The following is a 55,533-nucleotide window of genomic DNA, read 5'->3' on the forward strand; positions in this document are numbered from 1 at the left end:
CCTCTACGCCGTCAACTTCGGCGGCGGCCAGGTCGACATCACCAGCGGCAAATTCGTCTTCTCCGCCGCCGAGGCCTACATGATCGAGGACGGCAAGATCACCTACCCGGTGAAGGGCGCGACGCTGATCGGCAACGGCCCCGACGCGCTGACGCGCGTCTCCATGATCGGCAACGACATGGAGATGGATTCCGGCGTCGGCACCTGCGGCAAGGAAGGGCAGAGCGTGCCGGTGGGCGTGGGGCAGCCGACGCTGCGGATCGATGGGTTGACGGTGGGCGGGACGGCATAACTTTCCCAGTTATGTCGCTTGCTACTATTGCTCGACGACTCTCGAGATTAAGCGCGAATAACCCTGAGAAGGCTGGGCTGCTCACATATCCAATTGGAGCGCTTTATTGTGCTCATGAAGCGCAGCGATGCGGCTTTACAGATCGGATTCAACATCCTAATCGGTGGCGTGCCGAGCTCGATGCGGCACTTTCAGCGGCGCAAGATATAGCGAAGTCACGTAGCCCTTCAAAATCAACATGGACATCTATTGTTCACTTCAATAGTGCTCTAATGCGAATTGACGTTGGCTTTGAACGGCTGATAAAACACATTACAGGCAGCAAGTCTTGCCGGATTGATGTTTTGATTCCTCTGGCTAGGAGACACAGCGTTTCGTCCACCACTCTTCAGCAATGGAGGCGGATCCGGAAATATGAAGTCAATTCGCTCAAACATAGCAGCCCAGACGCGCTCACCAAGGAAAGAATAAGGTTTCCGGAAATGGTCAGGGCTCTTGATGCCCTTGTGAGTTTGCTGGAATCTACGTTGTAAGAATTTATGGTCAGTCATTACCTGCTTGGTTTTGACTTTCCTCCCCTCACAGCCCCGCCGAAAATCGAGCCCGCCGGGCGGATCAGGGGCGAAGGTGTTTGAGTCCCGCCCGCAACAAACCAAATTAAAAACAGCAAGGCGGGGCGAGTTCTTCGCCGCCCGTCCGGCGGGCTCGATTTTCGGGGTTTCGGGGATGTCGGGGTCGCCTTCTTTTGGTTACTTTTCTTGGCGAGACAAGAAAAGGGACTAGCTGCCGGGCTACCCCCGGCCAACGGTCATCGGTTAAGTGAAATCCATCACTACTATTGACTGCCCTTCGACAGGCTCAGGGCGAACGGTGCTGAGGAAGGTGGGGCATGCTTCGGCAAACCTGGCGCGACCGGCGCAGTGCATGGTCGATCTCTCAGGCCAGTGTCTCCAGCGGCCTCGGCTCCCCGATCAAATACCCCTGCACGCAATCCACCCCCATCTCCGCCAGCTTCGCCAACGCCTCCTCGTTCTCGACAAATCCCGCCACCGTCCTGATCCCGAGGAAGCTGCCTGTTTCAAGAATCGAGCGCACCAAGGCCTCGTCGATCATGCTGGTGCCGATTTCGCGCACCAGCGCACGGTCGATCTTCAGGTAATCCAGCTTCATGCTCTTCAGGCTGGTGTAGGAGCTGTTGCCGGCGCCAAACTCGTCGAGGGTGAAGCGGCAGCCGTGGCGCTGCAACTGGCGCATGAACAGCTGGGTCTGGGCGTGGCCTTCGACGGCGTCGGCTTCGCTGATCTCGAAGATGAGCTTGTCGCCGGGGAGGTCACCGCGCGTCAGTTCGGCCTGCAGGTATTTCAGGAACAGCGGATTGGTGACCGATTGTCCGGACAGGTTGATCGACAGGCCGCCGATCCGGGCGAGCGTGTCGCTGTGCGCACGCATCCACTGCAGGACGTGACGCACCACCCAGCGGTCGATTTCGGTGATGCGTTGCAGGCGCTCGGCCACGGCAATCAGGTCGCGCGTGGCGATGTTGCGTTCGCCTTCCGCGGTGGGATGCAGCAGGACTTCGTAATACAGCGGGGTCCGCGCGGCATCGGCCGCGGCGGCCACCGGCTGGCAGTTGAGGCTGAGCTGGTTGCTGGCGAGGATGGCGGTCAGCTCATGAGCCCATTCGGCCAGCGCCAGCACGCCGCTCTCGTCAGCTTCGCTGTCGTACTGGACGACGGATACATCCGATTCGCGCGCGCGCGCGCAGGCGGCATTGGCGTTGTCGTAGTAGATCTCGGGGGTGATGCAGTCGCGCGCCCAGGCCAGGCCGGCCGCAGGCTGTACGCGGTAGCGGGTGCCGTTGATTTCCTGGGGATGGGCGGTCAGGGCGTGCAGCAGGGCTTCGGTTTGCGCCTGGGCCGAAGCCTGGCCGGCTGCCTCGATCCAGAATGCGATGCCGGATTCGCCGGAGCGTGCAAGCAGTGCATTGGGCGGCAACAGCGTGGGCATCATCCGGGCGTAATCGCGCAGGATGGGCGTGCGGATCTCGACGCCGGCGGTTTCGCCCGTGGGTTTGCTGATGTCGAACTGGATCACGCCGATGGCGTAGCCGCTGTCGGCCGCCTGGCTGCGCAGCCAGTTGCGGCGGATGGAGCGGAAGAAGCTCTTCCGATTGGCGAGTCCGGTGGCGGGATCGTGGGATGCTTGCCACAGCAGGTCGCGCTGCATTTTCTGGATCATCGCGCTGTAGGAACGATCCATCAGCGGCAGCTCCAGGTCCTCGGTCCATTGTGCCTCGCCGTCTTCCAGCGACTGCAGCAGATCCTGGCGCTTGAGGTCGAGTTTCTTGATGCCGCGGTAATTGGCGAAGACGTACACCGGCGGCTGGTCGCCGATCCAGATCAGGTTGAGCGGGGCGTCGAGCGACTTGAACTGCAGCCAGTCGCCGACGCGCAGGCGTTCGGCCAGGTTGTCCTGCGCCTCGGAGAGCGGCTCGCTGGCCGCGTCGTCAAGACGGGCGGCGACCGAGGTGCGCTGATGTTGCGATTTGCCTTCGTCGAACAGCGCGGTGGCAAGCTGGTCGACGATGCGGTCCTGCGCGAATTTGTCGGCGCATACCTGGGTCAGGGCCTGGTCGATTTGCTGCAGCAGGGCCTGGATCTGGGCGGTCGTGGGCGGCTCGGTCTGGTCCGTATCCAGCCAGGTGCACAACTGCTGCAACACCTGCCAGGCCTCGCGTGCTTCGTCGCTGTCGACGCCGTGGCGCATCTCGGCGATCAGCAGCACATTGCGCCAGCCGCCGTTCAGCAGTTCGATGACGGCATTCGGCACCGCCCGCTCGTTCTCCAATCGCTTCAGCAGATCGCGCAGGATGCGCTGCTTGACAACCTCGGCGCGCTGGCGGCCCTCGCACATTTCCTGCAGGCGGAACACGCGCGCGGCACGCTCGTGCAGCAGCGGCTTGACCACGCGTTCCAGCTGGGTGCGCGCTTCCTCGAACACCCCCGGATTCTTGTCGGCCTCGGCGTTGATGCGATCGGTCCAACGGCTCATCAGCCGTAGCAGACGCGCATCCGTGATCTTGCCGTCGTCGCCGGCCACCATGCTGATGCGGTCGAGGGTGTTCAGTACCTTGTGTGCGGGGTGGGCAGGCGAGGCGAGGAATTCCGGATCGGCCATCGCCAGCTTGATGAGGCTGGTTTCCAGTTGCTGGAAAAACGGCCGCATGCCTTCGCTGACCGATTTCTCGGCATGCATGGTGTCGAACAGTGCGCCGAACATGTCGACCGAACGCTGCATTTCATGGGTGACGGCCGGCGGCAAGGCACCGGCGGCGGCCAGACGCTGCAGCACCGGGGAGTGGGCGATGCCGGATGTGCCGGGCATCATGGTCTGGCCGGCTGCGCCGCCGCCAGCGCCCGCAGCAGCCGGCATTCCCTGGGGTTGCGGGGCATAACCCGGCATGGCGCCGCCTGCGGCGGGGGCGCCCGTTGCGCCCGTAGCAGGGGCGGCGGGCTGGCCGCGGAAAAAGTCCAGCAGCGAGCCGGCCAGGCGGTTGAGCGTGCCGCGCGGCTGGGCGGGAGGCGACGATGCCTGACCCTCAGGCTGCGCCGGGGGCGATGCGTCGTCGCTAGTCGGGGCGGCGGCATGCTGTGGCGACACGGCAGGTTTATGGCGCTCGACCTCGGCCTGCGAAACGGGCAACAGGGCCAGCAGTTCGGCATACAACGGCGCCAGCAGTTCGGTCAGCACATCGCGCAGCGTGGCGTAGGCGACCTGGCGCGCCTTGGCCAGCACCGGCACGTCTTGCAATGCGCCACGATAGGCATGGCCGATGACCGCCGGACCGAAGGGGTTGTTGTTGTGATCGCAGGCGAAACCGAACAGTTGGCCGATGCGGGGCTCGATGTCCGAAAGCTGTTCGCGGAATTGTTCTTCCAGCTTGTTGGCCTCGCTCGAAGTGGCAAGCCAGTCTTCGAAATCCAGTTCGTCGACCAGCGCCAATCCGCCGTCCGTCGAGTCGCGGGTGGCCTGGGTCTGGACCGGCCGCGCCTGTTTGAGCGCATCGAGTACGCCTTGCACAAATCGGGTCTGCACGGCCGGGCCGTGATTGGCGAATTCATGCACGGCGCTCAGCAGGCCGCTGTGTTCGGCAATGCCGGATGCCTGCACGGCTGCGGCGCTCAGTTTGTCGCCCAGTACACGCATGATCTGGTCGTGCACCTGGAACAGGGTCTCGCTCAGCAGGGTGGTACTGGCTTCGCGCAAATGGGGATGGGCAGCGGAGGTCGGCAGGGCGGCCAGTTTTTGCCGGTGTCCCGCCATGCGCAGCCTTTGCAGCGCACGCAGCGCATCGACGGGTTGCCGGGCGAACGCCACCCCGACCCCGAGCGGACTCAGACGCTTGAGCTGCGCAGGCACCCGGAAGGTCTGGGCCGCACTGAGCGACACAGGGGTGAAGACGATTTCCACCGCAGCATCGGCGCGCTTGGCCAAAGCGGTGATCGCCGCTTCCGGGTTGGTGAACTTGAGAAACAGGCCGCCCTGGCAGAAATCGCGAATCTCGCAGGCGATTTCCGTGTATCCCGGTTGCGTGATAATGGCGGCCTGTGAAACTTGGAAGCGCCGGTCGCGCCGCAATTCCTGGCCGGTATGTTGGTTATCTGTCGCGTTAGCCATCGTTTCCACACTTTCCCTTGATTTTTCCCCACCTGCTCAATACAACGGCCCGGTCGTGCTGTCCAGCTCAGGGCGACGCCGGCCGGGTTGGAAGTCACTTGGCGGACTCCGCCTGATTTTGGTAGACTCCCATGCATGAATTGTGCCGCAAAGTTCTTTTTTAGCCGCTTTTATCCCACGCCGCAGGCGGTCGGGAGGCGCTGAGACGAGCAGCAACGCCTTGACGAAACCGCCAGCCCGCTGGCGGTTTTTTTGTTTAAGCCGCCGCGATCGAAGCACACCAACCGGAGCCTGAACATGTCTGCCACCCGAACCGACGATACCCGCATCGAGCAAAGCGGCGAACTGCTCGCCCCGATGCAGGTCATGCGCGAACTGCGCGCCAACGAAACCGTACTGGCCCATGTGGCCCATGCGCGCAGCGCTATCCACGACGTGCTGCGCGGGGCGGACGACCGCATGTTCATCGTCGTCGGCCCCTGTTCCATCCACGATCCGGCCGCTGCGCTCGATTATGCGCGCAAGCTGAAGCCGCTGGCCGACGAATTGGCGCACGAGCTCATCATCGTGATGCGCGTGTACTTCGAAAAGCCGCGTACCACCGTGGGCTGGAAAGGGCTGATCAACGATCCTCACCTGGACGAGAGTTTCGACATCAACGAAGGCCTGCGCCTGGCGCGGAAACTGCTGCTGGAAGTCAACGAAATCGGCCTGCCGTGCGCGACCGAATTCCTCGACCTGATTTCGCCGCAGTACATCGCCGATCTGGTGAGCTGGGGCGCCATCGGCGCGCGCACCACCGAATCGCAGTCGCATCGCCAGTTGGCGTCCGGCCTGTCGTGTCCGGTCGGCTTCAAGAACGGCACCGACGGCAGCCTGCGCATTGCGGTCGATGCGATCAAGGCGGCGGCAGCACGCCACCATTTCATTTCCATCACCAAGTCGGGTCATGTTGGCGTGTTCAGCACCTCGGGCAACGAGGATACGCACGTGATCCTGCGCGGCGGCAAGACGCCCAATTACGATGCGGCCAGCGTCCATCTGGCGTGCGGCGAGCTGGCGTCGGCGGGCTTGCGCCAGCAGTTGATGATCGATTTCTCGCATGCCAATTCGAGCAAGCAGTTCCAGCGCCAGATGGACGTCGGGGCCGACGTGGCAGCGCAGGTGGCGGGCGGAGACACTCGCATCATCGGCGCGATGATCGAAAGCCACTTGAACGCGGGGCGTCAGGATATGGTCGCCGGCCAGCCGCTGGAATACGCCAAGTCGATCACCGACGCCTGCATCGGCTGGGACGACACCGTTCCGCTGCTGCGGCTGCTGGCCGACGCGGTGAAAAAACGCCGCCTGACCGTGCCGGCGGATGAGGAATAGGCGCGCTTCGGGTTAAAATGCACGCGGCGGGCCTCCCCGCATGGCTAAGTTGTGAATCGGGTCAGGTCCGGAAGGAAGCAGCCACAGCGACCGATGCCAGTGCCGGGGTTCTGGCTCGCCACTTTGAATTCCGTAAGGTGTAAGGGGTGAGGAGTCAGGCGTGAAGATTGCGAAGAACCTTCCTCTCACGCCTCACCCCTTTCTCCTCACGCACCTCTCAATATGACCGACCTTTTCGGCGATTCCGATACCCCCACCGTTGCGCTGGCGCGCAAGTGGCGGCCGCGCGCGTTTGCCGACCTCAAGGGCCAGGAACACGTCGTGCAGGCCCTGTCGAATGCGCTGACGCAAGGCCGGCTGCATCATGCCTACCTGCTGACCGGCACGCGCGGGGTCGGCAAGACCACGCTGGCACGCATCCTCGCCAAATGTCTCAACTGCGAAACGGGCGTCACGGCCACGCCGTGCGGCGTGTGCTCGGCCTGTACGCAGATCGATGCCGGACGCTTCGTCGACCTGCTGGAACTCGATGCGGCGTCGAACACCGGCGTCGACAACATGCGCGAGGTGCTCGACAACGCGCAGTACGCGCCGACGGTGGGGCGCTACAAGGTCTACATCATCGACGAAGTGCACATGCTGTCGAAGCCGGCGTTCAATTCCATGCTGAAGACGCTGGAAGAGCCGCCCGCGCATGTGAAATTCATCCTTGCCACCACCGACCCGCAGAAGATTCCGGTGACGGTATTGAGCCGCTGCCTGCAGTTCAATCTGAAGCCGATGCCGCCCGCGCTGGTGGCGCAGCATCTGGGCGAGGTGCTGGAACAGGAGCAGGTGGCCTGCGAACCGGCTGCGCTGAACCTGCTGGCGCGTGCCGCCGCCGGCAGCATGCGCGATGCCTTGTCGCTCACCGACCAGGCGATCGCCTACGGCGGCGGCAAGGTCGAAGCGGCCGCGGTCGAAGCCATGCTCGGTACGGTGCGGCGCGACTACCTGTTCGACCTGCTGGACGCGCTGGCGGCGCGCAACGGCGATGCGCTGCTGGATCAGGCGCGGCAGCTGGCCGAGCGCGGGATCGCCTTCGACGCCACCTTGCAGGATCTCGGCAATCTGTTGACCCAGTTGGCGTTGCTGCTGCACGCGCCGGGCACGGTGGAAAGCAGTATGGATGCCGAGCGCATGCAGACGTGTGCCGCACAGCTGGACGCCGAAACCGTGCAGCTGTATTACCAGATTGCGTTGAATGGTCGACGCGATCTGCCGTATGCGCCGGACGAGTTTTCCGGATTCTGCATGACGCTGCTGCGCATGCTGGCCTTTGCCCCGGGTTCACGCGATTCCGTACGTGCTGATGTGCATCGTGGGTCGACGCCGGTCAGAACGGCTGCGGCGGAGCGCGTCGTGCCCGCTATGCGTGCCGAGTCTGCGACGCGGGCCGAACCGCCGATGCCCGCCGCCAGACGGGAAGCCGTGCCCGGCGCACCCCCTGCGCCCGCACCGACTGTTGAGCCGATTGTCGACGCTGCACCGCGCGCAACGGTTCCGGTGGTTGCGCCGGTTGAACCGGATGCGCTATCCGCACCCGTATTGACAGCCCGTGAGCCCGAGCCGGGCGATGCCTGGGACTGGCTCGCCGTCGTGGCCGAACTGCGGCTGGGCGGCATGGCCAAGATGCTGGCCGACCACTGTGAATTGGTGGCGCAGAATGGCCATGCGGTGACCTTGCGCGTGGGCGAGTCGCATAAGCATCTGCTCGATCGCACCTATCAGGACAAGCTGGTTTCGGCGTTGAAAGACAAATATGGCGCGGCGCTTCAGATCACATTCGAGATCGGCGCCGCGGCCGAGCAGACCCCGCAGCAGGTGCGTACGCGCATCAAGGAAGCCCGCCAGGCCGAGGCCGTGGCGGCCATCGAATCGGATCCATTCGTGCGCGAACTGGTCGACCAGTTTGGCGGCCAGATCGATGCATCCACCATACAGCCGCTAGTGCCCTGAGCCGGGAATATGTCGAATGGAAATGTCGAGAATCTTCCGCATGCGACGTTGCAAATCCTCGCCAGGTGTCCAACCTGGCTGTGGTTTGCGCCTGGCCTGCGAAAGATTTCGACATTTCCATCGGTCCGGCCAGTGTGCTATGCGAACACTCGATCAACATATTCCCGACTCAGGGCACTAGGAGAATCAACATGATGAAGGGCGGCATCGGCAACATGATGAAGCAGGTCCAGCAGGTGCAGGAAAACATGGCCAAGATGCAGGCCAAGCTGGCCGAAATCGAAATCGAGGGGCAGAGCGGCGCCGGCATGGTCAAGGTGACGATGACCTGCAAATACGACGTGCGCCGCGTCACCATCGATCCCAGCCTGATGGGCGACGACAAGGAAATGCTGGAAGACCTGGTGGCCGCGGCAGTGAACGACGCGGTGCGCAAGGTCGAATCCACGGTACAGGAAAAAATGGGCAGCGTGACCGCCGGCCTGCCGATCCCGCCGGGGATGAAGCTGCCTTTTTGATCGGATAGAAACAACGAGATGCAACCGGCCGCGCTGGAAAACCTGATCATTGCCCTGCGCGTGCTGCCCGGCGTCGGCCCCAAATCGGCGGCACGCATGGCCTACCATCTGCTGCAACGCGATCGGCGCGGCGCCGAGGCGCTGGCCGGCGCGCTCAATCATGCGCTGACGCATCTGCATCATTGCCGGCTGTGCAACAACTTTTCCGAGGCGGAAGTGTGCGAGGTCTGCGCCAGCCCGAACCGCGACAAGCGGCAGCTGGCCGTGGTTGAGATGCCGGCCGATTTCAACATGATGGAAGCCACGCAAAGCTACGGTGGCCTGTATTTCGTGCTGATGGGCCGGCTGTCGCCGCTCGATGGCATCGGCCCGCGCGAGATTCATCTCGACCGCCTGATCAGCCGTGCGCTCGACGGCGTGGTCGAGGAAGTGATCCTGGCGACCAACTTCACCCCGGAGGGAGAGGCCACCGCGCACACCATCGGCGAATTGCTGAAGGCGCGCGGTTTGAAAGTGAGCCGGCTGGCGCGCGGCGTGCCGGTCGGCGGCGAGCTGGAGTACGTCGACAGCGGCACGCTGGCGCAGGCCGTCCGCGATCGGCGAACCGTTTGAGATAGCGCGACCGTCGCGTCGTCTGACCGCGCCTACCCCAGAGCACTGGCGACGAGGTTGATCGTCAGCGCCAGCACCAGCAGATTGAAGCTGAACGACACCAGGCCGTGCACCAGCACCAGCCGGCGCATCTCTGTCGTGGTGATCGCGACGTCGGCCACTTGCGAGGTCATGCCGATGACCGCTGCGAAGTACCCAAAATCGGCGTAGCCGGGCGCCGCACCGGGAAACGCCAGCCCGCCTGTGTCCTTGCCCGCATGCGAGCGGTAGTAGTGGCGCGCGTAACGCAGCGCGAACAGGGTCTGGATCAAGAGCCAGGTCGATGCCAGCGTGCCGAGCGCGAGGACGATGTGCAGTCCGCGCACCATGCCCGTCGAGGTCTTGGCCGCATCGGTGACCAGCAGCACGCCGATCAGGCTGATCCACGACGCCGCGACCAGCGCGATATACAGGGCGGTGGCACCAGGGTCTTCGCTGGTGGCGCGCAGCCGAGTGTGGGCGGTGTCGAGCCGTCCCACGCCCCACCACACCAGCAGCAGATACGCCAGACTGCCGGCCAGCCAGCCGGTCAGCAGCCGCGTTTCCCATACGTCGGCATACGTTGATGCCGCACCCAGAACGCCGAGTGTCAGCGCAAGCGACAACCGGTGCCATGCGCGCAGGCGGGCTACGGGGTGAAGCTCACGGTGCGGATAGGGCAGCAGAAATTTCATGATCGGGTATGACGTGAATGCAGAAAACCGCGCAAGGCCAGCAGGACGGCCACCAGGCCGAGCATAACCCAGTGCTCGACCCGATGCAGCACGGCCAGATGGCTGCTCAACAGGGCGCCGAACACGTAGCCGGCACCCCCTACCAGAGGCGCCCACAGTGTGGCGGACGCAAGGTTGAGCCAGAAAAAGCGCCAGCGTGCCACGTCGCTGAGTCCGACGGCGACGGGTAGGGCGATACGCAACCCCCACATGAATCGCATCACCAGAATGGTGCCGGCCGGGTGTCGCTGGATGAGATCGAGCGCCTGTTCGACCTTGCCGCGCCAGACTGGACGACGCGTCAGCAGCGCTTGCCCGTGGCGGCGCCCGAGCCAGAAAAAGAATTGATCACCCGTCATCGCGCCCACCCCCGCAACGACAGTCAACACGGGAAAATCGAGATAGCCGCGATGTGCCGCATAACCCGCCAGCAGCAGCACGGATTCGCCTTCGAACAGGGCGCCGAGGAATACGGCGGCATAGCCATACTGTGCGATGAGGGCGGCAATATCCATGTACGGATTGTAGAGCGCGCCACGCGGGACAGGATGACGGGTGGAATGCTCGAATGGCATGCGTGCACCCGCTTGATGCCCGTTCTCGTGGATAATTCGGGGTGCACGCGCCCCGAGGCGCCCTGTTAGAACGGAGAAGACAAGATGGAACTCAATGCCCTGACGGCACTTTCGCCACTGGATGGCCGCTATGGCTCGAAAACTGCGCCGTTGCGCGATTTCTTCAGCGAATACGCCCTGATCAAATACCGTGTCATCGTCGAGATCGAATGGCTGAAGGCGCTGGCGGCCGAGCCCGCCATCGTCGAAGTGCCGGCGTTTTCCGACCAGGCCATTGCGTTGCTCGACGGCATCGCCGACACGTTTTCCGTGGCTGACGCCGAGCGCGTCAAGGCGATCGAGGCCACCACCAATCACGACGTCAAGGCAGTGGAGTATTTCCTCAAAGAGAAGACCCGGGCCAGCGCCGAAATCGCCGCGGTATCCGAGTTCATCCACTTCGCCTGCACGTCGGAAGACATCAACAACCTGTCGCATGCCCTGATGCTCAAAGGCGCGCGCGATGGCGTGCTGCAGCCGGCCCTGGAAAAAGTCATCGCGCGCCTGACCGAACTGGCGCACGAACTGGCCGATCTGCCGATGCTGTCGCGTACCCACGGCCAGCCGGCGTCGCCCACCACGGTCGGCAAGGAGCTTGCCAACGTCGTCTATCGCCTGCGCCGCGCCTGGGACGTCATCGGCGCGACCGAACTGCTGGGCAAGATCAATGGCGCGGTCGGTAATTACAATGCGCACCTGTCCGCCTATCCCGAACTCGATTGGGAAAACTTCGCCCGCGAATTCGTGATGTGCCTGGGGCTCACCTTCAACCCCTACACCACCCAGATCGAGCCGCACGACGCCATGGCCGAACTGTACGACGCCATTGCGCGCACCAACACCATCCTCATCGATCTCAACCGCGACATCTGGGGCTATATCTCGGTGGGTTACTTCAAGCAGAAAGTGAAGGCGGGCGAGGTGGGCTCGTCCACCATGCCGCACAAGGTCAACCCTATCGACTTCGAAAACAGCGAAGGCAACCTGGGGCTGGCCAATGCAGTGCTGCGCCACCTCGCAGAAAAACTGCCGGTCTCGCGCTGGCAGCGCGACCTCACCGATTCGACCGTGTTGCGCAACATGGGCGTCGGCTTCGGCTACAGCCTGCTGGCCTACGAATCCTGCCTGCGTGGACTGTCCAAATTGGAGGCCAATCCGGCCGCGCTCGCGGCCGATCTCGACGCCAACTGGGAAGTGCTGGCTGAACCGATCCAGACCGTGATGCGCCGCTATGGCGTGGCCAATCCCTATGAGCAGTTGAAGGAACTGACCCGCGGCAAGGCCGGCATGACGCGTGAGACGCTGCATGCCTTCATCGACGGGCTGACGATTCCTGAGGCCGAGAAGACCCGCTTGAAATCGATGACGCCGGCGTCATATAACGGGTTGGCGGCCGAGCTGGCCAGACAGATTTAGGCTCGGCTGATCCTCGTCACGGATTCACGCGGAGGTTCCATGTCCGAACATGCTCTCGACGTCGGCCTCGCCGACTTTTCGCAACGCGTCCTCGAAGAATCGAAGCATCGCCCGGTGGTGGTCGATTTCTGGGCACCCTGGTGCGGCCCGTGCAAGCAGCTGAAGCCCATCCTGGAAAAACTCGCGGCCGAATANNGTCAAGGCCTTCGTCGATGGCGAACCGGTCGACGAGTTTTCCGGTGCGTTGCCTGAAGGCGAGGTACGGGCCTTTCTCGACCGGCTCGTTCCCGGCCCGGCGGACGAACTGCGTCGCCAGGCGGCTGACGCCCGCCGGGCGGGCGATGCACCCGGCGCGCTGCAATTGCTGGCCGATGCCTCGAGAATCGATCCCGCCCATCTCGGTGTCCGGCTCGACGCAGCGGAAATCATGCTCGACCTGAACGAGGCCGAGGAGGCCCGTCGCCTGATCGGAAGCGTGCCGGATGACGCCGATCCGCGCGTGCCAGCCTTGAAGGCGCGCCTGCAATTCATGGGTGTGGCCGGCGAAGACGAAGCAGCCTTGCGCTCGCGGGTGGCAGCGAACGAAAATGATCTGGAGGCGCGGCTACGGCTTGCCAACCTGCTGGTTGCGGCCGGACAGTACGAAGCGGGGATGGATCAGCTGCTGGAAATCGTCCGTCGTGATCGCGGCTTCGAGGACGATGTCGGCCGCAAGACCTTGCTGTCGGTCTTCAACTTGCTGGGCGGCGACGAACTGGTGAGTCGTTACCGGCGCCTGCTGGCCAGCGCGCTGAACTGACAGTTCCCTGTTTGCGCGGGCGTGGAGGCCGGCAAGTGCGTTATTCCCCCGCGTAAACCGATGCCGCCGCGAGTTCGGCATCACTCAGGCCCGCTACCGCTTTCGCCATGGCAGCCGGTTGTGCGCCTTGGGCCTTGCCGGCGCGATAGTCCAGCAGTTTCTGATACATCGCGGCGCGTGTCATGCCTTTGAGCACGGGGTTCGTCGCGACGCCCTGCCCGAGGTCACCATGGCAGCTCGCACACTTTGCCATGTAGACGTCGAGTCCGTAAGGCCGGGTATCGTGCGGTAGCGCTGCCAGGATATCGGCAGGTCCCGGGGCGGTCGACACGGGAGCGGCGGCACGTTCAGTGCCGGAGGGCGCGTCCTTGCCGCAGGCGACAAGTGCGGTGGACAGGAAGAGGCTGGCGGCAAGCGAGGCTGGTTTCATCATGGCGTCAAGAAATCGATAAGGGACAGAGGTGCCGGCCAGGCACAGGCGGCGGTGGTTATGGTGGATCAATCGATGGCCTGGTAGCGAACCGCGACGATGTCGACTTCGCGCCGTCCTTCGGGCGTCTGGACGCTGACGGTGTCGCCTTCGCGCGCTTTCAGGAGTGCGCGCGCCATCGGCGAGATCCAGGCGATGCGACCCCGCCCGACATCGGCTTCGTCGATGCCGACGATGGCGAAGGTGGATTCGCTGCCGTCTTCATCCGCGATCGTGACGGTGGCGCCGAAGAACACCTGGTCGGTGTCCTCGCGGGTGGCCGGGTCGACGACATCGGCGTGCTCCAGACGCTTGGATAAAAAACGGATGCGTCGATCGACTTCGCGCAGACGCTTCTTACCGTAGATGTAGTCGCCGTTCTCGGAGCGGTCGCCGTTGCTGGCCGCCCACGAGATGGTTTCCACCAGTTTGGGGCGTTCGACTTTCCATAGCTGGTTGAATTCGGCATCGAGCTGCGCGTAGCCCGCGGGCGTCATGTAGTTCTTCGACCCGGCGGGAAGCGCAGGCGCATCGATCTCGTCCTCATCCGCATCCGGTGCGTCGGTTTCCTTGACGAATGCCTTGTTCATTTTGGGTCAAGCATCCTGTGGGCGGGCGCCTTGTTCATCGGCCGAACAGATGGACGAGCAGCGAGAGTGCCAGCGACATGAGAATGACACTGGCGAAGGGGAAGTAGAATACGCCTCGTTTATGCCGGATCTGAACGTCGCCGGGCAGCCTGCCCAGGCCCAGCCGATTGAGCCAGGGTGTGAGCAGACCCAACACCAACAACGCCAGAACGAGTGTGACCAGCCATTTCATCATGAGGGGATTCTAGCCGATGGACGCAAGCCTGCCGCAATTCGAACGCACACGGATTCTGCTCGATGCCGGCGAGCAGGCGCGACTTGCGCAGGCGCACGTGCTGGTGGCAGGCCTGGGTGGCGTCGGTTCGTATTGCGCCGAGGCGCTGGCGCGCGCCGGGGTGGGGCGGTTGACGCTGATCGACCACGATGTGGTCGCCGTGTCGAACATCAACCGCCAACTGCCTGCCTTGCTGTCCACCGTAGGGCAGCCGAAAGCCGAATTGATGGCAGCGCGTATCCGCGACATCAACCCGACGTGCGAACTGACCGTGATTCGCGAATTCCTCATCCCTGAAACCGTGGCCGATATGGTGCCTGCCGACGTCGATTTCGTTATCGATTGCATCGATTCGCTCAATTGCAAGGTTGCGCTGGTTGCCAGCAGCGTCGAGCGCGGCCTCAAGGTTGCTTCCAGCATGGGAGCCGGCAACAAGCTCGATCCCACCCGGATAAAAATTGCCGACATTTCGAAAACCAGCATGTGCCCGCTCGCCTCGGTGATGCGCAAGCGGCTCAGGAAACGCGGCATTCCAAAAGGCGTGCTCACCGTGTTTTCCGACGAGGCGGGGCGGCCGCCCTTGCCACCGCAGCCGGTCGAGGGCCGCGGCCGCGACCGTGCGGTCAACGGCACTATCAGCTACATGCCGCCGTTGTTCGGACTGATGCTGGCTGGCGCGGTGGTGCAGTGCTTGATCGAATCCTGATGTGGCTGTAGCCGCCCGGTTGCACGGCCTTATTGCTGCGTCGCGTTGTCGATCTGCTTGCGTTGCGCATCGGCGGCGTCCATGACCTGAGCTTCCACGGCCTGGGCTTTTCTGACGGACTGGATCTGTGTGTCGAAGACCGGGTTGGGCTTGTCTTCGGTTTTGGGTTGTGGAGGCGGCGCTGGATTGCAGGCGGACAGGAGCAGTACAAGCGGGATCAGGTGTCCTTTCATTTCGCATCCTCCAATAATCCGGTGGGTAGACCGTCGATGCTGATCTGGTTTTTTTCGCGCCAGTAATCGAGCAGGCCGACCGGTCCTTTTTTCTCGGCCCAGCGCGCCAGGGTGTCGCGTTCACCCGCATAGGTGTAGCGCGGCACGGCGTAACCGCACGAGGTCTGCACCGATTCGACGTCGAGCACGATGATCTGGCGTTCGCCGGGAAGAGCAGGGAAATGGCGGCGGATTTCGCCCCACTCCGGATCCTGCCGGCGCACGGCGCGGCCGCGTCCGTACAGGCGCAGGATCAATGGATCGGCATCGAAGCTGCACCACATCAGTGTCATGCGGCCATCGTGGGCCAGGTGGGCCGCGGTTTCATTGCCGCTGCCGGTGAGGTCGAGGTAGGCGACGCGGGCGTCGGACAATACGCGCAGGCTGTCCATGCCCTTGGGCGACAGGTTGAGACGGCTCGTGGCGGTGCCGGTGGCAGTAAAAAACATCTGCTGCGCGGCGATGAAGGCGCGGTGTTTTTCTTCGAGGGCGGGATAGAAGCGCGCCATCAGTTGATCTGCCGCTTGAGGAATTCGGTGAGGATGCGCATGCGCGTCACGCTGTCGTTCATTTCCAGCAGATTCTGCTTGACGCTGAGCTTCAGCGGCAGCACTTCGGACAGCCGGTAGCTGACCCACACGGCATCGTCGAATGCATGCGGGGCCGGGAAGTGCGCGTGACCGTACTCGCTGATGATGTGGCGCAGGATTTCCACGGCCAGTTCGAGTTCGTGAGGGATCGCGCTGGCCGGTTCGGCACTGACTTCGTCAACCGTTCCGATCAGCAGTCCGCTGGGTTCGACCTGGGTATGGCGGATGACGAACCGTGTGTCGGCCTGGGTGTCGATGTGCAGGATGCCGGTTTCGGGCATGTCCCAATCGGTGATGCGGACTCGCGTGCCAATCGAATAGGGCACGGCGGGCGTGCCGGTCTCCTTGCCTTCCCGGATAGCGCAGATGCCGAACGGGCTGTCGTCGGCGATCGCCTGCTTCACCATGTCGATGTAGCGCTGTTCGAAAATCCGCAACGGCATCCGGCCGCCGGGAAACACCACGGTGTTCAGTGGAAACAGCGGCAGGCTGGTCAGTTTTGCGGCGGCGTTCACCGGCTGTCGCCCCAGCGTGCCATGAGTTCATGTTGGACGCCGAGTTGGTCGAGAATTCGCGCGACGACGAAATCGACGATGTCGGCGACCGACTGCGGCTGATGATAAAAGCCGGGATTGGCCGGCAGGATGACTGCGTTCATCCGCGACAGCGTCAGCATGTTCTCCAGGTGCAGGGTGGAAAACGGCGCTTCGCGAGGCACGAGGATGAGCTTACGCTGCTCTTTCAGCATCACGTCGGCGGCGCGTTCGATCAGGTTGTCGGACAAGCCGTGGGCGATGGCGGCGAGCGTGCCCATCGAACACGGGCAGACCACCATCGCATCGGCCGGATTGGATCCGGATGCGACCGGCGCATTCCAGTCCTCGCGCCCGAACACGCGCAGCTGGTCGTCGCGTGTGTTCAGGCCTTCCGACAACTGCCGTTCGAGATCGCTGGCGCGTGCAGGCAGCGCCACGCCGAGTTCCTGCTTGGCGACGATGTGCGCCGCCTGCGACACCAGCAGATAGACCTGCAGGTCGGCGGCCAGCAGACATTCGAGCAGACGCAGGCCGTAGGCCATGCCGGAGGCGCCGGAGAGCGCAAGGGTAACGGTATTCAGGGTAGGGTGCATGGCGCGGATTGTCGCCCGGATGCCGCCAATAATCCACTATGCGACAACGATTTGCACTCGATCGGTGCACGAAGTTGCCCGCAGGGCGGGGGGTGTCGGCTCTCGGACATCGTCCGCACAGCTCGGCTTATCCCTTGCGAGTGCCTGCCAGAATATCGGGTGACATGCCTGGTTCCGGTGTCGTGGTGGCAAGCATGCGCATTACGATCAGCCCGTTAACCGTGCCGAAAACCAGCGCAGCGGTGGCGAACACGGGCAGCAGCTTGATCAGCGCAGCGGCCGGCAACAACCAGATGCCCACCAGTGCGAGCTGTCCGCCGATGTGGCCGAATGCCGCCAGCACCGACAGGCTGACTGGACTGAAATGGCGGCTGGGCAGGTAACGCGCCAGCGCCAGCACCGACAGGCTGACGAGTGCGCCGGCGGCCGACAGCCAGAAACCGGGTGCGAACAGGCTGCCCAGCAGCAGGCCGCCGGCCAGGACGCGCAGACCCGACACCCAGGCGGCCGCACGCCAGCCGTATTGCAGCAGCACCAGCAGGATGACGATGTTGGCCAGTCCCGGTTTCACGCCGGGCACCGGGCTCGGCAGTGCGGCCTCCGCGAGCGTGAGGCCGATCGCCAGCGCCGCCAGCCGCGCGATGCGGCGGTCGTCCGCATGGACCGGCAGTTCAATAACCGAGTGTGTCATAGGCCGTGGTCCGGCCGCGGATTTCGAGCGCCTGTCCGGATTGCGTCAGCCAGCCTTGCTTGACGCATAGCTGGCGCGGCGACGGATCGCGCGCAATGCGCGCGCGGCCGGGTTCGATCTCGATATGCGTCGTGCCGAGCGGTCCGGCGACGGCAAAGGTCCGGGCTTGTGCGAGTGAAGCGGTTTCCACCACCTGGCCGGCAGCGCGGATGACGACCGTGTCGCCGCGGTCGCCACCCCAGGCCCATATCGTCAACGCGACGACGAGGCTGCCGCTTGTCAGCAGCACGCCCAGATCGCCGGCGCGCAGGGTCGTCATCAGCTGAGTTCGCGGTGCCGCACCAGCACCTGCTCGCGTTCGCGGAAGGCGGCGGCCAGCGTTTCCGCAAAATACACGCTGCGGTGCTGACCGCCGGTGCAGCCGATGGCGACCGTCAGATAGGCACGGTGGTCGCGAATGAAACACGGCAGCCAGTTCTCCACGAAGCCGCGGATATCGGCCAGCAGCGCCATGGCGTTGGGGCTGTCTTCGAGAAAGTCTTTCACTGGCTGGTCGCGCCCGGTGAGGGGGCGCAATTCGGCCACGTAGTGCGGATTGGGCAGGCAGCGCACGTCGAACACCAGGTCGGCATCGAGCGGAATGCCGTGCTTGAAGCCGAAGGACTCGAACAGCAGTGTGATGCGCGAACGATCCTGCCCGACCAGATCCTTGATCCACAGGCGCAAGGCGGAGGCGGAGAGATCGCTGGTGTCGATGCGGTGCGCCAGCGGCGCGATGTCGGCCAGCATCTCGCGTTCGAGCTGGATGGCTTCCTGCAGCGAAACCGTATCGCTGGAGAGCGGGTGGCGCCGCCGCGTTTCGGAAAAGCGCTGGACCAGCGTCAGGGTCTTCGCCTCGAGAAAGATGACTCGCAGGTCGGCACCCTGATTGCGTAGCGCATCCGCAATCGGCGGCAGCTGCGTAAAACTCGCGCTGCTGCGGGCGTCGATGGCGATGGCGATGCGGTCGTGCCCTTCGCGCTGCAGATAACCGACCAGGGGCTGCAGCATGGCCAGGGGAAGATTGTCGACGCAGTAATAGCCGACGTCCTCCAGTACCGCGATCGCGATGCTTTTTCCCGAGCCCGATAATCCCGATACCAGTACGACTTGCATTCAATCGTCTCCGTCGATGGCGGCCTGCTGGCGCTTGATGAACTGTTCGACCGGATTGATTCCACGGCTCTTGAGGATGTGGTTGCGCACGGCCACCTCGACCAGTACCGCAAGGTTGCGGCCGGCTGCGACCGGAATGCGCACCTTGGGAATGGCGACGCCGAGGATGTTTTCAGTCGAGGCGACCATGTCGAGCCGGTTGAGCCCGACTTCGCCGATTTCCTGAGGATGGACCAGTTCGACGATCAGTCTGAGGTTCTTTTGCAACTTGACCGCCGTCTCGCCGAACAGGAAACGGATGTTGAGAATGCCGAGGCCGCGTACTTCGAGGAAATCACGAATCAACGCGGGGCAGTTGCCTTCGAGGGTTTCCGGTGCGACATGCTTGAGTTCGACGACGTCGTCGGCCACCAGCCGGTGGCCGCGTGTGACCAGCTCCAGCGCCAGCTCGCTTTTGCCGACGCCGGCATCGCCCTTGATGAGGACGCCCATGCCCAGCACTTCGAGAAACACACCGTGCTGCGAGGTCGTTTCGGCCAGGCTTTGCGTCAGGTAATGGCCCAGATAGGACATCAGGATCGGGCTGGCCAGCGTCGATGAGAACAAGGGCGTGCCGGTGCGTTCGGCGGTCTCGCGCAGGACCGGCGGGACGGCCTCGCCATTGGAGATGACGATGGCTGCGAGTTCGTTCGAAAACAGGTGGTCGATCGCTTCCTGCAGACTGGGTTCGGACAAACCGCGCAGATAGTCCATTTCGGCGCAGCCCAGGACTTGTACCCGGTTGGGGTGGACGAAATTCAGATGGCCGATGAGCGCCAGGGTTGGTTTCTGAATGGTCTCGGAGGATAGGGTGCGATCGCCGCCGGTGCGTCCGGCTACCCATTGCAGGCCGAGCTGTTCCGCCAGATCGCGGAACAGGGTTTCAACCGAAACGTGGCTTAGTTCGCCATCCATGCGCCGGCCTGCGCACTCAGCTTGACCATGACTCGAGCCGTCCCATCAAATCGGACGGGGTGGCGGCATCCAGCATCTGTGCGCGCATGGTTTCGTCGCCGAACAGTTGCGCAAGCTCGCCCAGAATCTGCAGATGCCGTTCGTTGGCGTCCTTGGGAACCAGCAAGATGAAGCACAGCGTCACCGGCTGGTTGTCCGGCGCATCGAATTCGAGCGGGCTCTTCAGGCGATAGAATGCGCCGCACGCTTCCTTCAGTCCCTTGATGCGCCCGTGCGGGATGGCGATCCCATGACCGAGCGCGGTCGAGCCCAGGCGTTCGCGTTCGAACAGGCTGGTGAAGATGTCGGAGGCTTTGAGACCGCGGGTCTGAGCGAACAGGTCGGCTGCATGTTCGAACAGTTTTTTCTTGCTGGTGAAGCTGATATCCAGCAAGGTGGTGTCGGGGGTGATAAGGGGGGCGATTAGGTTCATGCCTTTGCACAGCCGGGGAAAGAGGTTGTCCGGCATCTGCAGATTATACGCCCGAAGGCTGTTTGAGGCCTCCGGGCAGGGGGATTACGACGTCAGGCCGGGCTTTCGGTCGGTTGATGCTTCAGTCCGCCACCGCCTTGATGGACGTCCGAGGTTTTTTCCTTGTGCTTCACGATCTGGCGATCCAGTTTGTCCGCCAGAAGGTCGATTGCGGCGTACATGTTGCCGTCCTCGCTGTGGGCATGGAAATCATGGCCTTTCACATGCAGCGTGGCTTCCACCTTGTGCACCAGTTTTTCCACCTGCACGATGACCGTCACGTTGATAACGTGGTCGAAATGGCGTTTGACGCGGTCGAGTTTCTCGGAAACGTAGTCGCGGATGGCTGGGGTCACTTCCAGATGATGACCGGAAATCGTCAAATTCATAGAGCCTCCTAAGTCTGCTGAACATAACTGGAAGCCGGCATGCTACCGACCTTCCAGGAGCGATCTGTTGTGCTCGATTTCATTGTGGGACGAAAGCCCGGCACATTCAAGCATGGCACGGATTGTTAGGCGGACTGTGCAGGAAAAGCCTTTGCGATCAAAGTGCGCGGCGCATGTTGGCGGGTGGGATTTGCAGCGATTCGCGATACTTGGCGACCGTGCGGCGGGCTACCACGATACCCTGCTGGCCCAGAACTTCCGCCAATTGGCCATCCGACAGCGGTTTCTTGGCGCTTTCGGCAGCAACCAGCTGCTTGATAAGGGCACGAATGGCGGTCGAGGAACAGGCGCCGCCGCTGTCGGTCGAGACGTGGCTGCCGAAGAAATACTTCAGCTCGTACAAGCCGCGCGGCGTCATCATGTATTTTTGCGTAGTCACGCGCGAAATGGTCGATTCGTGCAGCTCCACTGCATCGGCGATTTCGCGCAGTACCAACGGGCGCATCGCCACCTCGCCATGTTCGAAGAATTGCTTCTGGCGGTCGACGATGGCCTGCGAGACGCGCAGGATGGTGTCGAAACGTTGCTGCACGTTCTTGATCAGCCAGCGTGCTTCCTGCAGCTGGCTGGCGAGCTGGCTGCCGCCGCTTTCGCGGTGGCGTGCCAGGATGTCGGCATAGACGCGGTTGACGCGCAGCTTGGGCATGGCGTCGGCGTTGAGGCTGGCGATCCACATGCCCTTGACCTTGCGCACGTAGACGTCGGGAATCACGTAGTGCGTGTCGTCGGCGCCGAAAGCGGCGCCCGGGCGCGGGTTCAGGGACAGGATCAGGGCACGTGCGGCGCGCAGCGTGGCGTCGTCGATGCCGAGCATTTTCTTCAGCTTGCCGACATCGCGTGCGGCGAGCAGGTCCAGATAATGCGCGGTGAGCCGCATGGCGGCGTCGCGCGCGGGCGTGTCCGGCGGCAGGGCGCGCAGTTGCAGGGTCAGGCATTCGGCCAGGTTGCGTGCGCCGACGCCGGTTGGGTCCATGTTCTGCAGGTGCTTGAGCGCGGTTTCGAGTTCCTCGGGTTCGAGCTCCTCGAGTTCGGCCTGGAGGCTCGCGGTGATGTCTTCCAGCGGCTGGGTCAGGAAACCCGAATCGTCCAGGTCGTCGATCAGCGCGGCGACCAGGGTGCGGTCGCGCAGGGTGAGCGGACTGACGATCAACTGGTTCAGCAGATGCTCGCGCAAGGTCGCGCCCGATATCGAACCCTGGGTGTAATCGTTGTCCTCGTCGTCGCCGCTGGCCACGCTGTAGTCGTTCCAGTCGGAGTCATCCAGTGCGGTGACAGGTTCCGAGTCGGTATGGTCGGGCAATGCCGTTTCTGTGCTTTGCGCCTCGGCCTCGGCTGTATGTGCGGGCGCCTCCGCTGTCGCATAGCTGGCTTCGTCTTCCTCCTCGCGTTCCAGCAGGGGATTGTCCTGCAGCATCTGCTCCAGTTCCTGATTCAGTTCCAGCGTCGACAGCTGCAGCAGTCGAATCGACTGTTGCAGTTGGGGCGTCAGCGTGAGGTGTTGACCGAGCTTGAGTTGAAGGCTGTGTTTCATGAATCTTGACTACGGCAAAAAGCGTGCCGGCTTGAGACCAGTTTAACGCGATTCGCCTGGGGATGGCGGTTGTTACAGACGGAAATTTTCGCCGAGATAGACTTTGCGGGCGTTGTCGTCCTGAATGATGAGGTCGGGCGTACCGGCAATCAGCACGCGCCCTTCGTTGATGATGTAGGCGCGATCGCAGATACCTAGGGTTTCGCGCACATTGTGGTCGGTGATCAAGACGCCGATGTCGCGCTCGATGAGGAAATGCACCAGTTTCTGGATGTCGATCACCGCAATGGGATCAACCCCCGCAAAAGGTTCGTCGAGCAGGATGAAGCGCGGGTTGATCGCCAGTGCGCGGGCGATTTCCACACGGCGGCGCTCGCCGCCGGAGAGGCTGACGGCGGACGCTTCGCGCAGGTGGGCGATGTGCAGGTCTTCCAGCAGATTGTCGAGGTGTTCCTCGCGCTCGGCCTTGTCGTAGGACTTGAGCTCGAGAATGGCGCGGATATTGTCTTCCACGGTCATCTTGCGGAAGATCGAAGGTTCCTGCGGCAGGTAGGACAGCCCCAGCCGGGCGCGCTGGTGGATTGCCATGTGGGTGAGATCGTGCGTATCCATCTGCACGCTGCCGCCGTCGGCCGCGACCAGGCCCACCACCATGTAAAAGCAGGTGGTCTTGCCGGCGCCATTGGGACCGAGCAGGCCGACGACTTCGCCGCTTTCGACCTCGAAGGAGACGTCGTGCACCACGGTGCGTTTGCCATACGTCTTGCGCAGGCCCTGGGCGGTAATCTGGCTCATGGTTTGGCTGCAGGCTGTGCGGGCGTGTGCGGTTTCGGGCGGATGACGGCGCGTACGCGCCCGCTCGGGGTCTGGGCGTTGGGCTGGCCGACGACCTTATAGAACCCGGTGTTGGCGTTGTAGGAAATCTGCGCGCCGTGCAGTTCGTCGCTGCCGCGCCGCAGTCGGGCCTGGCCGATCAGTTCGAGCTGGCTGGTGACGCCGTCATATTCGATGCGATCGGCAAAGCCCTCGATGAATTCATCGCCGCTGTCGGTTTTCTGGCGGAACGCCACGGGGCGGCCGATCGCACTGACCTTGTCGAGTCCGTCCGCATTCTGGGTCACCTGCACGCGATCGGCGCGCAGCATCAGTGTGCCCTGGCTCAATACGACATTGCCCTGGTAGACGCTGATTTTCTTGATGTCGTCGAGGGTGACGGTGTCCGCCTCGAGGTTGACCGGTTTGTCGCGGTCGGCCTTTTCCGCGTGGGCGGAGGTGGCCAGCAAGGCGGCGCACAGCACCGCGTAAAGCCGGGTATTCGATTTAGTCATGGCGCTAGCCTTTTCCGGAAATATAACGGGCATGCACCCGTCCTGTCAGTTTGAGAATACGTTGCTTGGCGTCGTACTCCATCGCGTCCGCGCGCAGATCCAGTGTGGCGTCATGGATCACCACCGGGCCGGGGGAGCGCATCTGGTTGCGTTCTGGAAAAACCAGCAGTCGCGCCGAACGCATGGTCATGAGCGATTGTCCTGCATGCGCGGCACGTTCCACGAGAACGTCGTCGCGCAGGTCGACCTCATGGCCGTCGGGAGACACGGTTGCCTGTTTCGACACTGCGCTCACGTCGCCTGACTGTTCGTCCAGTTGGGTGAAGTGGGGCAGTTCCAATTCGGTGAATTTGCTGTCCGAGTAATGCTTCAATTTCTTGGCGGACAGCCGGTACTGCGGTTTGCCATTCAGGTCGGTGCGCATCGCATTGAAGTTCTCCATGATGCCTTCGGGATCGGTCCGGGTAGGCGACGCGCCGCCGTTGGCCGGGATCTCCACCATGCGTTCGATCCAGAAACTGAGCGCAGCCAGCAGCAGCAAGATGGCCAGCGGCAGCCACAATGATCCGCGTGAGATCATGCCGTCCCCGGACGGACGGCGTTCAGGGCGCAGCGTATGCAGCCTGTCATCTCAGATACGGCGCCAGCGCCGCGTCCAGCGTGCCCTGCGCGCGCATCAGGAACTCGCAGGCTTCGCGCACTGCGCCGTGGCCCGCTTCGCGCGTGGTGGTGTAATGGCTGTAGGCTTTCACCAGTTCGGGGGCGGCCGGCACGGTAATGGCCAGACCGGCACGGCGCATCACGGGCAGGTCGACCACGTCGTCGCCCATGTAGGCGGTGGCTTCGCAATCGAGGTTCAACTCGCGGCACAAGGCCTCGTACACGGCCAACTTGTCGTGCGCGCCCTGATGCACGATCTCGATGCCGAGGTTCCGTGCCCGATGTTCCACCACTCGCGAATCGCGTCCGGTGATGATGGCTAGTTCGACCCCGCTGCCTTTGAGCATTTTCAGGCCATGCCCGTCGAGCGAGTTGAAGCCCTTGTATTCCTGGCCATCGTCCGCCAGAAACAGGGTACCGTCGGTCATCACGCCGTCGACGTCGAATGCGACCAGTTTGATTTTCTGCGCGCGCGCAATCAGATCGACCATCATCACACCACCCCCGCTTTAAGCAGGTCGTGCATGTTGAGTGCGCCGACCAGGATATGGTCGGCGTCGACCACCAGCAGGCCATTGATTTTCAGGGTGTCCATTTTTTCCACTGCCGCCACGGCGAGCTCGTCCGCGCGGATCGTCTTCGGGTTTCGGGTCATCAGGTCGGCGATCTTCGCCTGCTGCAGGTCGATCGTGTGCTCCAGGGTGCGCCGCAGGTCGCCGTCGGTGAACAGTCCGGCCACCTTGCCGTCCGTCTCGACGACTGCGGTCATGCCGAGTCCCTTTTGGGTCATCTCGAACAGCGCGGCCTTGACCGAGGCATCGCGGCCGACCTTCGGCAGATCTTCGCCGGCATGCATGACGTCGCGCACATGGACGAGCAATCGCCGTCCCAGGCTGCCGCCCGGGTGGGTGCGCGCAAAGTCGTCGGCCGAAAAGCCGCGTGCATCCAGCAGCGCCACCGCCAAGGCGTCGCCCAGCGCGAGTGCCGCCGTGGTGCTCGCAGTGGGGGCCAGGTTGAGCGGGCAAGCTTCCTTGTCGACTGCGGCATTGAGATGTACGTCGGCTTCCCGTGCCATGGTCGAACCGGGATTGCCGGTCATCGCGATGAGCTTGGCGCCGCGCCGCTTGATGAGCGGCACGATGCTGACGATCTCGTTGCTCTCGCCCGAATTCGACAGGATCATGCCGAGGTCGCCGTGGCTGGCTTCGCCCGGGTGCATGAAAAAAGCCGGGGTGCCGGTAGAGGCCAAGGTGGCGGCGATCTTGCTCCCGACATGGCCGGACTTGCCCATTCCCGAAACCACCACGCGGCCGCGGCATGCCAGGATCAACTGCACGGCATCCGCAAAGCCGGCGTCGAGCCGGGTCGACAGGGCGCGTAGGGCATCGGCTTCGATATCGAGCACCTGACGCGCAAGCGCAAGCAAATGTTCGGTGGAGATGGGTTGGGGTCGCATGGTCGGCAAGTATACTAAAGCCTGCCTGTCCGACCGCGTTTTTACTGCGGTTTCGGCAGGTTGCCTCCGACAGAAAATATGGGCTGAAGCCTATGAAATACCTATGCACAGCAGCCTCCAGCTTGTCCTGATTCTACTTGCGGTCGCCGTGCTGGTGGCGGCGGCTGCGCGTGCCTTGCGCTTGCCCACCATGCTCGGTTATCTGGTGACCGGCATTGCCATCGGCCCGTTTGCCCTGGGCTGGATTCCGGACAGTGAAGAAGCACGTTACCTGGCCGAATTCGGCGTGGTGTTCCTGATGTTCTCGATCGGCCTGGAGTTCAGCCTGGCGCGCCTGATGACCATGCGCATGACGGTGTTCGGCTTCGGCGGCGCGCAGGTCGGGCTGACCATCGTGCTGACCGCGGTGATCGCCTGGCTGCTGCATTTGCCGCTGCTTGCGGCGCTGGCGCTGGGCGGCATCATGTCGATGTCGTCCACGGCCATCGTATCCAAGCTTCTGGCCGAACGGCTGGAAATCCAGACGCCGCACGGCCGCCAGATTTTCGGTGCGTTGCTGTTCCAGGATCTGGCCGTGGTGCCGCTGCTGATTTTGATTCCTGCATTTGCGAAGGAATCCGACACCATGGCCATCACCCTGGGGCTGGCCGTGTTCAAGGCGGTCGTGGTACTGGGGTTCCTGCTGTTCGTCGGGCAGCGCATCATGCGTCCGTGGTTCCAGTGGGTGGCAGGCCGCAAGTCGCCCGAACTCTTTACGCTCAACCTGCTGCTGTTCACGCTGGGGCTGGCGTTCCTGACCGAGAGTGCCGGTCTGTCGCTGGCGCTTGGCGCGTTCCTGGCCGGCATGCTGATTTCGGAGACCGAATACCGCTACCAGGTGGAAGACGACATCAAGCCGTTCCGCGATGTGTTGCTGGGATTGTTTTTCGTCACGATCGGAATGCGGCTCGATCTGATGCAGGTCATGCTGAACTGGGGCGACGTATTGCTGCTGGTCGCGGCGATCGTCGCCGGCAAGGGGCTGATGGTCGGCGGCCTGGCCCTGGCCTTCGGCAACACTCGACCCACCTCGGTGCGGACGGCGCTGGGGCTGGCGCAGGCGGGCGAATTCGGGTTCGTGTTGCTGGCCCAGGCCGCCGATCTGCAATTGCTGGGCGCCCCGATCACTCAACCGGTGCTGGCGGCGATGGTGCTGTCGATGCTGATCGCCCCGCTCCTGATCAATCGCATGGACGTGTTGACCCGGCTGATCGCGGGCAGCGAATGGGCTGGCCGCGCCAAAGAGGTGCACGACATCGCGGTCAAGACCTTCGGCAAGACCCAGCACGTGATCGTCTGCGGCTACGGCCGCAGCGGACAGAACCTGGCCCGCCTGCTGGAAGTGGAAGGCATCACGTTCGTCGCGCTCGACGCCGACCCCGAGCGCATCCGTGCGGTGGCGGCATCCGGCGTCAGCGTCGTCTACGGCGATGCCAGCCGGCGCGAAGTGCTGGTCGCCGCCGGCCTCAGCCGTGCACAGGCCATCGTGGTGACGTATTCCGACCTGCACTCCAGCATGGCCATCCTGCGCCATGTCCGCGAATTGCGGCCCGATCTGCCGGTCGTGGTGCGCACCATTGACGACACCCACATCGATGCCTTGAAAGCGGCCGGTGCGGCCGAAGTGGTGTCCGAAGTCATGGAAGGTTCACTGATGTTGGCTTCACATGCGCTGATGCTGCTCGGCGTGCCCTTGAGTCAGGTGCTGAAACGGATCCGCGAAGTGCGCGAAACGCGCTACGCCATGATGCGCGGTTTCTTTCGCGGCGCCAGCGATGCCGACGACGAACTCGATCAGCATGCCCAGCCCCGTCTGCATACGTTACTGGTCACGCAGGGCGCCGTGGCGGCGGGACATAGCCTCGAGGAACTGCGGCTGAACGAACTACTCGTGGAGGTGGTGGCGATCCGCCGTCAGGGCATCAAGGGCGTCGACCCCCAGCCCGACACCCGCATCCAGGTCGGCGACGTGCTGGTGCTGCGCGGCGCCGCCGACGGGCTGGCGGCGGCGGAGTTCAGGGTGTTGCAGGGGTAGGAGAAAACAAAAAGCCCGCCGAAGCGGACTGACAATTGAGTTGGGCGGGCTGAATTAAATGCCCATGCAGACAATGTAGGCGGTGGAGTCAACGATTGAACCGGTTGCAATAGCGGTGGGCAGAGTAGTGCCTACCATCATCGAACCGGTTGCGGTGTTGCCGTCATCCAGTTGGCTGTCCAGTTGCTTGGCGAATTTTCCAGGGATGCTGCCTGAGCAGATGAAGTAGGTCCCAGTCATGCCCGTGAACGGCACGGTGCTTTGGATGCCAATGCGGGCGCCCAGAGCATTGTTAGGCGGAAAATCTCCTGCTGCAAGGTCGGTGGGTCCGGGCGCAAGACCCGCTGCCCGAACATGCTGCCAAAATAAAATGGACTCAGAGGGGGTGGCGGTCACGGCGTCGTTCCAGTTGCCTTCGATAATGCCATCGCCATCGCCTGCCCCCGGTGTGAAGGTTGTTGTGCCGACATGTGTTGCAGCAGCTTTGTCGTCACCAGGGAGGGCTTTGAACTTGTCCTGATAGCCGTAAATGAATACCGGAATGTTGCGGAAATCGCTGGCAAGATTCTTCACCCGGGCGCTGTTGATCAGTTCCTGCCCCTTGAGAATGCCGCCGAGCAACAGGCCGATAATGACCAGCACAATGGCGATCTCGATCAGGGTGAAGCCCGACTGGCGTCGCGCGAAGTGGGGGTGCGGCATGGTGGGGCTCTCCGGTTGTCATTGCCTGTTGGGCCAACACGCAAAATATGTGCCATCAGTGAGTGTGATGTAAGATTTTGATTAAAAATGAAAAAACGCAACCAAACGAGCCTGGGGCCGCCCCATTTTGATGAAAACACGACACCCATGCCGGATTTCCGTCAGGATGTTCGCGACCCGACGCGCGGTCACCCTCCATTTACGGATCGGAATGCCGTTAGCAGTGGCATGCTGATCGTCTCGCATCCCCTCCCGATTCCCTGCGCATGACTGAACACACCGAAACCGCCCCGCAGCTGGCCTGGCTGACGTCGCTGGCCACGCGTTTCACGCGCGTGGCGCCCGGACGCTGGCTGGGCCTGATGCTGCTGGCCCTGCATGCGGCGGTGGTGTTCGACGCCGATGTGACGACGACGCGTGCCTTCCTGCTGGCGCATTACGGCCTGTTCCTGCTATGGCAGCCGCTGGTGCGCAGCGAGGCGCGCATCGAGCCGCGGCTGGCGCTGCCGGTGTTTGCCATGGCCGCGCTGCTGGTCTTGGTGGACAGCACCTGGGTGATGGCGCTTTGGCTGGCGATCCTGGCCGGGCTGGTGGGTGCAGTCGCGACGTCGCAAAACGAACGCGGGCCGCGACTGGCCTACCTGCTTGCACTGGCTTATCTGCTTGCCCTGCTGCTGGCCTGGGTGTTGCCGCAAAGCCTGGGGAGGACTTCGCTGCCCGATGAACTGCGGATCGTGGCGCGCTACGGTCTGCCGTTGCTGCCGCTGGCGATCCTGTTCCTCCCTGCGGGCCGTCAGCGCAGCACTTCATCTACGCTTGATTTTATCTACGGCCTCATGCTGTCGCTGCTCATCATGGTGATGGCGCTGGGCGTATTTGCGGTGGTGGCGGTGGCCAAGGTGAGCTATGCGTGGGCGCTGGTGCAGACGCTGCTGGGCATGGCGGCGCTGCTGCTGGCCCTGTCGTGGCTGTGGAATCCGCGCGCCGGCTTTGCCGGGCTGGGGCAGGTGACCTCGCGCTATCTGTTGTCGGTGGGACTGCCGTTCGAAGGCTGGGCGCAGCGGCTGGCGACCTTGGCCGAGCGTGAACGCGATCCCGAATCCTTCGTGCGCGACGCGCTGTCCGACTTGCACGAGCTGACCTGGATACGTGGCGGCCGTTGGCAGGCGGCGCGCGGCGAAGGCAGTTTCGGTGAGCCGGCCGAACACGCCGTGAGCCACGCCTTCCACGGCCTGACCCTGAGCTGGCAATCGGTGCGTCCGCTCACGCCGGCGCTGGCGCTACATGTACGCCTGCTGTCGCAATTACTGGGCTATTTCTACGCCGCCAAGGTGCGCGAGCAGACTTTGCGCGAGCAGGCCTACAGCCAGGCCATCCACGATACCGGCGCGCGCCTGACGCACGACGTGAAGAACATCCTGCAGTCGCTGAAGACCCTGCTCGCCGAGCTCAAGCAGCCGGCGGAAATGGATGTCGCGCATGTGGCTGCGCATACGTGGTGGGCGGCGCTGCAGACGCGTTACGAGCACGACGACGTGCAGTTTTTCGCCGAGGTGCTAGACGACACTCCTTTGCCTCAGGATCTGTTCGACAGCGTGGTCGACAATCTGCTGACCAACGCCTTGCGCAAACGGCAGAATCAGTCGGGTGTTGCAGTGGAAGTGCGTCTGACGCTGCACCCACTGGTCAGCTTGACGGTGACCGATAGTGGCAGTGCTGCGCCCGAGCACGTGGCCCGCAACTTGTTCCTCAGCCCGGTCGCGTCGGACTTCGGACTGGGCGTGGGGCTGTATCAGGCTGCGCGGCAGGCCGCGCGTTCGGGGTATCGATTGGAATTGCCAGACAACCAAGCAGGGCGAGTGACGTTCCGTCTGCAGGCTACGGCGGCGACGGGCAACCCGTAGGGCATACGCTGGCGATCAACGTCGACTGCGAGACCCAGACAGTCAGGTCGTCAAATTCTCCACTGGCTGCGTCTGCCGTAGTGGGGGATCGGCTGATGTAGGTGGGGTTTCCGTCGAGGTTGTCTGCTTCGTCCGGGCCTGTCGGTGCCGCCAAGGTGGTGCCATTGATGTTTTGCGCTCCCCACCCATTGGGGCCGAGGGAAACCAGAACGAACACGACATTGTCGGCGACATCCGGGCTAGAGCAGGTATGGGTGCTGCATATCCTGATTGGGTCGAACCCATATGACGGAGGCCCCGAGGCCGCCGGGGTGCTGGCGGAAAATCCGTTGAATTTGTCAATGAATTGCGTGACAACCGCATACCGCAAACGATTGCCCCAGGCGTCCTGTGGGGCGACGCCCAGATCGACCCACGGTAACAAACCACGGTAAGCCGCGCATTGTGTATCGGATACCCTGTCTTCGCGTCCATCAGCGTTGGTGTCGGGGCAAGGCAGATAATGATGTGTGGGTACGTTGGTCGCGTTATGCGTCATGGCATACCCCAAGAGTGCCGTGCGCGCTTCTTCGAGCGTTGTCTTGGTCTCGGCGATCCGCCGCGCCTGAATCTGCGCCGACAACGGCATGGCCAGTCCGCCAATCAAGATCGTGATGATGACCAGCACGATGGCCATCTCGATCAGGGTGAAACCGCGCGAGCGTGTCATGGTGCGGAATCCTTCGTATCGGGGCTGGCCGGCTCGGTGAGGCGGGGGCGCAGAACCTGATAGGGCTCATATACCCGGCCGTTGGCGCGGATCTGGCCGGGTTTCAGGCCCGATACGGCCGAGCCGTCGCGCTGTGCCTTGCCGTCGACCCAGCGTGTGATCGTGCCGTCGGAGCGGATGACCACGCCATCGTAGCGTAGCGGTGTGGGGGTGCTATCGGTCGATAACAAATGACCCGGGCCGGAGGGGGTGGCGTTGCGCGCGCGCGCGGCCTCGAGCTGGGCGCGCTGCGCCGGCGTGAAGAACAAACGGCCCGGATCGGCCGGAGCAGCCATGCCGGTTCCGATGCAGATCAGGTATAGCGCCAGCATCCAGGCGCTCGAGCGCCCGTCCCATCCGCGTTTTGTGCGCGCGCGCTGACCAGGTCGGGGAAGCCAGCTATTCATGGCGGGCCTCCGTTGTCGTTGCCACAGTGAACCACAGCAGATCGCATTCGGCCTGTAGATGCGGGTGATTGGCGGCTTCGAATGGCGTATTGTCCAGGCGCGACAGGCGGCACCCCTGAACGTGGTACACCCCGGACGCACGCGACTTGAGGGCGTCGAGGAACCGTGTGAGATCGGTTTCCACCAGCAGCGGGAAGGTGAGGGTCATGCGGGTTTGCCCCAGCGGCAGGCCCTGCGCCAGCGAGGACGGCGAGGCTGTGCGGGGCATCAGGCGGTAACTCAACCCATACAGGCCGGCATCGCGGTTGGCCAGTTGCACGGCTTCGATCCAGGCCAGGCGGTCTTCAGCCCCCACGAAGCCGCGTGCCACCAACGCCTGGTAATCCCCCAGGTGGGTGGTGAGGAGTCGCTGCTGCTGACGGCTGCGATCGAGTTGCTGGCGTGCCTGGTTGAGCGCCGTGCGCTGCTGTTGCAAAGCCGCTTCGGCATTGTGTGCCTGACGTTGTCCCCACAGGATGCCGCCGATTGCCAGCAGCAGCGCGGCCAGCAGCATCAGTAAGGGCAGTTTGAGGATGGCGAAAGGCGGGCGGGTCATGGCCGGGCCTCGCGGAAAAGCAGGTTGAGGCTGAAACGCGCTGCGGGTGTACTGACCGCATCAGGGTTAAGTGTCTTGCCGGACAGCGTGCTGCTGGAGTCGGCATTCACGGGGCTGCTGCGCAGAGTCACGTCATGTACACCCGGCATCGCCTGCAGAGTCTGCATGAATTCTTCGATACGCCGCATGGCTGCTCGGTAATTGCCGTCGAACGGACTCAATCCGGCATCGAGGTTGACCTTGACCCCGCCGTTCACTGTCGGTGGCTCATCGGTCCAGCCCAGGCTGTCCAGCGCGACATCGGGCGTGGCCAGCAGGCTTTGTCCAACCGCTGCGAAGAGTGCGAACGCATCGGTCTGCGCCTGGCCGAGCTGGCGTGCCAGATTGACAGTCTGGACGAGTTGCTCGGGGGCCATGACCTGGGTGGGAAAGGTACGCGCAATGGCCTGGTAGCGGGCATCGAATTGCTGATACTGCTGGGCCAACTGGCGTGCCTGGTCGTCCAGGTCCCGGGCATGCAGCCAATAGGCAGCCGTGAGACCCAGGCCCAGCACTGCGACGATGCCGGCAGCCGCATGCAGGCCGCGCCGCCAACGGAATTCGAGGTGATGCTGCAGCAATTCGGACGGCGCCAGATTGAGTTTCAGCGTTTCGCCCGCGATGGCGGCCAGGGGCGCGACTTCCGGCGTGGCGGCCAGAAAATCGTCGGGAATGCGCAAAGCGCGTGCGAGACTGGACATGTCGATCAGTCGCGTGCTGAACGCCGGGTCGGCGTTCAGCTGTGCCTGTGCGCTGTCGAGCTGGCCGCTGGGATCGAGCAGCAGCACATGCAGCCGGGCCTCGCGCGGCAGGATGCGCTGTCCGCTGAGGTAGAGCTGCGTCTTCGCGATTTCGTCCGCTGCGTTACCGGGCAGTTGCGCGGGCGTGTCGCCGCCGATCAGGCGTGAAAAACGCAGCAGGCCGTTGTGATAGTAGGAGAGCCGCAGGCTATTGTTGAGACGGCATGCCAGCAAGGTATGCGCCGACTGTTCCCGTAGTTTTTCCAGCAGATGCTGGTAGGCCAGCGCCAGCGGCGTGATGCCCGCGAGCGGCACGTGTTCGCGGTGCAGCACGCTGAGCCAGGGGGTCAGCCACTCGGCGTCGGGCAAGGCCGCCAGCAGATAGCGGTCGTCGCGGCGTCCGGTCGTTTCGCGTGCCTGCCGCCATGCGCCGGTAAAGCGCGTGTTGCGGAATACCTGCTTGAGCTTGCGCGCCAGCAGTTCGTCGCGTGCGCGTCCCTGCACATGCGGCAGAACCTCGCTGCGGTAATCCTCGTCGACCGTGTCGGCCACCAGCAGTACAGGCAGGTGCGCATGCCTGATCACGATTTTTCGGAATGCGGCCAAGCCTTCCGCATCGGCGGAAAACTCGCCCAGCCAGTGCATATGTCCCGGGCGCCAGTCGAGGACACCGATCTGGCGGGGCGTGGCAAAGAGAAGCAGGCGATGGTCGAACATGATCATGAAAACCGCAGTAGACCGCTCATAAATGTCGGAAGTACCGCACGGAAATTAATTTCCCTGCCTTCGATGGCTTGTACCGGGAAATTGAATCCGCTACGCATCCGCTGGTACGATTGGTCATGCGCCTGCCTTTGTCGCTCGTCGTTGCAGGCAACGGCCTGCTGCCTCTTCGCTTCGCGGCAGTCACTTGCCCAGCCGCACCATCGAACGCGTTCAACTGTGGTTTCCATGATCACAGCGGCAGATTCCCGATCAGGTCGTAAATCGGCAACAGCACCGACACCAGGATGCCGCCGAGCAGCAGGCCCAGAATGGCCGTGAGCAGCGGCTCCAGCACCCGGAGGCCGTTTTCGATCGAGTCGAGTACTTCACGGTTGTAGAAAAACGTCACGTTGTCCAGGGCCTCGTCGAGCGCGCCGGTGCTTTCGCCCACACGTAGCATGCGGATCACCAGCGGCGGAAACAACGCCAGCGACTGGAAGCTTTCCGACAACCCGCGCCCGTCGGCAATCTGCTGGGCGGCGCGGCGTATGCCGTCGGCAATCACGCGGTTGCCGGCGATCATCTCGCCGGCGCGTAGGGCGTCGAGCACAGTGACGCCCGAGCGGTACATCATCGCCAGCGTGTTGGTGAAGCGCGACAGCACGATCTTCTGCACGATCGGTCCGATGATCGGCAATCGCAACTGGGTGCGGTCCCACCATTCGCGTCCGGCTTCGCTCTTGCGCACCCATAAGGGCAGCCCGATGCCCACTGTCAATGCGAGCGCCAGCCCAATCAGCCAGTACGAGCGCAGTGCATTCGACACCGCCATCAGGATCAGCGTCGGCAAGGGCAGCGCCACGCCCATGGTCTTGACCAGGCCCAGTACCTGCGGCACCAGATAGATCAACAGAAACAGGATGGCGGCGCCGACGACGACCAGCACCATCGCGGGATAGATCATGAGGCGCTTGGCCTTGGCCGCCACTTCTTCCTGCCACTTGAGGGACTCGGCCAGCCGTTCGAATACCGTGTCCAGCAGACCCGTCTGTTCGCCCGCCTTGACGCTGTGCACGAACACGGCGCCGAATACCGCCGGATGCGCCGCCAGCGCCTGCGAAAGGACCTTGCCGCCTTCCAGGTCTTCCAGCAGCGCGGTCAGGACATCGCGAAATCCGCGTTTCTCCATGGTGTCGCGCAGATCGCGCAAGCCTTCGAGCAAAGGGATGCCCGCGCGCGTGATGTAACGCATATGGATGCAGAACGTCACCAGATCGCGCCGGGTCACCCGCTCGCGGCCGGTAGGGGCGTACTGGCGCGACAACTCGACCAGGGTGACGAGGTCGAGCCCCATGCGCTTCAGGCGCAGCTCGAGATCGACGTCGTTGACGGCCGACAGCGTGCCCCGGACGCTACGGCCGGTCTGATCGATGGCGCGGTAGTCGAAGAAAGGCATGGTTAGACGGGCCTCGCGATGGCTTCGCGTTTCGCCTGTGGGATATGAACGTTCTGTTTCGCCTTTGGGCGAGTTACTTTCTTTGCTTCGCCAAAGAAAGTAACCAAAGAAAGGCGACCCCGCATCGCTGCCCTGCGGGTCCCCGATTTGGCGCGTGCGGCCGGGCGCTCCACCAACTCGCCCTGGCAAGGCACACAAAACGTGCCTTGCTGCGGAGCTCGGACACGGTTCCGCTCTCTTCCCGTCCGCACGCGCCAAATCGGCAGCGCTGAAGGGGATAAAACCCCAGGTGCGTGCGCAGGTGCCCCTTCTGTGTCGCCGAGAAGCGCAGCCGCCCGAGGGAACAAGGGGCTGGGTGTCTGAGCTCCGCAGTGAGCCGCGTTTTGTGCAGCTCGCCAGGGCGAGTTCCAGCCCCGCCTCGGGTGGCGAGCATCGCAGGGGAGCCGAAGGCCGACACAGTAGGGGTGGCTTTTTCTTGGGTTACTTTCTTTTGACCACGCAAAAGAAAGTGACTCGCCCAAAGGCGAAAAGCGAAGCCGCCGCAAGGTCACCAATGTGAGCGAAGAAGAACCCAGGGCCATTCTCACACCCGCCCTGTCAAATCCACCACTCGCGAGACTTCCGACAACGAAGTCACGCCATCCAGCACGCGCTTGATGCCATCCTCGGCCAGCGGGTGGTAACCGTGTTCGAATGCGGCGCGGCGGATTTCGTGCAGCGGTGCGTGGTTGGCGACCAGTTCATCCAGCGTGGGGTCCATCCGCAACAGCTCGATCAGTGCAAGCCGGCCTTTGTAGCCTTTATGGCTGCAGGCCGGGCAGCCCACGGCGCGGTAGATCTGCGGCGGTTCGAGCGGGTCGGCGCCGAGGATGCGCGCTTCGTCTTCGTCCGGCGTGTAAGCTTCCCGGCAGTGCGGACACAGTTTGCGTACCAGACGCTGCGCAATGACGCCGATGATGTTGCCGGACAAAATGCCGGGCTGGATGCCGATGTCCATCAGGCGAGGAAACACGCCGAGCGCGGAGTTGGTGTGCAGGGTGGTGAACACCTGGTGGCCGGTCATGGCGGCGCGGAAGGCCATCTCGGCGGTGTCCTTGTCGCGGATTTCGCCGACCAGGATGATGTCGGGATCCTGCCGCATGATCGAACGGATGCCGTTGGCGAAGTCGAGTTTCAGCGTTTCGTTGACCGAGCTCTGGCGCATCAGCGTGACCGGGTATTCCACCGGGTCCTCAAGCGTCATGATGTTGACGGTCTCGTTGTTGAGATGCGACAGCATCGAGTACAGCGTGGTGGTTTTGCCCGAGCCGGTGGGTCCGGTGACGACGAGGATTCCCTCTGGCCGCGCCATCATCAGTTGCAGTTCGCGCAGCGCGTCGGGTGTGAAGCCCATGTAATCCAGCGGCATGATGGATTTTTCACGGTCGAGGATGCGCAGCACCACGTTTTCGCCGTGGATGCCGGGCTGCGAAGAGACGCGGAAATCGATCGGGCGGCCGTTCAGCGTGAGCGACATGCGGCCGTCCTGCGGCGCGCGCGTCTCCGCGATGTTCATGCCGGACAGCACCTTCAGACGCACCAGGATGCCCGGCCAATAGGTCTTGTGCAGACTGCGGATCTGTTCCAGCACGCCATCGATGCGATAACGGATGCGCAGGAAGGCATGCTCGGGCTCGAAGTGGATGTCGCTTGATTCGCGCTTCACCGCGTCGGTCAGCAGCGCGCCGACCAGCCGTACCACTGGCTGCGTGTATTCCTCGGTATCGGGGTTGAGGCTGGCGTAATCGACTTCGCCGGTTTCGATTTCGCGCAGGATGCCGTCGAGCGAGAGGTCGAAACCATAGAACTTGTCGATGCATTCGAGCAGTTGCGCTTCCGCCGCCAGCAGGGTGTCGATTTCGATCTGCCCGCCGAGCGAGGCTTTCAACTGGTCGAGCGCGACGACGTTGAACATGTCGGTAGTCGCCAGCGTCAGCACGTTGCGCGCGGCATCGTGGGCGATCGGCAACAGGTGGTGACGGCGCGCAAATTCCTCGGGCACCAGTTGCAGCGCTTCGGGGTCGGCCACGACCTGGGTGAGGTCGATGCCCTGGCTGCCGAGTGCATTGGCGAGCTGGTCGCGCAGCACGGCTTCGGTGATGAATCCGAGTGCGACGAGCTGGCGGCCGATCGGCAGGCCCGTGGCTTTCTGCTCCTTCAGGCCGATGCGCAACTGGTCGAGGGTGATCAGCCCCTGGGTGACCAGGGTTTCGCCCATGCGGAGTTTCTTGCGGCGCTCCATGGCGGCCTTACCGGATCGATTTCAACTGCTGCACGCGCGCTTCGGCCTGGGCGCGGTCGTAGCGGTGCACGCCGCTGTCTGCGAGGGCTTTCTCGTAATACGTCAGCGCGCTTGGGTACTGCTGCAACTGGTCGAGGCTGACGGCCAGATTGAAGGCGTAATCGGCGTTGTCGGGCGCACCCCGATAGGCCTCGAAGTAGGCGGACTGGGCGTCGTTCCAGCGCCCCTGCCCGGCGTAGAGATTGCCGAGCGTCTGGTAGAGCTGCGGGCTGGGCGCGCGTTCGATCAGCATTTTCAGCCGGCTTTCGGTGACCTGGCCGTCAGTATTGCCCAGCAAGTCGAGCAAGGCACCCTGGGCGGCTGCATTGCGGGGATCGATCTCGAGCACTTCGCGATATAGGCGCCGGGCATCCGCATCGCGGTTTTGCGCACTGGCGATGGCTGCGAGTCCCAGCAGCGCATCCGCCGTGCGTCGGTGTGTGGCTGCCTGGGTATACAGCCGTTGCGCTTCGGTCAGGGCCCCGCGCTGATAGGCGGCGTAGGCCTGGGTGAGCAGGGTCGTCTGGGCATCGGGCTGGAACTGGAGCACGGCAGGCGCAGGGGTGGCGGCCACCGTCGGCTGCGCACGCGGAACAGATGGCGCGCTGCGGTGCGGAAGCGTGGTGACAGGCGCCGTGGCAGGTTCGGCAAGCGCGGGACGCGCGGCGGCAATGGGCTCGGGACGGTGTTCGGGCGTGGCTGTCGATAGGGTCGGCGGCATCGGCTGCACCACGGGAACCGGCGCAGCGGGCGTGCCAGCGCGCGCCATGGGCGGCGGCGGCATGGTGGCCGGCGGTTGCAGGGCGAAGTAGAGGTATATCCCGTAGCCGAGCGCGACGAGGACGGCCAGCAGCGCGGTGAGCGGCACCAGCGAAAGCTGCGGCCAGCGCAGCCTGGGGGACGAGGTGCCGGACACCGGTTCGCTGTTGCTGAACAGCAGGCCGGGCGGTTCGACCCATTCGCGCGCTTTCGCGGTGCCAGGGAGGGCCGGTTCCAGTTCGAGATCGCCTTCGATTCGGCTGTCGGAATCAAATTTGTCCGTGCCGGACCGTCCGGGGTTTGCGGCCTCGGCCTGTTTCAATGCTTTGAGCAGCAGGCTCAAGGCTGGCTCCGGGCGCTGTCGGGGAGCAGCCGCTGGAACGGCTGAAGCGCGTCGTTGTTCAGCGTGGGGTTGGATACCACGGTGGGCCGCAGGAAAATCACCAGTTCGGTCTGGCTGTTGAGGCGTTCATGCTGGCCGAACAAGGCGCCGATACCTTCGGGGCGCGACAGGCCGGGTACGCCATCGCGCGCATTGTTGCTGTCGTCCTGGATCAGGCCGCCGAGGACCACGGTCTGGCCGCTGCGTACCTGCAGCAGCGATTCCATTTCGCGCACCTGGATGACGGGAATGGAATTCTTGACGCCCGCTTTTTCAAGGTCGGGATTGGGGTCGTCCACCGATCCCACCTTGCGCGAGATGGTGGGACGCACGGTCAGCGATACCATGCCATTCTCGTTGATCTGCGGCAGCACCGACATCACCACGCCGATGGGCACGGTGTGTGCGGTGGTCGTGAACGTGGCGGGCTGGAGCACCGAACCCGTGGAGGATAACGCCCCCTGCTGCGACTGCACGGAAAAATAGACCAGATTGTCGACGACCTTGAGCAGGGCCGTCTGGTTGTTCAGCGCCATGAGTTTGGGACTGGACAGCACCTTGGTCTTGCCGAACGATTCCAGCAGGTCGATGGCCGCGGTGAAACCGTTATTGCCGCTGTTGGTGTAGGTGGCCTGGATGAACGGCGAGAGCGTCCCCGCCAGCGCATTGGTGCCAGCGCCTACGGTATTGATCGTCCAGCCGGTGGCGCCCTGCAAGGCCTTCGACCAGTCGATGCCCGCGCGGTACTGATCCTTGAGCGTGACTTCGACGATGGTTGCCTCGATCAGCACCTGACGTTGCGCGGACTGCATGACGCGATCCAGGTACTGCTGCACCAGTTCCTGCTGTCTGGAGGTGCCGAGTACCGTCACGGTACCCGCGACCGGGTTGACCGCCACATCGTATTTGCCGTCGCCTGCCGGCTGGTTGGCGAACGCGGCAGTGAACAGGTTGGCGGCGCCCGCGCCGGCCTTGCTGGCCGCTTCGGCCTGCGAGACCCGTTCGGCGCGCTCGGCCTTTTCGGCCTCCAGCCGCGCCGCGCGTTCCTCGTTGCTCTGGGTGACGGCCCGCGTGCCGGCGAGCATGGTACGGATATTGTCGGCCAACACCGTCCACAGGTCGTTGTTCGACTGGCTGGCGACGGTGGTGGTGGAGGAGTTGCCGGCGCTGGTCGAGGCGGACGTGTTGCCGGTTCCCGTGCCGATGCCGCCGCCGGTGCTGGCGATCTGCGCCGCTACGCCGACGCTGGAGGTCGTGTTGCGGGCGACGTTGACGTAATTGACCGTATAGGTCTTGACGTAGGGTGTGTCAGGCATGATCGACACCGTCCGCCCGTTCATCTCGTAGCGTAGGTCGGCTTGCCGTGCGATGCGGTCGAGAATGGCGGGCAGCGGCTCCTGCACGGCATTGAGCGAGACGTTCCCCGAGATGCCCGGGTACAGGTCGATGTTGTACTGGGTGTCGCGTGCGATGGAAAACAGCAGATCCTTCACCGGCACATCGTTGACCACGACGGTATAAGTCGGAACCGGCGCATTCAGCTTGGGCGGGGACAAGGCAGGGATGGCCTTGACGGGCGCGGGCGGCGGGCTGACAGGGACGGCTGTCGGGTTGGGACGGGTGATATGGTCGGGCGAGGTGTCGAATGCCCGTGGGGGGACGCAACCCGCCAGCACGAGGCTGGACAGCGCCAGGCCCGTCAATACGGAGCGTTTCAACACAGCATTCATCATTATCCCGTTGGCAAGACTACGCTGCGCATTTTGCCGACCGTGCGCAGAAACGGCACACCTATAGACGTGGCGGGCAAGGAGCGCATGACCGCCATGGCCGCGTCCCGGTTGGGGAATTCGCCCGCCAGGATCATCCAGGCGGGGGCGCCTTGGCTCAGGCCATGCAGCACCCGCACCGGCTGAGGCGTAACGGCGTTCAGATCCCCCAATAATACGGCTGCCTGCGCGGCTTCTTTAGCCGAGGCGATCTGGATCACGTGGGTATCCGGAGCAGCGGTGACAAGCCAGCGCTGGGTTTGCCGCGCGAGTTCAGTCACGCGGCTGACCGGAACGGGGGCGGGGCGGGATGTACTCGTCGCTTGAGGCGGTACGGCAGGCGGCGAGGCCGCGGGCGGGCGCGTTTGCCAGGTGACGAACGTGAGCAGACCGAGCCCGGCGGCCAGCCCGGTGCTTAGCCACGCCCAGCGCGGCAGCCGTGGTTTGGGTGCGGTTTGGGAGGGGGAGCGGATTTCGGCGTCGCTTGCCGCGGCATCCAGATGCGTCGCGGTGAGTGTATGGGTTTGTCCGGCATAGGCCGCGAGCAGGGTTTTGTCGGCCAATACGTTGATGCGGCGTGACAATCCGCCGGAAAGGCTGGTCAGTCGCGCGATCAGGGGTGCGGAAAACAGGTCGGGCCCGCGATAGCCGGCCACCGCGAGACGCGCACGCAAATACTCGGCGACTTCGGATTCGCTAAGCGGCGACAGGTTGAGGCTCAGCGTGATGCGGTCCTTCAGCTGGCGAATGCGCGGATCGGCCAGTTGCGCGTCGAGTTCGGGCTGGCCGAACAGGATGATCTGTAGCAGCTTGTCGGTAGCGGTTTCCAGATTGGTCAGCAGCCGCAGGAATTCCAGGTTGTCGAGCGCGATGCCCTGCGCTTCCTCGACGAACACCACCACGCGCCGGCCTGCTTCGTGGCGGGCGAGGAGCGCGGCATTGAGCTGTGCCAGCCGGGCCTGGCGACCCTCTGCGGCGGCGTCGATACCCAGGTCGGAAAGGATGGCGGCCAGCATGTCGTCAGGCGACAGGGTAGGATTGCCGAGATAGACGCTGTCGATGGTGTCGGGCAGCTGGGCGACCAGCTTGCGGCACAGCATGGTCTTGCCGCTGCCGACTTCACCCACGACCTTGATGATGCCTTCGCCCTGGCCGATTGCGTATTGCAAGGCGGCGAGCATTTCCCCCCGCTGGCCGCCGGCATACCAGTATTCGGTATTCGGCGTGATGCGGAAGGGTGCTTCTTTCAGACCGAAATAGTCAAAATACACGGGAGGGCGGGCTAATGCTCATTTCGCGTCTGTGTTTCCGCGAGAAAGCGATGGATGCAAGGCATGTCGCTTGGCAAGGGCCATCCCTTGCCAAGCGGCGCAACGCCGCCGTCTTGAATAAAAGCAGCGCGCTTTCTCGCGGAAACCCGGAGGGACGAATTCAATTTGGGCGCATTCCTTTGTCGCGAGCCGCTTGCAGTGATCGCACTGTGGCGCGTCACGCTTCGCGGGCTGCACCCAACTTGAACTCGTCGCAGGCGTGAAATGAGCATTAGCACGCCCTACTCGGTTCCGTATGTCTGCATTCGGCTGTAAAGCGTGGTGCGGTTGATGCCGAGCAGCTTGGCGGCCTGCGACAGGTTGCCGTGGGTCATGTTGAGCGCAGCCTCGACGTAGGCTTTTTCCCACTGGCGCAGGGTGACATCGAGGTTGAAGTTGGCCAAGGTCTGCAATTGCTTGCGTGCCAGTTCGATCAGCGCCTTGCTGTCGCTGGCGAGCGGGATTTCCTGCGGATAGGCCTGATCGGTGTCGAGTTCCGCTTCCAACTGCTGCGCATTGACTGCCATGCCGGGGTACTTCGTGGTCAGACGGATGGCGATGTTGCGCAGTTCGCGCACGTTGCCGGGGAAGTGGTAGTCCTCCCACATCTGCTGCGCGCGCGGATCGAGCGAAAACGGCTGGCTCTTGGCTTCGCGCGCGTAGAAATCGCGGAAATGGTTGAGCAGCGTGAGCTTGTCCTGCCCCATTTCGCGTAGCGGCGGCACGGCGATGGAGAACACCGACAGGCGGTGGTAGAGGTCGGCACGGAAGCGCCCCGCCTTGATCTCGGCACGCAGGTCGCGGTTGGTGGCGGTCACCACGCGGGCGTTGGAGAAGCGCGGCTGGGTTTCGCCGACACGCTGGTATTCGCCGTTTTCCAGCACACGCAGCAGCTTGGCCTGCAGTTCCAGCGGCAGCTCGCCGATCTCGTCGAGGAACAGGGTGCCGTTCTCGGCCTCCTCGAAGTAGCCGGCGCGTGCGCTGGTGGCGCCGGTGAAGGCGCCCTTGGCGTAGCCGAACAGGGTGGGCTCGACCAGCGTCGGCGAGATCGCCGCGCAGTTCAACGCCAGATAGGGCTTGTGCGAGCGCGGCGACAGCTGGTGCAGGCTGGAGGCGACGCGTTCCTTGCCACTGCCGGATTCGCCCTCGATCAGCACGGGGAAGGGCGCTGCCGCGTACTGCTTGATCTGCTCGCGCAGCTTGTCCATCGCCGGGCTGTCCCCGACGATGCCCGAATCCTTGACGGGCGCGGGTACCTTGTCGGCGCTGCGCTCGGCATCCTGCACCAGCAGCGCGTTGAACAGGAGGGATTTCAGCCGTTCCGGCTCGCACGGTTTGGCGACGAAATCGATCGCGCCCAGTGCGCGCGCATGGCGCGCGTTGGCCTCGTCGCTCTGACCGGAAAGGACCAGGATCTTGATGCTGGGGGAAATGCTCAGCAGGTCGGCAATCAGGGCGAAGCCCTCGTCGGGCTTGTGCGGTTGCGGCGGCAGACCCAGGTCGACCAGGGCCAATTGTGGTGGTTCGTCCAGTTGCATCATCAGGCTTTTCACCTGCGCCCGCGACTCGGCAGCGGAGATATCGAAGTCCTTGCTCAGAACGTAGGTGAGCGTGTCGGAGATCAGCGGATCGTCATCGACGATCAGCAGGCTAGGCTTGTTGGTTTGGACCACATGTCCTCCAGGTCGATTGGTACCGAAAGCGCGCCTGTATCTGCGTACAGGAGAAATTGTTGCGTGCGTGTCGGATTTTCGACGATTGTGCCAGAGACCCGGTCAAAGTTAAACCAGAGCGCACATTGGGGGCGGCGTCCGCGCACCGCACGCGAATAGGCGTTAGCGGCGTGGGAAGCGGTGGACTTGAGGGCGGGGTTAGCTGTTTACCGGTTCGACGGCTACCCGGGTCCAGCCCTCGCTGCGTTCGATCGGGTTGCCCAGGGCGATGAACTTGCGTTCCGGCGTGCCCTGGATCTGGAACACTTTGCCCAGCGCGAAATGGATCGGATCGATGATAAGGGTCTTCTGGTCGCCGTCCAGCCATAGGCTGGGATGGGGCAGACTCGCGCTGCTGTTGTCGAACCCGTTGACGGTATAACCCGAGGTGGCGGTATCGTAGAGCATGGCCAGGGTGGGTTTTTCGGCCAGGGTCTCGATGCCGACCGAACTGGTGTCGTCGTTGAGGCGAGACAGCCGGCGCACGACCCCCAGTTGCCAGTCGCGGGCGTCGTGCGACTTGACGCCGATGAGCGCCCCCACGCGCAACCAGTCCTTGTCGCGCGATTCGACGATGGCGCCATATCCGTATTCGCTTTCGTCGTTCATGACCCAACGTTCGACATCCGGCGAATGCTGGGTGACTGGCAAGGTCATTTGCGAGACGCGTTCGCGCGTGCGGTCGGTGATGAAACCGTATACCTGCACGTCGTCGGCCTCGTTGTAGTTCAGGCCCGTTCCATAGGGGGAGACGCTGGCAGGGGTGTCGGCAGTCTTGATCTGGTTGATGATGGCGCTCAGGCCGTGGGTCACGTCGACCAGGCGCTTGACCGATTCGCGTGGCGCACGGCGCTGTTCGCGCGTGGCCAGTGAAGCCCATTGGCGCTGCAGGTGTTCGAGCAACTCGAGGCTTTCGGCCGTGCGTGCGGTTTCCGTCAGGCCAAGTTGCGCCGGCGGCGTGCCAGACTGGAGTGCTGCGTGCAGTTCCTGCAACTTGAGCAGCAGGTCTGCGGTGGCCCAGAAACGCAAGGGCTTGTCGGTGTCGGGCTTGCGCACGCGGCGCGGGCCGTGGTCTGCGGACAGGTCGACCACGAAGTTGTCTGTGCTCGTATCGAGCCTGCGGTCCATTTGAAGCATGTCGTGCCAACCGCATAGCCAGCGATCGGTCTGGTCGATCTGGCGCGGATAGAGCGTGCCGGAATGGGCCAGGCTCAGCATCAGAATATGCAGATAGGCGGTCTCGCAACTGCAGCCGGCCGTGTCCTCGGCGTAGGCCCACAGCGTCTGCCGATGAAAGCCTTCGGTTTCGGCGATGCGATACAGGTTGTGCAGTCGCAGCCAGAGTTTGTCGCCGGCCGGCAGATAGCGGATGGCACGCCATTTCAGCAGTTGGCCAAAGGTGCGGATGGCGCGCAGGGTGATCAGCGGGATCGCGTCTTCGTGCTGCACCTTGCCGGCGGTACGTGCAAGATGCAGCACGAAGGCGTGATAACCGCGCGCGACCTCCCAGTAAAGGCCATATACGGCATGCCAGAGCTGGCTTTCGGCAGGGCGCGACATGCGCGGATTGCGCAGGTACTGGCGCACCAGCGTGTCCTGCAGGTCGCGTGACTTTTCGTCCAGCAGCATGAAGATGGCCAGGCGATCTTTCGTGTATTGCGTCGAATTCTCGTTGAAGCGCTTGAGTGCATTGAGAATGGCTTCCTGGCATTTGAAGGCGTCGCCGATGGGCAGGTTCTCGACCCAGCGGGATGCCGCCTTGAGATTGGCCAGCGGATCGTCGTTTCGTTTACCGAACGGCGTCAGGTTGGCCAAGCGCGAAGCAAATTTATCTGCCAGTGAAGTCATGGTGTGAAAACGATCCCGATGTGACAAAGCGTACCTTGACGTACTTGGCCATGACCACAGCAAATTCTATGCCATTCGTCAGGCCAGCTTGGCTTGGACCCAGGGCCGCACCGATGCCAGTGCAGCGGGCAGGTGCCCGGGTTCGCTGCCGCCGGCCATCGCCATGTCCGGCTTGCCCCCGCCCTTGCCGCCGACCTGGGTGGCGACGAAGTTCACCAGTTCGCCGGCCTTGATCTTGCCGGTAACGTCGGGGGTTACCGCAGCGATCAGACTGACCTTGCCGTCGGCGACTGTGCCCAGCACCAGCGCACAGGACTTCAGCTTGTCGCGTAGCTTGTCGGCGGTTTCGCGCAGCGCCTTGGCGTCGACGCCGTCAAGCTGCGCCGCCAGCACGCGCACGCCGCCGACGTCGACGGCCTGCTGCACGAGTTCGTCGCCCTGGCTGGAGGCGAGCTTCGATTTCAGGCGGTCGAGTTCCTTTTCCAGCGCGCGGCTGTGCTCCATCAGTTGCGCCACGCGCTCGGCAGCCTCGGCCGGCGTGGCCTTGACTTGTTGGGCAATGGCGCCGAGGTTCTTCTCCGTTTCGCCGAGGTAGGCGAGCACGCCGGTGCCGGTGGTCGCCTCGACGCGACGGATGCCGGCCGCGACGCCGGTCTCCAGCAGGATCTTGAAGGCGCCGATGTCGCCGGTGCGCGCCACATGGGTGCCGCCGCACAGTTCGCGTGAGCTGCCGATATCGAGTACCCGCACCTCGTCGCCGTATTTCTCGCCGAACAGCATCATGGCGCCGGTCTTCTGCGCGTCCTCGATCGGCATCACCCTCGCCTGGGTTGCCGTATTGGCGAGGATTTCGGCGTTGACGCGCGCTTCCACCTCGCGGATCTGCGCGTCGGTCATCGGATTCGGCTGCACGAAGTCGAAGCGGGTCTTCTCGCTGTCCACCAGCGAGCCCTTCTGCTGCACGTGATCGCCGAGCACTTCGCGCAGTGCCTTGTGCATCAGGTGCGTAACCGAGTGGTTGCGCATGGTGCGTGCGCGGTTGTCCTCGTCGACGCGGGCGAGCACGGCGTCGCCGACCACCAGCGAGCCGGTCTTCACCACGCCGTGATGGCCGAATACCTGCGCCTGGATTTTCTGCGTGTCCTCGACTTCGAATGCGCCCTGGGTGCTTTGCAGCACGCCGCGGTCGCCGGCCTGGCCGCCGGATTCGGCATAAAAGGGCGTGTGGTCGAGCACCACCACGCCGAGCTCGCCTTCCTTCAGTTCGTTGACGGCGACGCCATCCCGGTACAGGGCGAGGACGGTGCCGTCGTGCGTCAGCGTGTCGTAGCCGTGGAAGGTGGTTGCTTCGCCCGAATACTCCAGTCCGGCACCGAGCTTGAACTTGCCGGCGGCGCGCGCCTGAGCTTTTTGTTGTTCCATGGCGCGATCAAAGCCCGTGATATCGACCTCGATTCCATGTTCTCGGCAAATGTCCGAGGTAAGGTCGAGCGGAAAGCCATAGGTGTCGTGCAGCATGAAAGCTGTGTTCCCATAGAGCGGAAGATCACTTTCAAGAACTACTTCAAGTTTCAGGAAGCTTTTTAACTCTGGAGTCAGGTCTTTAAAAGCAGACTTAAGGTGCTCCTCAATAGAGGAACGACTTTGAGTTTTTGGAATAACGCCGATAAGAGTCAGAGTTCCACTCTTGCCACTTGCTTTCGCAAAGTTCTGAATCTCTTTTCTTAATGAAAGAAGATTTGAGAGTAGAGCTTTAATGTCAGTTGCGTTATTCAGTAACTTAACTTCGACAAAAATTTCCTCTTTTTTTGTGTGGAAGAGGCCGTCTACGTGCTGACGTAACCCGCTTCTATCGTTTAGTCCAACTTCTTCAAAAAACTCGTCATCGTTGCTAAATTTTCCTCCGAACCATTGGATTGCTCTCTCTTTTGGAGAGATCGCTCGCTCCAATATTTTCATTCCGCTGTCGATGGTCTCGAAGAAGCGTTCCTCTTCTTGGCGCAGTATGTCCATGACGCGCGTCTGCGCCTTGACGAGTTCAGGGTAGGCCTCGCCCATCACCGCTGCCAGATCGGGCACGATGCGGTTGAAGAAGGCTGCACGTGCGCCGAGCTTGTAGCCATGACGGATGGCGCGGCGGATGATGCGGCGCAGCACGTAGCCGCGCCCCTCGTTGCCCGGGATGACGCCGTCGACGATGAGGAAGGAACAGGCGCGGATGTGGTCGGCGATGACCTTGAGCGAGTTGTTGGCAAGATCGCTCGTGTTCGTCTCGCGCGCGGCGGCGGCAATCAGGGCCTGGAACAGGTCGATCTCGTAATTGGAGTGCACGTGCTGCATCACCGCCGAAATGCGTTCAAGGCCCATGCCCGTGTCGACGCTGGGTTTGGGTAGCGGGTGCATGGTGCCGGAGTCGTCGCGGTTGAACTGCATGAACACGTTGTTCCAGATTTCGATGTAGCGGTCGCCGTCTTCTTCGGGGCTTCCCGGAGGCCCACCATAAATGCCTTCGCCGTGGTCGTAGAAGATCTCGGTGCAGGGCCCGCAGGGGCCGGTGTCGCCCATCGCCCAGAAATTGTCGGAGGCGTAGCGCGCGCCCTTGTTGTCTCCAATGCGGACGATGCGTTCCTTCGGCACGCCGATGTCGTTGTGCCAGATGTCGTAGGCTTCGTCGTCCTCGGCGTAGACCGTAACCCACAGCTTCTCGGTCGGCAGCTTCAGCACCGTGGTGAGGTATTCCCACGCGTACTTGATGGCGTCCTGCTTGAAATAGTCGCCGAAACTGAAGTTGCCCAGCATCTCGAAGAAGGTGTGGTGGCGCGCGGTGTAGCCGACGTTCTCGAGGTCGTTGTGCTTGCCGCCGGCGCGCACGCAGCGCTGCGACGACACCGCGCGGGTGTAGGCGCGCTTGTCCTGGCCGGTGAACACGTCCTTGAACTGCACCATGCCGGCGTTGGTGAACAGCAGGGTGGGGTCGTTGCCCGGTACCAATGGGCTGGAGGGGACGACGGTGTGGCCCTTGGAGGCGAAGAAATCGAGGAAGCTCTGGCGGATGGCGCTGCTTTTCATTTTTGAGGAGGTGGGCGTGAACGACGGACAATAAGGCATTGTATCCGTTAAAGTTCCGCCCTTACAGGCGGCAGGGACAGGGAAAATGAGCGACGAGGACGTGATTGCGGCGATGCGCAAGTGGATCGAAAAGGCGGTGATCGGACTCAACCTGTGCCCGTTCGCCAAGGCGGTCTACGTGAAGAACCAGGTGCGCTATGTGGTGAGCCACGCGCAGCATCTGGACGGTTTCCTTGAAGACCTCGACCGCGAGCTGGATTTTCTGGCTGCCGCCGATCCCGAGGAAATCGATACGGCGCTGCTGATTCACCCCACGCTACTGCCGGATTTTCTTGATTTCAACGATTTCATGCAGCTGGCCGAAGCGGCCGTGGGCGAGCATGGTCTGGACGGCGTGATCCAGATCGCCAGCTTCCACCCGGCCTTCCAGTTCGAGGGCACCGAGCCCGACGACATCGGCAACTTCACCAACCGGGCGCCGTACCCCACTCTGCATCTGCTGCGCGAGGCGAGCATCGAACGGGCGGTGGCGGCGTTCCCCGAAGCGGAAACGATCTACGAACGCAACATTGCGACGCTGAAGTCCTTAGGACATGCGGGATGGGCCGCCCTGTGGGCGACACCTCCAAGAACCTAGCTGCCGCAACCGCCGCAACAACTTCCGTTCGCATGCGGGGACTGCTTTTCTTCGACGAGCACACCGGCTCCGGCAAGCGCCGCCGCCAATTGGGCGCGTGTCGTCGTTTTGTCGTCGATGTGCGCATACACGCGTGCCGGGCCATCGAGAAATGACACGTCGTGCACGCCGGGAATCGCTTTCAGGGTCGCGCCGGCCCGTTCAGCTGCTTCGGCGCTGACAGGCCCCAGGATATTGAGGGTCTCGGTTTTCATGTTTGCTCTTTCACAAAAAAATTGGATTCGACCGGCCTTAGCATAAAGACGCATCGGTCCCCAGGGCGGAGCCGCAGTCGCATGGCGATGACCGCACCCATGCGCGCGCCTTCGATACCTCAGGTCTGCCGTTGAGTCCAATCCGGCAAAGCCCCAGAGCGGTAAACGGAGGTTGCGCGCGGTGTCGAGCAAAACCTGTACGCATGGCCTACAGTCTCCGCGGCGACCGGGATATTAAAATATACATTTCAAATGAATGTTATGTAAAGGGGAAAATTCGCCGGATATCGCGACGATGAAATGCCGAAGGGAATGGGGTGGATCCGCGGACCGCTAATCGCCCGTAGGGGAAATACGGAAGGCACGCACATTTTCCATACTGCGCAATGCCGCCGCGAACGTAGAGATATTGTCCGGATTGATCGTTCGGATAACCATCCGATATTCGAACCAGAAGCCGTCATCGGAAAGCCGGTAGCTCATGTTGGCTATAGTAAAGCCGCTGCTCGTTACGAATTGCTTCAGTTCCTGCTCCGGCATTGCATTGCCCCTGTCGAATCGGACGAAGTGATGCGCATAGAAATGGGAGGGTAACTTGGCTTCAACCCAGCGGAAGAGGGAGAGGGTTCCTACTGTCAGCAACGTCCCGAGCACGGCGGGGAAATAGAATCCGATGCCAATCAGGATGCCGATGGCGGCTGTAATCCAGATTGAAGCTGCCGTGGTCAGGCCGCGAACGGAAAGCCCTTCCTTGAAAATCACCCCTGCCCCCAGGAAACCGATGCCTGTCATGATGCCCTGGGCCATGCGCGTCGGGTCCGTGCGGACTGTGTCAACCGGCACGCCGGGCAACCACTTCAATTGATAAAGCGTAATCAGCATGAGCAGACTTGATGCGAGACATACGAGCGCATGCGTGCGGAAACCGGCCGGCCTGCCATGGAAGCTTCTCTCCAGCCCGATAACGCCCCCGGCGAAGAGTGCACCCAGAAGATGAATGGTAATGGTCAGCGAATCAGCGTCCATTGCGTGGCCTTGTAATCGTGGATGTCGTCGCGTGTTTTTCGACGATGGCTCATTGATTACGATAGTAAAAATTACATTTTTGTGACAATGGAGGCGTGACGGATCCTGGGTTCATGAGCCCAGGTGGCGGGCCAAGGCAGGTTGGTATGCGGTTGAGGCGGGCGATTAGGTCTTAGCACCCATTGTCGCCGCTGGGACGCACCGCTAAGGTGTCCGCTTTCAAAGACAGAATGCACTATGTCGAACCAAACCCGCATGCTTGAACTGCGCCAGGCGCTGTCGCGCGTCATTGTCGGCCAGGACGTCCTGCTCGACCGGCTGGTGATCGGCCTGCTCGCCGACGGCCATGTGCTGGTCGAAGGCCTGCCGGGGCTGGCCAAGACGACGGCGGTGAAGACGCTCGCCGCCGCCATCCACGGCAGCTTCCGCCGCATCCAGTTCACCCCGGACCTGCTGCCGGGCGATTTGACCGGCACCGACATTTACCACGAAGGTCAGTTCGAATTCGTCGAAGGGCCGCTGTTCCACGAGATCATCCTTGCCGACGAGATCAACCGCGCGCCCGCCAAGGTGCAGGCTGCGCTGCTGGAGGCGATGCAGGAACACCAGATCACGGTGGGCGGGGTGACGCGTCCGTTGCCGCCGCTGTTCATGGTGATGGCGACGCAGAATCCGCTGGAGCAGGCGGGCACGTATCCGCTGCCGGAAGCGCAGCTCGACCGCTTCCTGTTGCATGTGGCGCTGGATTACCCGAGCGACACGGAGGAACTCGACATCCTGCGCCGCGACCGCCCACAGGCCGCGAGTGCTGGCCATGCGCCGCTGGCGGCGGTGATCGATACCGCCACCGTGCTGGCGGCGCGCGCGGAGGTGCAGCAGGTGCACGTGTCGGACGAGGTCGAGCGCTACATCGTCAGCCTGGTGCGCGCCAGCCGTGCACCGGGCGCGTGGCGTGCCGACTGGTCGAATGCCGTGGACGTGGGCGCCAGCCCGCGTGCCTCGCTCGCGCTGCTGCATGCGTCGGCGGCTGCGGCCTACCTGCGCGGCCGCGACTACGTGACGCCGGACGACGTGCGCGAACTGGCCGCCGATTGCCTGCGCCATCGCATCACGCTGAGCCTCGACGCGCGCCTGCAGAAACTCGACCGCGACGCCTTCATCGCCGGCCTGCTCGAGGCCATCCCCGCACCGTGAGTCTGGCGCGGTTGAAGCGGCTGGCGCGCTGGCGTGCGCGGCCCGATGCGCCGGCCTCGGTGCACGCGCCGCTGATCGCGCCGGCCGACATCGCCGCGCTCGCCGCGCAGGCGAGCCTGCTGGCGACGCTGCCGGTGCGCGAGGTGCACGACCACCATGCCGGCGACTGGGCGTCGCGCTGGCTGGGGCGCGGGCTCGATTTCGAGGAATCGCGCCTGTACAGCCCGGGCGACGACATCCGCGACATGGACTGGCGCACCACCGCGCGCACCGGGCGTGCCCACCTGAAAATCTACCGCGAGGAGCGCCTGCCGCTGGTACATCTGGTTGTCGATCGCGGTGCCACGATGCGCTTCGGCACGCGCCGCCGGCTCAAGGCCGCGCAGGCGGCGCGGGTCGCTGCGGTGCTGGCCTTCGCCAGCGCCGGGCACAACGGCGTGATCGGCGCCACGCTGTGGGCCGCGCAGGACGAGACCATGCCCGCGCGCCATGGCAGGCTGGCGGCGCTCGGCCTGATCGAGGCGGCCGCGGCACCGTGCCCGCCGCTTGCCGATCCGGCACCGACCGACGCCCTGCGCTATGTCGACCGCCTCGCCGCGCTCGAAGCGAGCCTGCCGCGCGGCACACGGTTGGTGCTGATCAGCGATTTTGCCTGGCTGGCCGACGCCCACGAGACGCTGCTGGCACGGCTGGCCGCGCGCTGCGATGTGTGGGCGATCCAGATCGTCGACGCCGCCGAGCGCGCCCTGCCGGAAATGGGCGCGGCGTGCTTCCACGACATGGCGAGCGGCCAGCAGGTGTGGCTCGACACCGGCGAGACCGCAGTGCGAAGCGCGGCCCGGTTGGCGTTCGCCGACCATCTGGCGGCGCAGGCGGCGCGCCTGGCCCGCGCCGGGGTGCGCCATCAGCTGGTGGACAGCGCCGCCGACGATCTGGTCGCGCTGCTCGCACATGGCTGACCCGCGCAGCGAACTCGCCGACATCATCGGGCCGGCCGCGCCGGCTATGGCACCGCCGGCTGGCGACAGCCTGTTGCTGTGGGCCGCCGCCGGGCTGGCAGGCCTGGCCTTCGCTGTCTTGTTTGCCTGGCTGTGGCAGCGCCGCCGCCCGGCGCGCGCCCTGAACGGGATTGCTGCAGCGGCGGCGCAGCAACAGGGCACGCCGGTGGCGCTGGCGGCCCGGCTCGATGCCTGGGCGCGCATGCGTTTCCAACTGACGCGGTTGGATGCGGCCCGCTGCCCATCCCACCTAGATCCTGGCCAGTGGTCCGGCTGGGCGAAGACGCTGGAGCAGGTGCGGTTTGGGCCTACGCAGTCCGATGGCTACGCGGTGCTGCAGGGGTTGTGCGAAAGCGCCCGCGCATGGAGCCGCGATGTTTGAGTGGATGCTGCCGCGTGGGCTCGAACTGGCGCAACCCCTTTGGCTTTTTCTGCTGCTGCCGGTCGCGGGCTGGAGCTGGCTGGCCTGGCGGCGCGCGCAGGGGGAGGCGCCGGGCATGGTCCTCAACCACCCGGCACTGCCGCTGGCGGCAGTGGGGCGCCTGCCCGCACCCAGCCTGCGCGGGCCGGTCGCCTTGCGCGGGCTGGCGTTAGCCCTGCTGGTGCTGGCGCTGGCGCAGCCGCGCCAGGTTGGCGGCTGGATCCAGCCGCCGCCCGAGGGACGCGACATCGTGCTGCTGATCGATACCTCGCTCACCATGAGCATCCGTGATTTTGTTGCCCATGATCCCAAACTGGGCAAGCGCGAAGTCGAACGCATGAGCGTGCTGAAGGACACGCTGACGCGCTTTATTAAGGGTCGCCCGGGCGACCGCTTCGGCGTCATCGTGTTCGGCAGCGAGGTGGCGACGCTGACGCCGCCGACCTTCGACCGCGCGCACGCCATCGCCCAGATCCAGCGCATTCAGGTCGGTATGGTCGGGGGCAACACCGCGCTCGGCGACGCGCTCGGCATGGCGCTGAAGCAGGTGCGCACGCGCCGGCTTCGCCCGGCCATCATCCTGATGAGCGACGGCGCCGACAACAACGCCGGCACGCTAACGCCGGCCGAAGCGCTGGCGGTGGCGCACCAGGCCGGGGTGGCGATCCATGCCCTGCAATTCGGCAGCGATCCATATGCGGCAGGGCGCGCCGCGCGCGTCACGTCCAATTCGGCCGAGCCCGATCCGCAGCCCGGCCTGGCCGACCTCGCGCGGCTCAGCGGCGGGCATTACGACGATATCCATAGTGCAGCCGACGCCACGCGGGTGATCCAGGCGGTGGGCCGGCTCGAGCCCACGCTGACGTCGCCTGTCCGCCACCGGAAGGTGCGCGAGGGGTACTGGCTGGCGCTGGCGCTGGCGGCCATCCTGCTGGTCGCCGCGCAGGGATGGATACTGAGGCGCACGGCATGATGGAGGTGTGGGCGAATCTCCTCTGGCGCGAACCGCTGTGGCTGGGGCTCGCGGCGGTGCCGCTGCTGCTGGCGGGCTGGCGCGCCCGCCGCCGCGCGTGCGTGCTGCGCTATGCCGATGCCGAATTGCTGCCGTGGGCGGCCAGCCTGTCAGCGGCAAAGCGCGACGCCTGGCCGCGCGCGCTGGCGCATGTCCTGGCCTGGGCGCTGCTGGCGCTGGCGGCGGCGGGTCCGCGCCTGCCGCTCGACTGGCGCGCAGGGCAGGTCGCACCGCGCCATGTTGTCACGGTGATGGTGGCGCTGGACGTGTCGGCTTCGATGCATGCAACCGATATCAGCCCGGACCGCATGACGCGTGCGCGCCTCGAATTGCTGGACTGGCTGCCGCGTCTTCAGGGCGAGCGCGTCGGCCTGATCGTCTACGCAGGCGAGGCGGGCGTACTGTTGCCGCCGACCGACGATATCGCGCTGCTGCGTCGTGCGCTCGGCGAGGTCGATTCGCGCCTGATTGAAGCGCAGGGCACGAACCTGGCGGCGGCCCTCGATCTGGCACGGGCGCAACTTGATGCCGCACCCGGGCACGCCAGGGCGGTGCTGCTGGTGAGCGATGCCGAAAGCGACAGCGTCGAGCCCGACGCGCAGGCCGCCGTGGACGCCTTGCGCAAAGCGCATCTGCCGCTGTTCGTGCTGGGCGTGGGCAGCGAGTCCGGCGCGCAGGTGCCGCTGCCCGATGGCGGGTTTGCCGAGCGCGACGGCGTGCGCATCCTGAGCCGCATGGATGCGGCAACCTATGGCCAATGGGCGCGTTCGACCGGCGGCCGCTTCGCCGAGGCCGCCGACGGCGACGGCGACTGGGCGGCCCTATACGACGGCGGGATCGCCGCGCTGCCGGGTGATCCGGTGGCGGCCGGGTCGGTCCGCGCCTGGCGGGAACTCTATGCCTGGTGTCTTGCGCCGGCACTGGCGCTCTTCATGGCGGTGTATCTGCCGCGTCGCGCGGCGGCGACCGCCGCGGTGGCGCTGCTGTTCGCGGCCCTCGTCCCGCCGCCCGCGCAGGCCGACGAAGCGGCGGCCTGGCAGGCATGGCAGGCCAGGCGCTACGCCAGCGCGCAAACCCTGTACGCGCAGCTGGGCGGCTACGCAGGCCAGATGGGCGCGGGCGCCGCCGCTTGGCGGCAGGCGGACTATGCGGCGGCGGCGCGGCATTTCGGCGCTGCCCTGTTACTGGCGGCGAACGAGCGCGAGCGCGCCGACGCGCTCTACAACCTGGGGAATGCGCACTATGCGCGCGGGCAGTGGCAGACTGCCGTCGAGGCTTACCAGGTTGTGCTGCGCATGCGGCCCGCGGATGCCCGCGCGCGCGCCAATCTGGAAACGGCCTGGCAAAAGCTGCAGCGCCAGTCGCGCGATGCGCCGATGCAGAGCGATCTGCGCGCCCGGCATGGCTTTCTGGCCGAGGGCCGTATCCAGACCGACAATGCGAATGGCCGCATGCCGGACGAGCCGGAATACGTGGCGCCCGGCATGCAGGTCGAACGCGGCCAGGTGCAGGGGACGGGCGCACGTGCCGCCGCGTCGGCCGGATCGCCGGCCGCGATCGGCGTCGACAGCCGGCTGGCGCCCTCCGGGCTGAAGAAGCTGGCGCGCCTGCAGGATCGTCCGCAGACGATGCTGC

General features: G+C 63.8%; 54 protein-coding genes and 1 other RNA gene (1 of these 55 only partly in view). 18 read left to right on the plus strand and 37 right to left on the minus strand.

The window, feature by feature from the left end; genetic code table 11:
* Positions 1 to 292: metallopeptidase TldD-related protein (locus tag ABT23_RS09960; protein WP_296634452.1), on the plus strand; the 292-nt coding region annotated here is incomplete at its 5' end.
* A 936-nt stretch (positions 293 to 1,228) separates the two neighbouring features.
* On the opposite strand, the gene ABT23_RS09965 is transcribed toward ABT23_RS09960, so the two are convergent.
* Positions 1,229 to 4,969: a DUF1631 family protein gene (locus ABT23_RS09965; protein ID WP_296634455.1), complete on the minus strand. Its 3,741-nt coding sequence runs from the start codon at positions 4,967 to 4,969 to the stop codon at positions 1,229 to 1,231.
* A gap of 297 nt (positions 4,970 to 5,266) precedes the next feature.
* Here ABT23_RS09965 and ABT23_RS09970 point away from each other — a divergent pair, with 297 nt between their 5' ends.
* From ABT23_RS09970 to recR, 5 genes are all read left to right on the plus strand, one after another.
* A complete protein-coding gene (locus tag ABT23_RS09970; RefSeq protein WP_296634457.1) occupies positions 5,267 to 6,343 on the plus strand; it encodes a 3-deoxy-7-phosphoheptulonate synthase in 1,077 nt (358 codons plus the stop codon).
* A 25-nt stretch (positions 6,344 to 6,368) separates the two neighbouring features.
* An RNA gene (ffs, locus tag ABT23_RS09975) (signal recognition particle sRNA small type) lies at positions 6,369 to 6,466 on the plus strand.
* A 99-nt stretch (positions 6,467 to 6,565) separates the two neighbouring features.
* On the plus strand, positions 6,566 to 8,341 hold the full coding sequence (dnaX, locus tag ABT23_RS09980) for a DNA polymerase III subunit gamma/tau (protein ID WP_296634460.1): 1,776 nt from the start codon (positions 6,566 to 6,568) through the stop codon (positions 8,339 to 8,341).
* A gap of 194 nt (positions 8,342 to 8,535) precedes the next feature.
* The gene (locus tag ABT23_RS09985; RefSeq protein ID WP_296634569.1) at positions 8,536 to 8,859 is read left to right on the plus strand and encodes a YbaB/EbfC family nucleoid-associated protein; all 324 of its coding nucleotides are present in this window, start codon (positions 8,536 to 8,538) and stop codon (positions 8,857 to 8,859) included.
* Positions 8,860 to 8,877: 18 nt separating this feature from the next.
* A complete protein-coding gene (gene recR, locus ABT23_RS09990) occupies positions 8,878 to 9,471 on the plus strand; it encodes a recombination mediator RecR (protein ID WP_296634464.1) in 594 nt (197 codons plus the stop codon).
* A 32-nt stretch (positions 9,472 to 9,503) separates the two neighbouring features.
* Here the strand turns inward: recR and ABT23_RS09995 are convergent, their stop codons facing one another.
* The gene (locus ABT23_RS09995) at positions 9,504 to 10,184 is read right to left on the minus strand and encodes a DUF1345 domain-containing protein (RefSeq protein ID WP_296634466.1); all 681 of its coding nucleotides are present in this window, start codon (positions 10,182 to 10,184) and stop codon (positions 9,504 to 9,506) included.
* Positions 10,181 to 10,798, minus strand: coding sequence for a DedA family protein (locus ABT23_RS10000; protein ID WP_296634469.1), 618 nt, complete (start codon positions 10,796 to 10,798; stop codon positions 10,181 to 10,183). Before ABT23_RS10000 ends, ABT23_RS09995 begins: the two co-directional genes overlap by 4 nt.
* 84 nt (positions 10,799 to 10,882) lie before the next feature.
* On the opposite strand from ABT23_RS10000, the gene purB reads away from it, so the two are divergent.
* The 3 genes from purB to ABT23_RS10015 all read left to right on the plus strand — a co-directional run bounded on the left by purB (position 10,883) and on the right by ABT23_RS10015 (position 13,052).
* Positions 10,883 to 12,253, plus strand: coding sequence for an adenylosuccinate lyase (gene purB / locus ABT23_RS10005; protein ID WP_296634472.1), 1,371 nt, complete (start codon positions 10,883 to 10,885; stop codon positions 12,251 to 12,253).
* Between the two features lie 39 nt (positions 12,254 to 12,292).
* Positions 12,293 to 12,447: thioredoxin domain-containing protein (locus ABT23_RS10010; RefSeq protein ID WP_296634572.1), on the plus strand; the 155-nt coding region annotated here is incomplete at its 3' end.
* A gap of 167 nt (positions 12,448 to 12,614) precedes the next feature.
* Positions 12,615 to 13,052: a tetratricopeptide repeat protein gene (locus tag ABT23_RS10015; protein WP_296634575.1), complete on the plus strand. Its 438-nt coding sequence runs from the start codon at positions 12,615 to 12,617 to the stop codon at positions 13,050 to 13,052.
* A gap of 40 nt (positions 13,053 to 13,092) precedes the next feature.
* On the opposite strand, the gene ABT23_RS10020 is transcribed toward ABT23_RS10015, so the two are convergent.
* The 3 genes from ABT23_RS10020 to ABT23_RS10030 form a co-directional block, all read right to left on the minus strand.
* Positions 13,093 to 13,485 (minus strand): c-type cytochrome, encoded by a 393-nt coding sequence (locus tag ABT23_RS10020; RefSeq protein WP_296634474.1) that lies wholly within the window; start codon positions 13,483 to 13,485, stop codon positions 13,093 to 13,095.
* A 65-nt stretch (positions 13,486 to 13,550) separates the two neighbouring features.
* A complete protein-coding gene (gene greB / locus ABT23_RS10025; protein ID WP_296634477.1) occupies positions 13,551 to 14,111 on the minus strand; it encodes a transcription elongation factor GreB in 561 nt (186 codons plus the stop codon).
* Between the two features lie 34 nt (positions 14,112 to 14,145).
* Positions 14,146 to 14,346, minus strand: a complete 201-nt coding sequence (locus ABT23_RS10030) for a DUF2905 domain-containing protein (RefSeq protein ID WP_018508520.1) — start codon at positions 14,344 to 14,346, stop codon at positions 14,146 to 14,148.
* A 16-nt stretch (positions 14,347 to 14,362) separates the two neighbouring features.
* Here ABT23_RS10030 and ABT23_RS10035 point away from each other — a divergent pair, with 16 nt between their 5' ends.
* Positions 14,363 to 15,091, plus strand: coding sequence for a tRNA threonylcarbamoyladenosine dehydratase (locus ABT23_RS10035; protein ID WP_296634479.1), 729 nt, complete (start codon positions 14,363 to 14,365; stop codon positions 15,089 to 15,091).
* Between the two features lie 29 nt (positions 15,092 to 15,120).
* Here ABT23_RS10035 and ABT23_RS10040 read toward each other — a convergent pair whose 3' ends face one another.
* The 16 genes from ABT23_RS10040 to ABT23_RS10115 form a co-directional block, all read right to left on the minus strand.
* The gene (locus tag ABT23_RS10040) at positions 15,121 to 15,324 is read right to left on the minus strand and encodes a hypothetical protein (protein WP_296634481.1); all 204 of its coding nucleotides are present in this window, start codon (positions 15,322 to 15,324) and stop codon (positions 15,121 to 15,123) included.
* Complete coding sequence (locus tag ABT23_RS10045) at positions 15,321 to 15,872, minus strand: pyridoxamine 5'-phosphate oxidase family protein (protein ID WP_296634484.1); 552 nt, start codon at positions 15,870 to 15,872, stop codon at positions 15,321 to 15,323. Before ABT23_RS10045 ends, ABT23_RS10040 begins: the two co-directional genes overlap by 4 nt.
* Positions 15,872 to 16,468, minus strand: coding sequence for an LON peptidase substrate-binding domain-containing protein (locus ABT23_RS10050; RefSeq protein ID WP_296634486.1), 597 nt, complete (start codon positions 16,466 to 16,468; stop codon positions 15,872 to 15,874). Before ABT23_RS10050 ends, ABT23_RS10045 begins: the two co-directional genes overlap by 1 nt.
* Positions 16,465 to 17,082: a flavin prenyltransferase UbiX gene (locus tag ABT23_RS10055; protein WP_296634489.1), complete on the minus strand. Its 618-nt coding sequence runs from the start codon at positions 17,080 to 17,082 to the stop codon at positions 16,465 to 16,467. The genes ABT23_RS10050 and ABT23_RS10055 overlap by 4 nt, the downstream gene beginning before the upstream one ends.
* Before the next feature lie 127 nt (positions 17,083 to 17,209).
* Complete coding sequence (locus ABT23_RS10060; protein ID WP_296634492.1) at positions 17,210 to 17,773, minus strand: Gx transporter family protein; 564 nt, start codon at positions 17,771 to 17,773, stop codon at positions 17,210 to 17,212.
* Entirely contained in the window at positions 17,754 to 18,092 is a 339-nt protein-coding gene (locus tag ABT23_RS10065; RefSeq protein WP_296634494.1) for a NusG domain II-containing protein, read from the minus strand. Before ABT23_RS10065 ends, ABT23_RS10060 begins: the two co-directional genes overlap by 20 nt.
* On the minus strand, positions 18,092 to 18,928 hold the full coding sequence (gene rapZ / locus ABT23_RS10070; RefSeq protein WP_296634495.1) for an RNase adapter RapZ: 837 nt from the start codon (positions 18,926 to 18,928) through the stop codon (positions 18,092 to 18,094). Before rapZ ends, ABT23_RS10065 begins: the two co-directional genes overlap by 1 nt.
* Complete coding sequence (gene hprK, locus ABT23_RS10075; protein WP_296634497.1) at positions 18,929 to 19,882, minus strand: HPr(Ser) kinase/phosphatase; 954 nt, start codon at positions 19,880 to 19,882, stop codon at positions 18,929 to 18,931.
* 16 nt (positions 19,883 to 19,898) lie between these two features.
* Entirely contained in the window at positions 19,899 to 20,354 is a 456-nt protein-coding gene (locus ABT23_RS10080) for a PTS sugar transporter subunit IIA (RefSeq protein ID WP_296634498.1), read from the minus strand.
* A gap of 92 nt (positions 20,355 to 20,446) precedes the next feature.
* On the minus strand, positions 20,447 to 20,782 hold the full coding sequence (gene raiA / locus ABT23_RS10085; RefSeq protein WP_296634500.1) for a ribosome-associated translation inhibitor RaiA: 336 nt from the start codon (positions 20,780 to 20,782) through the stop codon (positions 20,447 to 20,449).
* Positions 20,783 to 20,939: 157 nt separating this feature from the next.
* Positions 20,940 to 22,373 (minus strand): RNA polymerase factor sigma-54, encoded by a 1,434-nt coding sequence (locus ABT23_RS10090; RefSeq protein ID WP_296634501.1) that lies wholly within the window; start codon positions 22,371 to 22,373, stop codon positions 20,940 to 20,942.
* Between the two features lie 72 nt (positions 22,374 to 22,445).
* Entirely contained in the window at positions 22,446 to 23,168 is a 723-nt protein-coding gene (gene lptB, locus ABT23_RS10095; protein ID WP_296634503.1) for an LPS export ABC transporter ATP-binding protein, read from the minus strand.
* Positions 23,165 to 23,701: a lipopolysaccharide transport periplasmic protein LptA gene (gene lptA, locus ABT23_RS10100; protein ID WP_296634504.1), complete on the minus strand. Its 537-nt coding sequence runs from the start codon at positions 23,699 to 23,701 to the stop codon at positions 23,165 to 23,167. The genes lptB and lptA overlap by 4 nt, the downstream gene beginning before the upstream one ends.
* 4 nt (positions 23,702 to 23,705) lie before the next feature.
* Entirely contained in the window at positions 23,706 to 24,281 is a 576-nt protein-coding gene (gene lptC / locus ABT23_RS10105) for an LPS export ABC transporter periplasmic protein LptC (RefSeq protein WP_296634506.1), read from the minus strand.
* Positions 24,282 to 24,327: 46 nt separating this feature from the next.
* Complete coding sequence (locus ABT23_RS10110; RefSeq protein ID WP_296634508.1) at positions 24,328 to 24,855, minus strand: HAD-IIIA family hydrolase; 528 nt, start codon at positions 24,853 to 24,855, stop codon at positions 24,328 to 24,330.
* Positions 24,855 to 25,817 carry a KpsF/GutQ family sugar-phosphate isomerase gene (locus ABT23_RS10115; RefSeq protein ID WP_296634510.1) on the minus strand — a complete coding sequence of 321 codons (963 nt, stop codon included), beginning with the start codon at positions 25,815 to 25,817 and terminating at the stop codon, positions 24,855 to 24,857. Before ABT23_RS10115 ends, ABT23_RS10110 begins: the two co-directional genes overlap by 1 nt.
* A gap of 103 nt (positions 25,818 to 25,920) precedes the next feature.
* Here ABT23_RS10115 and ABT23_RS10120 point away from each other — a divergent pair, with 103 nt between their 5' ends.
* Entirely contained in the window at positions 25,921 to 27,891 is a 1,971-nt protein-coding gene (locus ABT23_RS10120) for a monovalent cation:proton antiporter family protein (protein ID WP_296634511.1), read from the plus strand.
* A gap of 54 nt (positions 27,892 to 27,945) precedes the next feature.
* On the opposite strand, the gene ABT23_RS10125 is transcribed toward ABT23_RS10120, so the two are convergent.
* Positions 27,946 to 28,593 (minus strand): prepilin-type N-terminal cleavage/methylation domain-containing protein, encoded by a 648-nt coding sequence (locus ABT23_RS10125; RefSeq protein ID WP_296634512.1) that lies wholly within the window; start codon positions 28,591 to 28,593, stop codon positions 27,946 to 27,948.
* A 266-nt stretch (positions 28,594 to 28,859) separates the two neighbouring features.
* On the opposite strand from ABT23_RS10125, the gene ABT23_RS10130 reads away from it, so the two are divergent.
* On the plus strand, positions 28,860 to 30,497 hold the full coding sequence (locus ABT23_RS10130) for an ATP-binding protein (protein ID WP_296634514.1): 1,638 nt from the start codon (positions 28,860 to 28,862) through the stop codon (positions 30,495 to 30,497).
* Here the strand turns inward: ABT23_RS10130 and ABT23_RS10135 are convergent.
* From ABT23_RS10135 to alaS, 12 genes are all read right to left on the minus strand, one after another.
* The gene (locus ABT23_RS10135) at positions 30,472 to 31,206 is read right to left on the minus strand and encodes a prepilin-type N-terminal cleavage/methylation domain-containing protein (protein WP_296634515.1); all 735 of its coding nucleotides are present in this window, start codon (positions 31,204 to 31,206) and stop codon (positions 30,472 to 30,474) included. The genes ABT23_RS10130 and ABT23_RS10135 overlap by 26 nt on opposite strands.
* A complete protein-coding gene (locus ABT23_RS10140) occupies positions 31,203 to 31,652 on the minus strand; it encodes a hypothetical protein (RefSeq protein WP_296634517.1) in 450 nt (149 codons plus the stop codon). The genes ABT23_RS10135 and ABT23_RS10140 overlap by 4 nt, the downstream gene beginning before the upstream one ends.
* Positions 31,645 to 32,247, minus strand: coding sequence for a hypothetical protein (locus tag ABT23_RS10145; RefSeq protein WP_296634518.1), 603 nt, complete (start codon positions 32,245 to 32,247; stop codon positions 31,645 to 31,647). The genes ABT23_RS10140 and ABT23_RS10145 overlap by 8 nt, the downstream gene beginning before the upstream one ends.
* Entirely contained in the window at positions 32,244 to 33,749 is a 1,506-nt protein-coding gene (locus ABT23_RS10150) for a monoheme cytochrome SoxX (protein ID WP_296634520.1), read from the minus strand. The genes ABT23_RS10145 and ABT23_RS10150 overlap by 4 nt, the downstream gene beginning before the upstream one ends.
* A 232-nt stretch (positions 33,750 to 33,981) precedes the next feature.
* The gene (locus ABT23_RS10155; RefSeq protein ID WP_296634522.1) at positions 33,982 to 35,187 is read right to left on the minus strand and encodes a type II secretion system F family protein; all 1,206 of its coding nucleotides are present in this window, start codon (positions 35,185 to 35,187) and stop codon (positions 33,982 to 33,984) included.
* 583 nt (positions 35,188 to 35,770) lie between these two features.
* Positions 35,771 to 37,468 carry a type II/IV secretion system protein gene (locus ABT23_RS10160; protein WP_296634525.1) on the minus strand — a complete coding sequence of 566 codons (1,698 nt, stop codon included), beginning with the start codon at positions 37,466 to 37,468 and terminating at the stop codon, positions 35,771 to 35,773.
* Positions 37,469 to 37,475: 7 nt separating this feature from the next.
* Positions 37,476 to 38,609 (minus strand): tetratricopeptide repeat protein, encoded by a 1,134-nt coding sequence (locus ABT23_RS10165; RefSeq protein ID WP_296634526.1) that lies wholly within the window; start codon positions 38,607 to 38,609, stop codon positions 37,476 to 37,478.
* Positions 38,606 to 40,369 (minus strand): pilus (MSHA type) biogenesis protein MshL, encoded by a 1,764-nt coding sequence (mshL, locus tag ABT23_RS10170; RefSeq protein ID WP_296634528.1) that lies wholly within the window; start codon positions 40,367 to 40,369, stop codon positions 38,606 to 38,608. Before mshL ends, ABT23_RS10165 begins: the two co-directional genes overlap by 4 nt.
* Before the next feature lie 11 nt (positions 40,370 to 40,380).
* Positions 40,381 to 41,688 carry an AAA family ATPase gene (locus ABT23_RS10175; RefSeq protein WP_296634529.1) on the minus strand — a complete coding sequence of 436 codons (1,308 nt, stop codon included), beginning with the start codon at positions 41,686 to 41,688 and terminating at the stop codon, positions 40,381 to 40,383.
* A gap of 281 nt (positions 41,689 to 41,969) precedes the next feature.
* The gene (locus ABT23_RS10180; protein WP_296634531.1) at positions 41,970 to 43,400 is read right to left on the minus strand and encodes a sigma-54 dependent transcriptional regulator; all 1,431 of its coding nucleotides are present in this window, start codon (positions 43,398 to 43,400) and stop codon (positions 41,970 to 41,972) included.
* A gap of 198 nt (positions 43,401 to 43,598) precedes the next feature.
* Positions 43,599 to 45,287, minus strand: coding sequence for a hypothetical protein (locus ABT23_RS10185; RefSeq protein ID WP_296634533.1), 1,689 nt, complete (start codon positions 45,285 to 45,287; stop codon positions 43,599 to 43,601).
* Positions 45,288 to 45,365: 78 nt separating this feature from the next.
* On the minus strand, positions 45,366 to 48,356 hold the full coding sequence (gene alaS, locus ABT23_RS10190; RefSeq protein WP_296634536.1) for an alanine--tRNA ligase: 2,991 nt from the start codon (positions 48,354 to 48,356) through the stop codon (positions 45,366 to 45,368).
* Positions 48,357 to 48,441: 85 nt separating this feature from the next.
* Here alaS and ABT23_RS10195 point away from each other — a divergent pair, with 85 nt between their 5' ends.
* On the plus strand, positions 48,442 to 48,993 hold the full coding sequence (locus tag ABT23_RS10195; RefSeq protein WP_296634537.1) for a DUF1415 domain-containing protein: 552 nt from the start codon (positions 48,442 to 48,444) through the stop codon (positions 48,991 to 48,993).
* Here the strand turns inward: ABT23_RS10195 and ABT23_RS10200 are convergent.
* Together ABT23_RS10200 and ABT23_RS10205 are read right to left on the minus strand one after the other, a co-directional pair.
* A complete protein-coding gene (locus ABT23_RS10200) occupies positions 48,990 to 49,247 on the minus strand; it encodes a hypothetical protein (RefSeq protein ID WP_296634539.1) in 258 nt (85 codons plus the stop codon). The two genes, ABT23_RS10195 and ABT23_RS10200, sit on opposite strands and share 4 nt — an antisense overlap.
* A gap of 333 nt (positions 49,248 to 49,580) precedes the next feature.
* Positions 49,581 to 50,273 (minus strand): MgtC/SapB family protein, encoded by a 693-nt coding sequence (locus ABT23_RS10205; protein WP_296634542.1) that lies wholly within the window; start codon positions 50,271 to 50,273, stop codon positions 49,581 to 49,583.
* Positions 50,274 to 50,510: 237 nt separating this feature from the next.
* Between ABT23_RS10205 and ABT23_RS10210 the strand changes: the two genes are divergently transcribed.
* The 5 genes in view from ABT23_RS10210 to ABT23_RS10230 are tightly spaced (each overlapping or abutting the next) and all read left to right on the plus strand, a layout consistent with a single transcriptional unit that may run on beyond the window.
* Positions 50,511 to 51,467, plus strand: a complete 957-nt coding sequence (locus ABT23_RS10210) for a MoxR family ATPase (protein WP_296634544.1) — start codon at positions 50,511 to 50,513, stop codon at positions 51,465 to 51,467.
* On the plus strand, positions 51,464 to 52,426 hold the full coding sequence (locus tag ABT23_RS10215; protein WP_296634547.1) for a DUF58 domain-containing protein: 963 nt from the start codon (positions 51,464 to 51,466) through the stop codon (positions 52,424 to 52,426). The genes ABT23_RS10210 and ABT23_RS10215 overlap by 4 nt, the downstream gene beginning before the upstream one ends.
* Positions 52,419 to 52,847 (plus strand): hypothetical protein, encoded by a 429-nt coding sequence (locus tag ABT23_RS10220; RefSeq protein WP_296634549.1) that lies wholly within the window; start codon positions 52,419 to 52,421, stop codon positions 52,845 to 52,847. The genes ABT23_RS10215 and ABT23_RS10220 overlap by 8 nt, the downstream gene beginning before the upstream one ends.
* Entirely contained in the window at positions 52,840 to 53,859 is a 1,020-nt protein-coding gene (locus ABT23_RS10225; protein ID WP_296634552.1) for a VWA domain-containing protein, read from the plus strand. The genes ABT23_RS10220 and ABT23_RS10225 overlap by 8 nt, the downstream gene beginning before the upstream one ends.
* Positions 53,835 to 55,533: the 5' portion of a VWA domain-containing protein gene (locus ABT23_RS10230; RefSeq protein ID WP_296634555.1), read on the plus strand. Its footprint extends 56 nt past the window's final position; only the first 1,699 of its 1,755 coding nucleotides appear in the window; the start codon lies at positions 53,835 to 53,837; its stop codon lies off the right edge, out of view. The genes ABT23_RS10225 and ABT23_RS10230 overlap by 25 nt, the downstream gene beginning before the upstream one ends.

Source organism: Thiobacillus sp. SCN 63-57, from assembly GCF_001725555.1.
Taxonomy (GTDB): Bacteria; Pseudomonadota; Gammaproteobacteria; order Burkholderiales; family Thiobacillaceae; genus Thiobacillus.

What these genes read in the sequence shown, in the direction of transcription:
- ABT23_RS10115 (WP_296634510.1), bottom strand. Translation starts at nt 25,817, where the DNA reads ATGCGACCCCAACCCATCTCCACCGAACATTTGCTTGCGCTTGCGCGT.
- lptA (WP_296634504.1), bottom strand. Translation starts at nt 23,701, where the DNA reads ATGACTAAATCGAATACCCGGCTTTACGCGGTGCTGTGCGCCGCCTTG.
- ABT23_RS10130 (WP_296634514.1), top strand. Translation starts at nt 28,860, where the DNA reads ATGACTGAACACACCGAAACCGCCCCGCAGCTGGCCTGGCTGACGTCG.
- ABT23_RS10090 (WP_296634501.1), bottom strand. Translation starts at nt 22,373, where the DNA reads ATGAAACACAGCCTTCAACTCAAGCTCGGTCAACACCTCACGCTGACG.
- ABT23_RS09985 (WP_296634569.1), top strand. Translation starts at nt 8,536, where the DNA reads ATGAAGGGCGGCATCGGCAACATGATGAAGCAGGTCCAGCAGGTGCAG.
- ABT23_RS10055 (WP_296634489.1), bottom strand. Translation starts at nt 17,082, where the DNA reads ATGCACCCTACCCTGAATACCGTTACCCTTGCGCTCTCCGGCGCCTCC.
- ABT23_RS10035 (WP_296634479.1), top strand. Translation starts at nt 14,363, where the DNA reads ATGGACGCAAGCCTGCCGCAATTCGAACGCACACGGATTCTGCTCGAT.
- ABT23_RS10040 (WP_296634481.1), bottom strand. Translation starts at nt 15,324, where the DNA reads ATGAAAGGACACCTGATCCCGCTTGTACTGCTCCTGTCCGCCTGCAAT.
- ABT23_RS10150 (WP_296634520.1), bottom strand. Translation starts at nt 33,749, where the DNA reads ATGATCATGTTCGACCATCGCCTGCTTCTCTTTGCCACGCCCCGCCAG.
- lptC (WP_296634506.1), bottom strand. Translation starts at nt 24,281, where the DNA reads ATGATCTCACGCGGATCATTGTGGCTGCCGCTGGCCATCTTGCTGCTG.
- ABT23_RS10045 (WP_296634484.1), bottom strand. Translation starts at nt 15,872, where the DNA reads ATGGCGCGCTTCTATCCCGCCCTCGAAGAAAAACACCGCGCCTTCATC.
- ABT23_RS10030 (WP_018508520.1), bottom strand. Translation starts at nt 14,346, where the DNA reads ATGATGAAATGGCTGGTCACACTCGTTCTGGCGTTGTTGGTGTTGGGT.
- ABT23_RS10065 (WP_296634494.1), bottom strand. Translation starts at nt 18,092, where the DNA reads ATGACGACCCTGCGCGCCGGCGATCTGGGCGTGCTGCTGACAAGCGGC.
- alaS (WP_296634536.1), bottom strand. Translation starts at nt 48,356, where the DNA reads ATGAAAAGCAGCGCCATCCGCCAGAGCTTCCTCGATTTCTTCGCCTCC.
- greB (WP_296634477.1), bottom strand. Translation starts at nt 14,111, where the DNA reads ATGAACAAGGCATTCGTCAAGGAAACCGACGCACCGGATGCGGATGAG.
- recR (WP_296634464.1), top strand. Translation starts at nt 8,878, where the DNA reads ATGCAACCGGCCGCGCTGGAAAACCTGATCATTGCCCTGCGCGTGCTG.
- rapZ (WP_296634495.1), bottom strand. Translation starts at nt 18,928, where the DNA reads ATGCAAGTCGTACTGGTATCGGGATTATCGGGCTCGGGAAAAAGCATC.
- ABT23_RS10185 (WP_296634533.1), bottom strand. Translation starts at nt 45,287, where the DNA reads ATGACTTCACTGGCAGATAAATTTGCTTCGCGCTTGGCCAACCTGACG.
- dnaX (WP_296634460.1), top strand. Translation starts at nt 6,566, where the DNA reads ATGACCGACCTTTTCGGCGATTCCGATACCCCCACCGTTGCGCTGGCG.
- ABT23_RS09995 (WP_296634466.1), bottom strand. Translation starts at nt 10,184, where the DNA reads ATGAAATTTCTGCTGCCCTATCCGCACCGTGAGCTTCACCCCGTAGCC.
- ABT23_RS10135 (WP_296634515.1), bottom strand. Translation starts at nt 31,206, where the DNA reads ATGACACGCTCGCGCGGTTTCACCCTGATCGAGATGGCCATCGTGCTG.
- ABT23_RS10205 (WP_296634542.1), bottom strand. Translation starts at nt 50,273, where the DNA reads ATGGACGCTGATTCGCTGACCATTACCATTCATCTTCTGGGTGCACTC.
- ABT23_RS10020 (WP_296634474.1), bottom strand. Translation starts at nt 13,485, where the DNA reads ATGATGAAACCAGCCTCGCTTGCCGCCAGCCTCTTCCTGTCCACCGCA.
- ABT23_RS10155 (WP_296634522.1), bottom strand. Translation starts at nt 35,187, where the DNA reads ATGCCTTTCTTCGACTACCGCGCCATCGATCAGACCGGCCGTAGCGTC.
- lptB (WP_296634503.1), bottom strand. Translation starts at nt 23,168, where the DNA reads ATGAGCCAGATTACCGCCCAGGGCCTGCGCAAGACGTATGGCAAACGC.
- hprK (WP_296634497.1), bottom strand. Translation starts at nt 19,882, where the DNA reads ATGGATGGCGAACTAAGCCACGTTTCGGTTGAAACCCTGTTCCGCGAT.
- ABT23_RS10220 (WP_296634549.1), top strand. Translation starts at nt 52,419, where the DNA reads ATGGCTGACCCGCGCAGCGAACTCGCCGACATCATCGGGCCGGCCGCG.
- ABT23_RS10225 (WP_296634552.1), top strand. Translation starts at nt 52,840, where the DNA reads ATGTTTGAGTGGATGCTGCCGCGTGGGCTCGAACTGGCGCAACCCCTT.
- ABT23_RS10200 (WP_296634539.1), bottom strand. Translation starts at nt 49,247, where the DNA reads ATGAAAACCGAGACCCTCAATATCCTGGGGCCTGTCAGCGCCGAAGCA.
- ABT23_RS10210 (WP_296634544.1), top strand. Translation starts at nt 50,511, where the DNA reads ATGTCGAACCAAACCCGCATGCTTGAACTGCGCCAGGCGCTGTCGCGC.
- ABT23_RS09965 (WP_296634455.1), bottom strand. Translation starts at nt 4,969, where the DNA reads ATGGCTAACGCGACAGATAACCAACATACCGGCCAGGAATTGCGGCGC.
- ABT23_RS10080 (WP_296634498.1), bottom strand. Translation starts at nt 20,354, where the DNA reads ATGAACCTAATCGCCCCCCTTATCACCCCCGACACCACCTTGCTGGAT.
- ABT23_RS10110 (WP_296634508.1), bottom strand. Translation starts at nt 24,855, where the DNA reads ATGATGGTCGATCTGATTGCGCGCGCGCAGAAAATCAAACTGGTCGCA.
- ABT23_RS10145 (WP_296634518.1), bottom strand. Translation starts at nt 32,247, where the DNA reads ATGACCCGCCCGCCTTTCGCCATCCTCAAACTGCCCTTACTGATGCTG.
- ABT23_RS10160 (WP_296634525.1), bottom strand. Translation starts at nt 37,468, where the DNA reads ATGGAGCGCCGCAAGAAACTCCGCATGGGCGAAACCCTGGTCACCCAG.
- ABT23_RS10125 (WP_296634512.1), bottom strand. Translation starts at nt 28,593, where the DNA reads ATGCCGCACCCCCACTTCGCGCGACGCCAGTCGGGCTTCACCCTGATC.
- purB (WP_296634472.1), top strand. Translation starts at nt 10,883, where the DNA reads ATGGAACTCAATGCCCTGACGGCACTTTCGCCACTGGATGGCCGCTAT.
- ABT23_RS10140 (WP_296634517.1), bottom strand. Translation starts at nt 31,652, where the DNA reads ATGAATAGCTGGCTTCCCCGACCTGGTCAGCGCGCGCGCACAAAACGC.
- ABT23_RS10195 (WP_296634537.1), top strand. Translation starts at nt 48,442, where the DNA reads ATGAGCGACGAGGACGTGATTGCGGCGATGCGCAAGTGGATCGAAAAG.
- ABT23_RS09970 (WP_296634457.1), top strand. Translation starts at nt 5,267, where the DNA reads ATGTCTGCCACCCGAACCGACGATACCCGCATCGAGCAAAGCGGCGAA.
- raiA (WP_296634500.1), bottom strand. Translation starts at nt 20,782, where the DNA reads ATGAATTTGACGATTTCCGGTCATCATCTGGAAGTGACCCCAGCCATC.
- ABT23_RS10120 (WP_296634511.1), top strand. Translation starts at nt 25,921, where the DNA reads ATGCACAGCAGCCTCCAGCTTGTCCTGATTCTACTTGCGGTCGCCGTG.
- ABT23_RS10000 (WP_296634469.1), bottom strand. Translation starts at nt 10,798, where the DNA reads ATGCCATTCGAGCATTCCACCCGTCATCCTGTCCCGCGTGGCGCGCTC.
- ABT23_RS10060 (WP_296634492.1), bottom strand. Translation starts at nt 17,773, where the DNA reads ATGACACACTCGGTTATTGAACTGCCGGTCCATGCGGACGACCGCCGC.